This window comes from Levilactobacillus sp. LN180102 (assembly GCF_050106635.1).
In the GTDB taxonomy this organism is placed as follows: domain Bacteria; phylum Bacillota; class Bacilli; order Lactobacillales; family Lactobacillaceae; genus Levilactobacillus; species Levilactobacillus brevis.
In genome coordinates, this window is record NZ_JBNIIX010000009.1 from 57,672 (window position 1) to 108,900 (window position 51,229).

Annotated in this window: 43 protein-coding genes, 1 tRNA gene and 1 rRNA gene (1 of these 45 running past the window's edge); 34 read left to right on the forward strand and 11 right to left on the reverse strand. The window is 45.3% G+C overall.

Annotated features, from left to right (window positions below; all coding sequences use genetic code 11):
• From ACP4IT_RS06910 to fucP, 3 genes are all read left to right on the forward strand, one after another.
• Positions 1-1,128, forward strand: the 3' portion of a protein-coding gene (locus ACP4IT_RS06910) for a gamma-glutamylcysteine synthetase (protein WP_011668293.1). The gene continues 390 nt to the left of window position 1, outside the view; only the last 1,128 of its 1,518 coding nucleotides appear in the window; the start codon falls outside the window, past its left edge; its stop codon occupies positions 1,126-1,128.
• A gap of 334 nt (positions 1,129-1,462) precedes the next feature.
• A complete protein-coding gene (rbsD, locus tag ACP4IT_RS06915; protein ID WP_011668292.1) occupies positions 1,463-1,858 on the forward strand; it encodes a D-ribose pyranase in 396 nt (131 codons plus the stop codon).
• Positions 1,859-1,908: 50 nt separating this feature from the next.
• Entirely contained in the window at positions 1,909-3,258 is a 1,350-nt protein-coding gene (gene fucP, locus ACP4IT_RS06920; protein WP_011668291.1) for an L-fucose:H+ symporter permease, read from the forward strand.
• Positions 3,259-3,307: 49 nt separating this feature from the next.
• On the opposite strand, the gene ACP4IT_RS06925 is transcribed toward fucP, so the two are convergent.
• From ACP4IT_RS06925 to gntK, 3 genes are all read right to left on the reverse strand, one after another.
• Positions 3,308-4,573: an APC family permease gene (locus ACP4IT_RS06925; protein ID WP_042254846.1), complete on the reverse strand. Its 1,266-nt coding sequence runs from the start codon at positions 4,571-4,573 to the stop codon at positions 3,308-3,310.
• A 192-nt stretch (positions 4,574-4,765) separates the two neighbouring features.
• Positions 4,766-6,124 (reverse strand): gluconate:H+ symporter, encoded by a 1,359-nt coding sequence (locus ACP4IT_RS06930; RefSeq protein ID WP_015473960.1) that lies wholly within the window; start codon positions 6,122-6,124, stop codon positions 4,766-4,768.
• A 170-nt stretch (positions 6,125-6,294) separates the two neighbouring features.
• Positions 6,295-7,842, reverse strand: a complete 1,548-nt coding sequence (gene gntK / locus ACP4IT_RS06935) for a gluconokinase (protein ID WP_011668288.1) — start codon at positions 7,840-7,842, stop codon at positions 6,295-6,297.
• Between the two features lie 219 nt (positions 7,843-8,061).
• On the opposite strand from gntK, the gene ACP4IT_RS06940 reads away from it, so the two are divergent.
• Both ACP4IT_RS06940 and ACP4IT_RS06945 read left to right on the forward strand, forming a co-directional pair.
• Entirely contained in the window at positions 8,062-8,922 is an 861-nt protein-coding gene (locus tag ACP4IT_RS06940) for a MurR/RpiR family transcriptional regulator (protein WP_011668287.1), read from the forward strand.
• Positions 8,923-8,977: 55 nt separating this feature from the next.
• Positions 8,978-9,739, forward strand: coding sequence for a GH25 family lysozyme (locus tag ACP4IT_RS06945; RefSeq protein ID WP_011668286.1), 762 nt, complete (start codon positions 8,978-8,980; stop codon positions 9,737-9,739).
• Between the two features lie 72 nt (positions 9,740-9,811).
• Here the strand turns inward: ACP4IT_RS06945 and ACP4IT_RS06950 are convergent, their stop codons facing one another.
• Positions 9,812-10,174, reverse strand: coding sequence for a DUF4828 domain-containing protein (locus ACP4IT_RS06950; protein WP_011668285.1), 363 nt, complete (start codon positions 10,172-10,174; stop codon positions 9,812-9,814).
• A gap of 162 nt (positions 10,175-10,336) precedes the next feature.
• Between ACP4IT_RS06950 and ACP4IT_RS06955 the strand changes: the two genes are divergently transcribed.
• The 6 genes from ACP4IT_RS06955 (at position 10,337) to ACP4IT_RS06980 (ending at position 15,106) form a co-directional block, all read left to right on the forward strand.
• Complete coding sequence (locus tag ACP4IT_RS06955) at positions 10,337-11,341, forward strand: Gfo/Idh/MocA family protein (RefSeq protein ID WP_024855548.1); 1,005 nt, start codon at positions 10,337-10,339, stop codon at positions 11,339-11,341.
• 12 nt (positions 11,342-11,353) lie between these two features.
• Positions 11,354-12,682 carry a DEAD/DEAH box helicase gene (locus tag ACP4IT_RS06960; protein ID WP_226769764.1) on the forward strand — a complete coding sequence of 443 codons (1,329 nt, stop codon included), beginning with the start codon at positions 11,354-11,356 and terminating at the stop codon, positions 12,680-12,682.
• Between the two features lie 49 nt (positions 12,683-12,731).
• Positions 12,732-12,804, forward strand: a tRNA-Arg gene (locus ACP4IT_RS06965).
• 70 nt (positions 12,805-12,874) lie between these two features.
• On the forward strand, positions 12,875-13,063 hold the full coding sequence (locus ACP4IT_RS06970) for a hypothetical protein (protein ID WP_011668282.1): 189 nt from the start codon (positions 12,875-12,877) through the stop codon (positions 13,061-13,063).
• 85 nt (positions 13,064-13,148) lie between these two features.
• On the forward strand, positions 13,149-13,592 hold the full coding sequence (locus ACP4IT_RS06975) for a universal stress protein (RefSeq protein ID WP_024526622.1): 444 nt from the start codon (positions 13,149-13,151) through the stop codon (positions 13,590-13,592).
• 158 nt (positions 13,593-13,750) lie between these two features.
• Positions 13,751-15,106, forward strand: coding sequence for a gluconate:H+ symporter (locus ACP4IT_RS06980; RefSeq protein ID WP_426855373.1), 1,356 nt, complete (start codon positions 13,751-13,753; stop codon positions 15,104-15,106).
• A gap of 85 nt (positions 15,107-15,191) precedes the next feature.
• Here the strand turns inward: ACP4IT_RS06980 and ACP4IT_RS06985 are convergent, their stop codons facing one another.
• Entirely contained in the window at positions 15,192-16,133 is a 942-nt protein-coding gene (locus tag ACP4IT_RS06985) for a glycosyltransferase family 2 protein (RefSeq protein ID WP_024855549.1), read from the reverse strand.
• A gap of 194 nt (positions 16,134-16,327) precedes the next feature.
• Between ACP4IT_RS06985 and wecB the strand changes: the two genes are divergently transcribed.
• The 3 genes from wecB to ACP4IT_RS07000 are packed head-to-tail and all read left to right on the forward strand — an operon-like array spanning position 16,328 to position 19,229.
• On the forward strand, positions 16,328-17,458 hold the full coding sequence (gene wecB / locus ACP4IT_RS06990) for a non-hydrolyzing UDP-N-acetylglucosamine 2-epimerase (protein ID WP_426855375.1): 1,131 nt from the start codon (positions 16,328-16,330) through the stop codon (positions 17,456-17,458).
• The gene (locus ACP4IT_RS06995; RefSeq protein WP_011668277.1) at positions 17,451-18,302 is read left to right on the forward strand and encodes a nuclease-related domain-containing protein; all 852 of its coding nucleotides are present in this window, start codon (positions 17,451-17,453) and stop codon (positions 18,300-18,302) included. The genes wecB and ACP4IT_RS06995 overlap by 8 nt, the downstream gene beginning before the upstream one ends.
• 15 nt (positions 18,303-18,317) lie before the next feature.
• Positions 18,318-19,229 (forward strand): YihY/virulence factor BrkB family protein, encoded by a 912-nt coding sequence (locus ACP4IT_RS07000; RefSeq protein WP_226769765.1) that lies wholly within the window; start codon positions 18,318-18,320, stop codon positions 19,227-19,229.
• A 44-nt stretch (positions 19,230-19,273) separates the two neighbouring features.
• On the opposite strand, the gene ACP4IT_RS07005 is transcribed toward ACP4IT_RS07000, so the two are convergent.
• A complete protein-coding gene (locus ACP4IT_RS07005; protein ID WP_011668275.1) occupies positions 19,274-19,723 on the reverse strand; it encodes a flavodoxin in 450 nt (149 codons plus the stop codon).
• 229 nt (positions 19,724-19,952) lie between these two features.
• On the opposite strand from ACP4IT_RS07005, the gene recX reads away from it, so the two are divergent.
• On the forward strand, positions 19,953-20,738 hold the full coding sequence (gene recX / locus ACP4IT_RS07010; RefSeq protein ID WP_021742761.1) for a recombination regulator RecX: 786 nt from the start codon (positions 19,953-19,955) through the stop codon (positions 20,736-20,738).
• A gap of 30 nt (positions 20,739-20,768) precedes the next feature.
• Positions 20,769-21,947 (forward strand): serine hydrolase domain-containing protein, encoded by a 1,179-nt coding sequence (locus ACP4IT_RS07015; protein ID WP_024855550.1) that lies wholly within the window; start codon positions 20,769-20,771, stop codon positions 21,945-21,947.
• A 103-nt stretch (positions 21,948-22,050) separates the two neighbouring features.
• Here the strand turns inward: ACP4IT_RS07015 and ACP4IT_RS07020 are convergent, their stop codons facing one another.
• Positions 22,051-22,296 carry a YdeI/OmpD-associated family protein gene (locus ACP4IT_RS07020; RefSeq protein ID WP_011668272.1) on the reverse strand — a complete coding sequence of 82 codons (246 nt, stop codon included), beginning with the start codon at positions 22,294-22,296 and terminating at the stop codon, positions 22,051-22,053.
• 163 nt (positions 22,297-22,459) lie between these two features.
• On the opposite strand from ACP4IT_RS07020, the gene ntdP reads away from it, so the two are divergent.
• The 5 genes from ntdP to ACP4IT_RS07045 all read left to right on the forward strand — a co-directional run bounded on the left by ntdP (position 22,460) and on the right by ACP4IT_RS07045 (position 27,756).
• Entirely contained in the window at positions 22,460-23,017 is a 558-nt protein-coding gene (gene ntdP / locus ACP4IT_RS07025; RefSeq protein WP_011668271.1) for a nucleoside tri-diphosphate phosphatase, read from the forward strand.
• A gap of 73 nt (positions 23,018-23,090) precedes the next feature.
• Positions 23,091-24,233 (forward strand): AI-2E family transporter, encoded by a 1,143-nt coding sequence (locus ACP4IT_RS07030; RefSeq protein WP_041815409.1) that lies wholly within the window; start codon positions 23,091-23,093, stop codon positions 24,231-24,233.
• Positions 24,234-24,350: 117 nt separating this feature from the next.
• A complete protein-coding gene (tagD, locus tag ACP4IT_RS07035; protein WP_011668269.1) occupies positions 24,351-24,767 on the forward strand; it encodes a glycerol-3-phosphate cytidylyltransferase in 417 nt (138 codons plus the stop codon).
• A gap of 65 nt (positions 24,768-24,832) precedes the next feature.
• Positions 24,833-25,717, forward strand: a complete 885-nt coding sequence (locus ACP4IT_RS07040; protein WP_011668268.1) for a hypothetical protein — start codon at positions 24,833-24,835, stop codon at positions 25,715-25,717.
• 14 nt (positions 25,718-25,731) lie between these two features.
• Complete coding sequence (locus ACP4IT_RS07045) at positions 25,732-27,756, forward strand: CDP-glycerol glycerophosphotransferase family protein (protein ID WP_011668267.1); 2,025 nt, start codon at positions 25,732-25,734, stop codon at positions 27,754-27,756.
• A 52-nt stretch (positions 27,757-27,808) separates the two neighbouring features.
• Here ACP4IT_RS07045 and ACP4IT_RS07050 read toward each other — a convergent pair whose 3' ends face one another.
• Positions 27,809-28,357, reverse strand: a complete 549-nt coding sequence (locus ACP4IT_RS07050; protein WP_015473947.1) for a hypothetical protein — start codon at positions 28,355-28,357, stop codon at positions 27,809-27,811.
• A gap of 180 nt (positions 28,358-28,537) precedes the next feature.
• Here ACP4IT_RS07050 and ACP4IT_RS07055 point away from each other — a divergent pair, with 180 nt between their 5' ends.
• Together ACP4IT_RS07055 and ACP4IT_RS07060 are read left to right on the forward strand one after the other, a co-directional pair.
• Positions 28,538-30,115: a peptide chain release factor 3 gene (locus tag ACP4IT_RS07055; RefSeq protein ID WP_156646792.1), complete on the forward strand. Its 1,578-nt coding sequence runs from the start codon at positions 28,538-28,540 to the stop codon at positions 30,113-30,115.
• A 232-nt stretch (positions 30,116-30,347) separates the two neighbouring features.
• Positions 30,348-32,474, forward strand: coding sequence for a lectin-like domain-containing protein (locus ACP4IT_RS07060; RefSeq protein WP_226769767.1), 2,127 nt, complete (start codon positions 30,348-30,350; stop codon positions 32,472-32,474).
• A 132-nt stretch (positions 32,475-32,606) separates the two neighbouring features.
• Here ACP4IT_RS07060 and ACP4IT_RS07065 read toward each other — a convergent pair whose 3' ends face one another.
• The gene (locus ACP4IT_RS07065) at positions 32,607-33,959 is read right to left on the reverse strand and encodes an FAD-dependent oxidoreductase (RefSeq protein ID WP_011668263.1); all 1,353 of its coding nucleotides are present in this window, start codon (positions 33,957-33,959) and stop codon (positions 32,607-32,609) included.
• Positions 33,960-34,185: 226 nt separating this feature from the next.
• Here ACP4IT_RS07065 and ACP4IT_RS07070 point away from each other — a divergent pair, with 226 nt between their 5' ends.
• Both ACP4IT_RS07070 and ACP4IT_RS07075 read left to right on the forward strand, forming a co-directional pair.
• Positions 34,186-35,619: a C69 family dipeptidase gene (locus ACP4IT_RS07070; protein ID WP_011668262.1), complete on the forward strand. Its 1,434-nt coding sequence runs from the start codon at positions 34,186-34,188 to the stop codon at positions 35,617-35,619.
• A gap of 283 nt (positions 35,620-35,902) precedes the next feature.
• Positions 35,903-38,509 carry a cation-translocating P-type ATPase gene (locus ACP4IT_RS07075; protein ID WP_011668261.1) on the forward strand — a complete coding sequence of 869 codons (2,607 nt, stop codon included), beginning with the start codon at positions 35,903-35,905 and terminating at the stop codon, positions 38,507-38,509.
• A gap of 49 nt (positions 38,510-38,558) precedes the next feature.
• Here the strand turns inward: ACP4IT_RS07075 and ACP4IT_RS07080 are convergent, their stop codons facing one another.
• Together ACP4IT_RS07080 and ACP4IT_RS07085 are read right to left on the reverse strand one after the other, a co-directional pair.
• Positions 38,559-39,638 (reverse strand): MucBP domain-containing protein, encoded by a 1,080-nt coding sequence (locus ACP4IT_RS07080; RefSeq protein ID WP_011668260.1) that lies wholly within the window; start codon positions 39,636-39,638, stop codon positions 38,559-38,561.
• Between the two features lie 144 nt (positions 39,639-39,782).
• Positions 39,783-42,020, reverse strand: coding sequence for an ATP-dependent Clp protease ATP-binding subunit (locus ACP4IT_RS07085; protein WP_011668259.1), 2,238 nt, complete (start codon positions 42,018-42,020; stop codon positions 39,783-39,785).
• 299 nt (positions 42,021-42,319) lie between these two features.
• Between ACP4IT_RS07085 and ACP4IT_RS07090 the strand changes: the two genes are divergently transcribed.
• The 9 genes from ACP4IT_RS07090 to ACP4IT_RS07130 form a co-directional block, all read left to right on the forward strand.
• Positions 42,320-42,520 carry a hypothetical protein gene (locus tag ACP4IT_RS07090; protein ID WP_011668258.1) on the forward strand — a complete coding sequence of 67 codons (201 nt, stop codon included), beginning with the start codon at positions 42,320-42,322 and terminating at the stop codon, positions 42,518-42,520.
• Between the two features lie 167 nt (positions 42,521-42,687).
• The gene (locus tag ACP4IT_RS07095; protein ID WP_011668257.1) at positions 42,688-42,954 is read left to right on the forward strand and encodes a phosphocarrier protein HPr; all 267 of its coding nucleotides are present in this window, start codon (positions 42,688-42,690) and stop codon (positions 42,952-42,954) included.
• Positions 42,954-44,690 (forward strand): phosphoenolpyruvate--protein phosphotransferase, encoded by a 1,737-nt coding sequence (gene ptsP / locus ACP4IT_RS07100; protein WP_011668256.1) that lies wholly within the window; start codon positions 42,954-42,956, stop codon positions 44,688-44,690. The genes ACP4IT_RS07095 and ptsP overlap by 1 nt, the downstream gene beginning before the upstream one ends.
• Positions 44,691-44,874: 184 nt before the next feature.
• Positions 44,875-46,053: a glycosyltransferase family 4 protein gene (locus ACP4IT_RS07105; protein WP_011668255.1), complete on the forward strand. Its 1,179-nt coding sequence runs from the start codon at positions 44,875-44,877 to the stop codon at positions 46,051-46,053.
• Between the two features lie 12 nt (positions 46,054-46,065).
• Complete coding sequence (locus tag ACP4IT_RS07110; RefSeq protein WP_011668254.1) at positions 46,066-47,088, forward strand: glycosyltransferase family 4 protein; 1,023 nt, start codon at positions 46,066-46,068, stop codon at positions 47,086-47,088.
• Positions 47,089-47,092: 4 nt separating this feature from the next.
• Positions 47,093-48,127, forward strand: a complete 1,035-nt coding sequence (locus ACP4IT_RS07115; protein WP_011668253.1) for a lysylphosphatidylglycerol synthase transmembrane domain-containing protein — start codon at positions 47,093-47,095, stop codon at positions 48,125-48,127.
• Between the two features lie 77 nt (positions 48,128-48,204).
• Positions 48,205-48,441 (forward strand): YkuJ family protein, encoded by a 237-nt coding sequence (locus ACP4IT_RS07120; protein ID WP_011668252.1) that lies wholly within the window; start codon positions 48,205-48,207, stop codon positions 48,439-48,441.
• A 136-nt stretch (positions 48,442-48,577) separates the two neighbouring features.
• Positions 48,578-50,635 (forward strand): LTA synthase family protein, encoded by a 2,058-nt coding sequence (locus ACP4IT_RS07125; RefSeq protein WP_011668251.1) that lies wholly within the window; start codon positions 48,578-48,580, stop codon positions 50,633-50,635.
• A 530-nt stretch (positions 50,636-51,165) separates the two neighbouring features.
• A 16S ribosomal RNA gene (locus ACP4IT_RS07130) occupies positions 51,166-51,229 on the forward strand; the annotation flags it as partial.

The window sequence follows — 51,229 nt, forward strand, 5'->3', positions numbered from 1 at the left end:
CATTTGATTCATAAATATGGACTCAAGCATGGGTGTATGACTGGCGTTCACGTAAATTATAGTTTACCAGATCCCGTGATTAATCGGCTTTACAGCCATTACACACAAGAATTTCCAACATTAGTCGCATTTAAGAATGCTTTATATTTTCGACTGGCCCAAAACTTTGTGCGTTATCAGTGGTTATTGACCTATTTGTTTGGCGCAAGTCCTATTGCTGAGGCGGGGTTCTTCGATCCGGTACCAGCGGAGTTACAACATCCCGTCCGTAGTATTCGAAATAGTCGATTTGGCTTCGTTAATTTGCCACAAGAACAGGTGGGGTATGAGTCATTGCCGGGACATTTGGCACAACTCCAAGCGATGATTGATGCGGGAACGTACTTTTCCGCCCACGAATTTTATGGTCCAGTTCGACTAAAGGGCCAGAACTCGGCTCAGAATTTTCTAACGGGGGGCATTCGTTATCTGGAACTGCGTGATTTTGATAACACGCCGTTTACCCCGAATGGTGTGAGTCGTCATGCATTGTATTTCTTGAAATTCTTCATGATCTACCTGTTAACACAGCCTTTGCCAGAGAATATCGCAACGGCGTTGGCAACGGCCCGGCTTAAAAACCAAACGGTCGCGTTAGAAGATCCGCTGCAGGCAACCCAGTATCAAGCTGAGGGTGAGCAAATCTTTGCAGCGATGCGTGAGATGGCAAAGCAACTCAATGCTCATACGGAACAGTGGGAAAATATTGATGACTTAGAGGAAGTTTTGATGCATCCGGAATTAACGCCAGCAGCCAAGCTAGTGGCCAAGATGCATGAGGGGAGTCTTATGAAGTTCGGTCAGGCGGTAGCGCGCCAATGGTATCATGAGCGGATTAGCGCGCCAACCTTATTGCCCCGGTTAACTCAAGTCACCGCGGCAACTCAGCGGTTTGTCATGGCAGCATTACAAGCCGGTGTACGATTTTACCAGGTTAGGGATGAAGATGGCGCCGACCTGCTGATGTTTACTTTTGCTGGGGTAACCCAAGTGTTGCAAGAGCGGGATATGCAAGTTGGTGATCCCAATCAACGTCTTCATGAGTTATTTCCTGACTTACCAAGTGGTGACCAGGGGGTTATCGTGTGACCGTGTTAGAGATGAAAGGTGAACCTTAACGGGTTCACTTTTTTTGGCTTAAATTGAAAAATAAGATGAAAGCAAGTCGTGTCAGTCATTCAGAGGGACATTTAAACGATCATTTTCACAAACCTCAAAAAAACATTGTAAGCCCTTTAATTTTGTGATAAAGTAATTTCTGTTGTTGAAATGATCCTGATTTAAGGGTTGTATTACAGTAAGTAAATCGATTTACGCATTTTCGAGTGATGCTTAGGATAAAGTATCTACTTGTTTAGTAGTGTTTATTGAAAGAGATTACACGCTCGTTAGTGATCAAAGAAAGATAAAGGAGAAGATTGAGATGAAAAAGACGACGGTTATTAATTCAGAGTTATCCACGGTTATTGCCGGTATGGGACACATGGATTGGTTAAGTATTGGTGATGCTGGTATGCCAGTCCCAATGGGTACCCAAAAGATTGATTTGGCTCTAACTAAGCAATTGCCTAGTTTTCAGGATGTTTTGAAGAATGTTTTAAGTGAATTGGCGGTTCAAAAGATTTATTTAGCCGAAGAAATTAAGACTCAGAACCCAGAGCAATTGGCGGCCATTCAGGCATTACTTCCAGATGTCGAAGTTGCTTTTGTCCCACATAGCCAATTGAAGCAGGATTTGGCAAAAACGCATGCCTTTGTCCGGACTGGCGAAATGACCCCATTTTCGAATATTATCCTAGAATCTGGCGTGACTTTTTAGGCGATGTAAAACGTTTTACGATTTGAATTAGACATAAAGGAGAGTTTGATATGCAAGCAACTGAAACCAAGCACGGCTGGACCCAATTAGCGGACGGCTACCTCAGCAAAACGCCATTATTTCAATTTATTTTAGTTTCATTGATTTTTCCACTGTGGGGAACTGCGGCCAGTTTAAATGATATTTTGATTACGCAGTTCAAGACAGTCTTTCAACTTAACGATGCCGCGACGGCCTTTGTTCAAAGTGCCTTCTATGGTGGGTATTTCTTAATTGCCATTCCGGCATCCTTGATTATTAAGAAGAACAGTTATAAATTTGCCATCATGACCGGGTTGATCTTTTATATCATCGGGTGTGGGCTGTTTTTCCCGGCCTCACATCTCGCAACTTACAGTATGTTCCTGGTGGCCATTTTTGCCATTGCCATTGGTCTGAGCTTCTTGGAAACATCATGTGATACGTATAGTTCAATGCTGGGACCGAAGCAACACGCCACGATGCGCTTAAACTTTTCCCAGACATTAATTCCGTTAGGCGACATCATGGGAATTGTTTTAGGGAAGTACTTAATCTTTGGTTCTGTAGGTAATTTATCTGAAAAGATGAGCCATATGCACGGTGCAGCACGCATTGCTTACGGCGAGCAGATGTTACAATTGACGTTACGGCCTTACAAATATATCTTAATCGTGTTACTCGTGATGCTGATCATTTTCGCTATAACGCCGATGCCACGGGCTAAGGCGACAAAAGAAATTGCGGGGCAACAACAAGAGGAACGGCCGAGTCTTGGCGAAACCCTAAAGTATTTGGCGCATAACAAGCACTATATCAAAGGGGTGGTGACCCAGTTCTTCTATGCGGGTCTGCAAACAACCGTCTGGTCCTTTACGATTCGTTTAGTCTTGAATCTGAATCATCAGATTACCGACAGCGGCGCATCAACCTTTATGATTTATAGTTATGTGGCGTGGTTCGTTGGTAAGCTGGTTGCCAATACCTTTATGAGTCGCTTCTCAATTACGAAGGTGCTGACGTGGTACTCCTTATTAGGGACATTAGCATTAGTTGTGACCTTTACGGTTCCGAATATGATTGCGGTCTACGCAGCCATCTTAACGAGTTTCTTCTTTGGTCCAGAATGGCCAACGATTTATGCGCACACATTGGATGCCGTTACGGAGAAGAAATACACTGAAACGGCTGGGGCAATTATCGTGATGGCCCTGATCGGTGGTGCAGTCATTCCAGCCATTCAAGGCCTGGTTTCTGATGCGACCGGTTCAATGCAGTTCTCATTCGTTGTCCCAACGCTCTGCTACGCTTTAATTACAGGGTACTTCTTCTTCGAACATCGTTTTGAGAAGGCTCACCCTAACGAAGTTCAAGAACATTAATAAAAGGGCTCAAACCATTTATTTATGGTCTGAGCCTTTTTTTAGGTAGTTAAGCCTGACGATGTCGTTGGTGCCAGAAGTAAATCGGTAACCCGATTAGTGTGAGACCCAATCCGGTAATCGCCAAACCAGTTTCAGTTAGTAGCGTCGTCACAATAATGAAGAGACCGCCAACTAAGGCAATCAGGGGAATGATGGGGTAGCCAGGCACGCGATAAGGCCGTGCTAGCTTTGGTTCAGTTTTACGTAGACGAAAGACTGCCAAGAAGATGAGGCAGTTGAAGACCCACATAACAAAGACCAGCATGTCGGTTAAGAGATCGAAACTACCCATTAACATCATAATAAAGGCAATCACGAACTGCACGCTCCCAGCAAAGTACGGGACAAAGGTGTGCGGGGACAACCGGCGGAAATGGTGTGAAAAGGGGAGACTGTCTTCTTCAGCCATGGCAAAGGGGACGCGCATTCCCGTTAAGGTATACCCATTGATCGCACCGTAAACGGAAATAAGAATCCCAATGGTGACCAATTTGCCACCGAACTGTCCAAAAAGCTTCATTGAAGCATCTGCTGCAGCATTTTGATTACCCGCGATTAGATCAATTGGCAATGTTTTTAAAAAAACGAGATTAATTAAGGTATAGACAACGGTGATGAGTGCTAAACCAATGATGATTGCGCGTGGCAGGTCTCGTTCAGGATGTTTCATTTCCCCGGCAATATTCCCAATGCTAATCCAGCCGTCATAGGCAAACATAGTTGCCAGTAAACTGGAGCTAAAGGCGCTCCCCCAGTTTAGATGGTTCCCAGTGGTGATCGGCCACAGATGAATGACCGTATGAGTTGGCGCTAAGAGGCCAAAAATAACGATTACAGCGATTGGGATTAGCTTAAAAATTAAGGCAATCGACTGAACTGATCCACCGACCTTAGCGCCGAGAAAATTCAATCCGGTAATGCTCAAACCGCACATAATGGCGATTGGCAATTGCCACGCGGCACTTAAATGAAAGAGGGCCACCCATTGTGTCCCAAAGATAATAGATAATGCCGCGATGTTAGCGGGGTAGTAGACCAAAATTTGTGCCCATCCCATCAAAAAACCCACCGGCTTGCCATAAGCGTATTCTAAGTAACGCATGGCGCCACCGGTGCGGGGGATTGCTGCTGCCAACTCGGCACTAGTCAGTCCAGCGCAGATGGTTAAAATCCCCCCTAAAATCCAAGCCGCTAATGTCATGTTTGCGGAGTGATTAGCGGCGACCACGCTTGCCGTTTTGAAGAAGACCCCACCACCGATAACCGTTCCCATAACGGTAGCCAGGGCCGTAAACGTGCCGATTTCGCGGCGTAATTCTTTTGCCAAAAGCTTGGCTCCTCTCTACATGTAAAGACTAATTTAATCATTATAGCACGGAAAATTACGAATGAACGGTGACGTAGAGAGTTTTTTTCCAAGAAAAAAGGTTGTCCGCGTTATGGCGAACAACCTGATCTTTGTAGCTTAGTGGAAAGCAACATTTAATAATAAGACGATCAACAGACCGACTACCGAAATAATGGTTTCCAAAACGGTCCAAATACTTAGAGTTTGTTTAACCGTTAAATCGAAGTATTCGCGGAACATCCAGAATCCAGCATCGTTGACGTGAGAGGCTGCTAGGGAACCAGCACCGATAGCCAGAACCATTAACGCTGGATCAACACCGGATTGAGCCATCAATGGTGCGACAATCCCGGCAGCGGTTAATGCAGACACCGTGGCAGAACCCAAGGCAACCCGTAGAACAACAGCAACTAACCAACCCAAGATGAGGGGTGACATGTTGGAGTTGATAAAGAGCTTAGCAACTTCTTTACCAACACCACCGTCAATTAAGACTTGCTTGAAGGCACCACCACCACCAATAACTAAGAGAAGCATGGCAATGGATTTGACGGCATTTTCCAGCGTTTCCATGATAGCAGAGGTTTTACGTTTCCGGCCCCAACCCATCGTGAACATGGCAACTAACAGAGAAATTAACATAGCAATGGCCGGGTCACCGATCAAGGCTACGATTTGATCTAACATCGTGGCATTCTTAGTTGGTGTGGCGCCACCATCGACCGTCATTTTGTAAATGGTCGTAATGGCCATTAGGATAACTGGGAAGAGTGACGTTAAAACGGAGAGGCCAAAGCTAGGGGCCTCAGAAGGCTTAAACGTCTTAATTGTTCCTAGAGAAGATAAGTTACCTTTTTGTTGAAAGGCGCTGGGCGCAAACTTCTGGGCCATCTTGGTAAAAAGCGGTCCAGCCACAATAGCTGATGGAATTGCAACCACTAACCCGAACAGTAAAACTTTACCGTCATTGGCGCCCAGAACTTGGGCGATGGCAACAGGTGCCGGGTGAGGGGGTAAGAACCCATGAGTAACGGACAATGCTGCTGCCATAGAGATTCCAAGGTACAGAATTGGGACTTCAGCTTCAACCGCAATGGCGAAGACGATGGGGATTAACAGAACCATCCCAACTTCGAAGAATAGTGCGATCCCCAGAATAAAGGAAGCAAGCATAATAGCTAATTGGAGCCGCTTTTTCCCGAACTTGTCAATTAACGTTGTGGCAATGACATAGGCCCCGCCGGCGTCGGCGACTAACCGACCTAACATAGCCCCGAAACCAAAGACTAGGGACAGCTCGCCAAGTTGACTCCCAATTCCGGCTTCGATCGTAGCCGCAATCTTAGTGAGGTTCATCCCCAATAGCATCGCCGTTAAGACAGATGTTAAAATCAGGGAGACAAAGGTATTGATTTTGAATCGAATAATGAGGACCAAGAGGAAGATGACCCCAATTAATAAAGCAATAAGTTCCATAAGAAGTAAGCCCTTTCATATGATGAATTTTGAAAAGCCAACGTGAGAACGTTGGCTCTCCAATAAGAAGTACACATATTGTACTTGAAAGTTTTTGGTTTGTACACAATTTGTTTCAAAAAAGTTTAATTTATTCGTTTAGTTTTCTGAAACAACCAAACGAAGTCGTTTTACTTGTTAATATGGTGAACGTGCGTCCGTTGGTATTCGGCGATGTTCTTATATTCTGATTGTAATTGACGACTTAGACGAATATAAATTGGGACAAGTGCCCGGTAAGCGTCATAAGTTTCTGGATTTGGATGGTGCACGTTAGCAACCCCGATAAAGTTCTTGACGGCAGACAAGTCATCAATCATCCCTAAAGCGTACATCCCTAAAGTAGCGGCACCCAAGGCAGTTCCTTCAGGACTTTCTGGAATGGTGACATCTTGTTCGAAAATATCAGCGAGCATTTGACGCCAAAGTTCTGAACGCGCAAAGCCACCAGTTGCTTGAATACTGGAAGGTTTGCCAACAACTTCTTCCAACGCCAACATAACGGTGTAGAGGTTGTAGACGATACCTTCTAGAGCTGCGCGGACCATGTGAGCTCGTGAATGGGTCCGCGTTAAGCCGAAGAAAGACCCCCGAGCGTTAGCATCCCAGATAGGGGCCCGTTCACCACCTAAGAATGGGTGGAAGATTAAACCATCGGAACCGGCTGGAACCTTAGCAGCGATTTCAGTCAAGAGGTCATAAGAATCCACTTGCATCTGTTCAGCGGTGATCTTTTCTGGGGCAAAGAGTTGGTCACGAACCCAACGGAAGACGATCCCCCCGTTGTTAACGGGACCGCCGACAACCCAATGATCTTTGGACAGGTAGTAACAGAAGACCCGACCCTTAGGATCAATCTTAGGCTTATCGGTGACAACCCGAACGGCACCAGATGTTCCAATGGTAACCGCAACCACACCTGGCTTGATCGCGTTGACGCCCAGGTTAGCCAATGGACCATCAGACGCGCCCATGATAAATGGTGTTTGTGGGTCCATGCCAATCACGCCAGCGTAATCAGCCTGCATACCGGTAATTTGATCAGTTGTGTCAACCAACTTAGGCAGTTGATCACGGGTAATTCCGGCAACTTCAAGGGCTTGGTCGTCCCAATCCATGTTGAAGATGTTAAATAAACCGGTGGCGTTAGCAATGGAATAATCTTCCTGTAAAACGCCGAATAATTTATAAATAACGTATTCTTTGATGCCGACGAACCAACGAGCTTGTTTGAACAGGTCGGGTTGGTCATTGCGCAACCAAATTAGCTTGCTGAGTGGTGTCATTGGGTGAATTGGCGTTCCCGTCTTTTCGTAAAGTTGCTTACCCACACCATTTTCCCGGAGTTCATCGGCATACTTAACGGCACGATTATCGGCCCAAGTAATTGCTCGCGTTAGGGGTTGGTGATCTTCGTCTAACAAGATTAAGCTGTGCATGGCTGCGGAGAATGAAACACCGTGAAGGGTGCCATTCTTCAAGTCTGCCTTGCGTAAAACAGTGGTTAATCCATCAATGATCGCGGAGAAAATTTCTTCTGGATCTTCTTCGGCCATATCTGGTTCATCTTGGTAGAGGGGGTATAGGTTATTTGAATACCCCTGCATCTTGCCATCGGTGTCATATAAGACAGTCTTGACACTGGTGGTTCCAATATCGACCCCAATCATGTAGTCCATAGTGCTCTTCCTTTCGTGTCGCTAGAGTTTGTAAACCCGCTCGATCGTTGGTGATCGAACGGGTGAATTCAACATAATGAATGAAGCGCTTTAAAAACGCGCGATTTTGACAACATCGCTATTATATGTAAAAAAGTTTCACTTTTCAAGGCTTTTGTTGTAAAATGTTTACAAAAATGTGTTTGTACGCTTCATTTATTGGAAAGAGAGGTGGGGCATGTGACCCGCTCAACAATTGGAAAGATTCGGGGAACATATGACCAACTGTCACGAACGGAAAAAAAGGTTGCCCAGATGGCCTTAAACACGCCCGCAGTCGTCAGCGAGATGACAATTAAGGAACTAGCCAGCGCAACCGGGGTATCAACGGCGACCATTTCACGCTTTGTGAAACGAATGGATTATGCCAATTATCGGGAATTCACTATGGCGTTGGCGCACTTAGCAATTGAAGATGGTGGCGAGCACCAAAGTTCTTTCCCAGAGCTAGCTGAGGGTGATTCATTGGCAACCATTGCCAATAAAACTTTCCATTACACCATTAGCTCGTTAGAGGCAACAAATGAGGCATTGAGCGAGAAGGACTTAGCTCGTGCAGTTTTGAAGCTCATTAATGCGGAGAAGGTGACCTTCTTCGGGCTGGGGGGCTCTTCAATTGCAGCCCTTGATGGCTATCATAAGTTTTTACGCACTGCTTTATCGGTGACTTACTATCCCGATTTTGATATTCAATTAATGCAGGCAGCGCGGCTAAGCGATCAGGACTGTGCGGTGGTGATTTCCCATTCGGGACGTAACTCGGAGACCCTACAAGTGGTGGAAGAACTGCAACGCAACGACGTTTCAATTATTGCAATAACGAGCTACAGTGGTTCACCGTTGGCACAGGCTGCCGATGTAACCTTTTTATCGTTGACGGACGAAGTTAATTATCGTTCAGAGGGGATGTATTCCCTGATTTCACAATTGGCGATCTTGGACACGCTTTTTATGATGACTGTTTTGCGCGTTTCTTCACGAACTGGGAACGTGATGACTAAGGTCCACGATGTGATTGAACAGACCCGTCATGATTCTTAAAGCCATGGTATAATAAGTAACAACTTTATTGGGCTAAAAGGAGAACTGGGGCGGAATGGCGAAACGACGGGATTATCAACCAATCTATGACAATACCTATCAGCGACAACGACGTCACTTTTGGTGGGTCGTGGGTCTATTTCTGATCTGTGTAATTGTCGGTGGCCTGAGCTGGTGGCAGTGGCAAGCTTATCAACGGCAGCAGCTCTCGAATTATCCTATTCAGGGTGTGATGATTAACCAAGACAGTGGGTACTTGGACTTTCAGCAGTTAGCCAATCGTGAAAAGTTTGTTTACTTGCAGGCTACGTCAGGTGCCACTTACACTGATGATGCCTATGGCGATAACTTTTCGCGGTCTCAAGGAGCAGACATTGCCGTGGGGGTCGTGCACACCTTTAGTTTTACCAGTTCGGCTGAACAACAGTATCGCCATTTTCGAGCGACCGTGAAGGAAGACTCAGGAACGCTACCCATTATGGTCGCCGTTGCTTATTACGGCAAGTACAACAACGATAATCACCAGATGGCCATGCAAGGGCAGAAGCTTAAAATGCTCGTCCAAAAATTAACTCAGCACTATTCGCAAGGGGTCATCATCTTGGCGACGCATCAGGTGCTGGATCAGTTTGTCCATCCCGTTTTACCAGCATTACACTACTGGGTGGCTGACGGTCGGTTAACGGGCCAAGGGGCGCAGGTGAAGTTTATCGAGTATGATGCGAATGGAACAATGACACAAAACGCGCAAAGTCATGCCGTTGAACGGGCGGTCTTTAATGGTGATCGACGCACTTGGCAAAATTTTATTCACTAAAAGAGAGCTGACCAACGATTAGATCGTCGGTCAGCTCTCTTAATTAGGTTCCCTTTAGTTGACCGTGATGATTCAATCATTAAGGGGCTTGATTTGATAAGTACAGTCATCGGCTTCATCAAAAAACGAAATTGGTTGCTGTTCATTGGCGTGAACCGTTAGATGATAGCCAAATTTATCCTGAAAAGTCAGGTGCTGTTCGTTGAGATCTTGTACACGGACTTGCAACTGGTGGTCATCGATTTGCACGTCAAGATTAGGACTAATTTCTAACCGGTGTCGTCGTTGGTTGTGGGGGTCAACAAATTGCCATGATCCCACGTAAAACAATGGCGATTCGCTAGGCTGCTCTTGTTTCTTTTTACGTAATGAGAAGCCACCTGTTAGTCCGGCCACCAGTGAAACACCAAATAATGCGATTTCGCGCCCTTTCACCGGTAATCCCTCCCTTGCATTTAAGTACTCCTTAAATATAACATTTTTGGGGGAGAATGCTCCAACAATTCCCCTTGATTTTGGGAAATTTAATTCTAATGCTATCGCCTAGCCGCGGTGACTGTTAAAATAGGAATAGTCATAAATACTGGAGGGATTTGTATGATTCGCATCGGAACAGTTGGGACGAATTGGATTACACAGCAATTGGTTGAGGCGTTAGCGTTGAGTAAACGTTATGAACTAGCCGCTGTTTATTCTCGGCATGAAGATACGGCAACGGCATTCGCCGCTAAAAATCACGCACAAGCTAGTTACACAGACTATCGCGACATGTTGCAACAAGCTGATTTGGATGTCGTCTATCTAGCATCGCCAAACAGTGTTCACTTTGAACAAGCTATGCAAGCAATCGCCCACGATATTTCGGTAATTGTTGAGAAGCCGGCTTTTAGTAACCGACAAGAAATGATCGCGGTACAGGCGGCATTAGCTCAACACCCGCAAGTCAAATTTTTTGAGGCCGCGCGTCACGTACACACGCCGAACTTTCATGCGATTGAAAAGGCACTTGCTGGTTTGACAACGGTCCAAGGTGCGGCTTTGACTTACATGAAGTATTCTTCACGGTATGATGATGTTTTAGCCGGTGGGACACCGAATGTCTTTACGCCAGAGTTTTCTGGCGGTGCATTGCAGGACTTAGGCGTTTATCCGATTTACCTGGCAATTGCACTGTTTGGTGAGCCGACAGATGTGGCTTATTATCCGACATTGATTGCTACTGGAGCCGATGGGAAGGGCTTAGCAGTCTTACGATATGGAGATTTTGACGTTTCCGTTTCCTTTGGAAAAACCAGTAACTCCTATGCGATTTCCGAAATTTACGGCCTAAAAGAAACGATCACATTGGATAGTGCCGGAGAATTAACTCATGTAGAACAGTACGACGAGACGGGGACCGTACAAAATTTAAGTCAGCCGGATTTGGCTAATCCAATGTTACCAGAAGTTGTTGACTTTGCGCGCGTATTGACTGCACCTGATGATGCGCAAAATCAAGCCGATTATCACCGATGGATGGCATGGAGCTTAACGGCCAACCGGGTGCTTTATCAATTGCGTGTAAGTGCTAATTTACGCTTTCCAGCTGATGATAACGATTAGGAAGGATTTTTAATGTTAAAACAATTTGAGACCCATTTTAAAACACTGGGCTACCGGGAACCTACAGCCATTCAAACGGCCGTATACGAGCCGTTAGCCAGTGACCACAACAATGTCTTGGGCTTAGCCCCCACGGGTTCTGGTAAGACGGTGGCCTTTACGTTACCAGCCTTGGCTAATTTACTGCCAGGCGATGGGACACAATTGATTGTGCTTGAACCATCACAGGAATTGGCGATTCAGACGAGCCGTGTGATGCGAGACTGGGCGAAATTATTGGATCTACAAGTCTTGGCCTTAACTGGTGGGGCCAATGTCAAACGACAAACGGAACGCCTGAAAAAACGGCCGGAAGTCATCGTGGGGACGCCAGGTCGTGTTTTGAACTTGGTGACAGATCGCAAGCTTAAACTACACTTGGTATCCTTATTGATCGTGGATGAGGCTGATGACTTGTTAACCGGTGAAACGTTGGATACGGTGCGTTCGATTGCGCAGGCCGCGCCAGCAGATGTCCAATTAGGCTTCTTCTCGGCAACGGATACGCCGATTTTGCACGAACTTGACCAATGGTTTGGGCAAACCGTCGAACGAATTGACGTTCGGGAGCAGGACCAAACGCAGGGCGTTGTCCGTCATGGCTTGCTGCAAGTGGGCATGGGTAAGCGTGATCAAATGCTGAAACGATTGTTGGCATTGCCTAACTTTCGGGCATTAGTCTTCTTCAAACAAGCTAGCACTTTGCGGCATACCGCGACGAAGTTCTACCATGAACACGTCTCAGCGGCTAGTCTGACGAGTGATTTGCGACAGGTTCAACGTGAGAAGGCACTTCAGGATTTTCGCCAGGGGCGGATTCGCTTGTTGCTAACAACAGATGTGGCAGCTCGGGGGTTGGATATTCCTAAATTGCCAGCGGTTATCAATTATGATTTACCAACGCAGGTGAACGAGTATGTTCATCGTGTCGGGCGAACCGGACGAATGGGTGAACCAGGGCAAGTGATCAGTTTAGGTGACGATCACGATCTGCGGGATTTGAAAAAGTTATTGAAAGAAACCGATTATGAGCTAGTGCCGTTGTATTTTAATGGGCGTGCCTTAAGTACGGAACGACCGGTGGCCGCAAAAAAAACGTCTGTAGCAACGCCGGTGGCCAATCGGACAACGGCGCAAGCGCCAACAGAAACGCCAGTAGCCAAACCACAGCAACGGCAGTCACGGACGGGGAGCAACGCCGTTCCTGTACCAACGCCAACGAAAAAGAAGAAGCATAAAAATCGACATTCCAAAAATAAAGGGATGCGTAAAAAGTGGCGGGACCGTGATACGCAGAAGTAACGCTTTACAATTAAAATGATCCGTGTCAGAATTGATGACGGGTCATCATGTCCCCATAGCACAACTGGATAGGGCACTCGCCTCCTAAGCGAATGATCCCGGTTCGAGCCCGGGTGGGGACAGTTAAGTGGTCATCACGATGAACGTGATGACTTTTTTAAAAACAACGTTTGAAAGGGGTTTCAAAGAAGGATGCAAACAAAACGATTATTACGGGGTGTATTTTGGACCGTGCTGGCAGGTTACTTTTGGTATTTCAATGCGTTACATACCAGTGGCTTAGTTGGGGTTATGCAAGATATTTTTGTGGGAATCGGGATAGTTGCCGCACTGTTTTATTACATCACATTTGTGATCGGCTTATTCCATCGGCGCAACTAGTTAAGATGGATGGTTACCCCTAATGGCTAAATATCATTTATAATGAAAGTAACAAATGAGTGAGGAGGCGTTTTGGATGGATAATATGAAATCAATGAATCCGAAACAGGTTAAGCGAATTTTGGTCGGGGTTGATGATTCACCTGATGCACAATTAGCTTTCCGGTATGCGATGAATCGGGCCAAAACGGATCAGGCAGAACTGGTGATTTGTTCCGTTTTGGAGTCCGACAACATGAATATCTACCAAGCTTTAAGTAAAGATTACGTCCATGGTCAACGGAGTGATTTGCAACAACACTTGCAGAGCTATCAGCAACTGGCCGAACGTTTTGGCATTCAACGCGTGAAAGTGATCATTGGCGAAGGCGATCCGGGGGAAACAATCGTAAAAAAGATTATTCCTGAGGTCAAACCGGATTTATTAGTGGTTGGTTCGCTGTCCAAATCCGGTGTGCGGAAATATTTTGGGAGCCAGGCGGCCTATATGGCAAAATATTCTCCAATCTCTGTAATGATTGTGAGATAGCGGTTTCACGCCGATTAACGACACTGATTTGAAAATAACATTCAATTTGCCCCTTGAAACTTGAAAATATTTTTCATACAATAGTTCTTATGCGAAGTGGTCGAATTAGCTGCGGTAGGTTAATCCATCAGAATCGAGCATAGGAAAAGAGAGAAAAAATGCAGTTCGTAGTTCTATTATTAGGTATTTTACTGTTACTCTTCTTAATCATTCGAGTAAAGTTAAATACGTTTGTTTCCCTCATTGTGACGTCAATCCTAGTCGCCTTAGGCTTGGGTATGAACCCTGCTAACATTGCGGATGCAATTAAGAATGGGATCGGCAGTTCAATGGGCGAGTTGGTCATTGTCTTTGGATTCGGAGCCATGATTGGGCGGTTAGTGTCCGATGCTGGTGGGGCTTACCGAATTGCCCGGACATTGATTAACGTCTTTGGTAAAAAGCGATTACAAGTCGCTGTTGTGATTGCCTCATTTCTGATTGGGATTTCCCTACTGTTTGAAGTGGGCCTGGTCTTAGTGACACCAATCGTGTTTGCGGTTGCATTGGAAGCCGACGTGCCATTCCTGTATCTCGGTATCTCTATGGCGGCAGCCCTATCCGCAACGCAAGGATTTTTACCGCCACAACCATCACCAACTGCTGTGGCAACGGCCTTAGGTGCTAATATTGGTGAAATGCTGATTGTTGGGATTATTGTAGCGATTCCTTGTGTGATTGTGGCTGGTCCAATCTGGACGCGAGTGGTTCGCAAATTCAATCCAGACCTGTTTGTTGTTAAGAAGTCTTTGCCAGCCTTTGGTGAAATCAAGCAGTTCAAGCTTGAAGAAACTCCTGGATTTGGCTTATCGATCTTAACGTCATTATTCCCCGTGCTCTTCATGATCCTAGCAACCATCTATGAACTGACGGTTGAAGGTGGGAAAACGCCGACAAATCCGCAAGGGCTAAATGCGGTTGTTTCGATGTTGGGCAACCCTGTGGTGGCCATGGTGATTGCGTTACTCTTTGCCATCTGGTCTATGGGGTATCATCGTCAACGGAGCATGAAGCAAATCAGTGCCACGCTGGAAGAATCTGTTAAGTCTACGGCTATGCTTTTGATGGTTATTGCTGGGGGTTCAGCCTTCAAACAAGTCCTGATCGATGGCGGTGTTGGTAAGGCTGTGCAGGAATTAATGATGCACTCCAAGTTCTCACCAATCGTCTTAGCCTGGTTAATTACGGTTATCTTACGGATTTCTTTGGGATCTGCAACGGTTTCTGGGATGACGGCTTCTGGTTTAGTCTTACCACTCATGCATTCAATGGGAGCCGATCCAGTTATGATCGCTCTGGCTATCGGTGCCGGGTCCTTAGCGGCGTCTCACGTTAACGATGCTGGTTTCTGGATGTTCTCAGAATACTTTGATTTAAGCGTTAAGCAAACTTTCCAAGTGTGGACAGCCTTGGAAACCGTGATTTCTGTAGTTGGGTTACTCATGGTGCTCTTGATGAATGTTATTATCAATTAAATAATAATTGTGGCTTGTGTCTTCGGACATGAGCCTTTTTTGTATGGCAAAAAAACACCGACCACTTCTGGCCGGTGTCGAATGATTATTGTTCTTCTCGAATAATGTATTTAGGACGATGCTTAGTTTCTAAGTAGATTTTACTGATATATTGACCAAGAATTCCCAAGCAAAACAACTGAATACCACCAACCAGGAGCATAATGACGACTAGAGATGGCCAGCCAGCAACGGCACCACCGACGGTCAATGCGCGGACAATGACGAAAATTAGGCCAACAATTGATAGCAGAAATGAGAGACTCCCAATCCATGTGGCCAGTCTTAGCGGCGCATCGGAAAAGTCAATGATTCCCTCAATAGAATAGGCAAACAGTTGCCGTAAGTTCCAATGGGTCGTCCCGGCCGCCCGTGGTTGACTTTCATAAGCCAAGTAAGTGGTCTTGAAGCCCACCCAACTAAAGATACCCTTAGAAAATCGGTTGAATTCTGGTAGTGACAAAACAGTATCAACATATTGTCGTGTCATTAAGCGATAATCACGGGCGTTGGGTTCAATATGCACATCAGATAGCCAATTGATAACCCGGTAAAAGCTCGATGATAAAAACGCGCGTAATTTGCTTTGACCGCGACGTTCTTTTTGAACCGTGCCAACACAATCGTAGCCATCATTTTCAATGAGAGCGAACATTTTTGGTAGTAACTCGGGTGGATCTTGTAAATCGACATCCATCACTGCCACCAGATCCCCAGTCGTGGCTTGTAATCCCGCAGCGAGGGCCGATTCTTTACCAAAGTTTCGCGAAAACGACCGATAATGGACCGTTTCGGGATAACGTTGGTGTAATTGCTTCATCTCGTCTAAGGTGTGGTCGGAAGACCCATCATCGACGAAGATATACTCCGGTTCAACCGTCGGAGTGGGGGTGTTCATGGACGTGATCACCTTGCTAACGGTTTGGTAAAATAAAGGTATGGACTCCTCCTCGTTATAGCAAGGAACGACCAAACTGATTTTTTTCATCATAAGACATTCCTTTCACACAACGATACCATCTTACCTCAAATTTGGGAGGCTTACCATTACAATTCGCTTAAAGTCTGACATCAGTTTAATGGCTGATAACGGGTTATTGAAGAAAAATGGGAATTGATAACAAGACGGCCGGGCTTCTGCTATAATTGACCTAACTAACGTGACGTTGGAGGAAGATTTGAATGAAACCCATAAAAGTCATGACGGTCTTTGGGACCCGTCCAGAAGCGATTAAAATGGCACCTATTATTTTAGCCATGCAACAACGGCCGAATGAATTCACCCCCATTACGGTGGTTACGGCCCAACATCGGGAAATGTTGGATCAGGTTTTAAATATTTTCCATATTCAACCAGATTATGATCTAAACATTATGCGGCCTAAGCAAACATTGAGTGGCATTACAACGCGGGTCTTGACCCAGCTTGATGAAGTCTTAGATGATGCCCAGCCGGATATCGTACTCGTTCATGGTGATACGACTACAACCTTTGCAGCCAGTGTCAGCGCCTTTTATCACCAAACAAAGTTGGGACACGTTGAAGCAGGACTGCGTACGTGGAATAAGTACTCGCCTTACCCGGAGGAAATGAATCGACAATTGACGGATATTTTAAGTGACCTTTACTTTGCGCCAACGACGTTGTCACGAGACAATTTATTAAAGCAAGCGCACCCAGCCAATCAAATCTATGTGACGGGAAATACGGCAATTGATGCGTTAAAACAAACCGTGAATGAGCAGTATCATCATCACGTGTTGGACCAGGTTCAAGCGGGTCACCGCTTAATCTTATTAACGATGCACCGGCGAGAAAATCAGGGTGCTCCCATGCACGCGGTCTTCAAAGCTGTGCGTCAAGTTGTTGAGGCCCATGATGATGTTGAAGTCATCTATCCTGTACATCTAAGTCCGGCCGTGCAAGCAGTGGCCCATGAAGAATTAGATGGTATGGCGCGGATTCACCTGATTGATCCGCTGGACGTGGTTGATTTTCATAACTTAGCGGCACGTAGTTACTTCATCATGACAGACTCCGGTGGTGTCCAAGAGGAGGCGCCGTCGTTGAATAAACCCGTCTTAGTGCTACGCGACACGACGGAGCGGCCAGAAGGGGTTACAAATGGCACGTTAAAGTTAGTTGGCACAGATCCGTTACGCGTAACGACTGCCATGGAAAGTCTGTTAACTGACGAGAACGCCTATCAACGGATGGCCCAAGCCAAGAATCCTTATGGGGATGGCCGGGCCTCAGAACGGATTTTAGCGGCGATTCAGGCGACGTTTGATGGAGGTCAGAAGAATGGCTGAAACAGCTTATGATCGGGCAGAGATTAAAACAACGGAACAGTTGTCGGAAATCATGCGAGACATCCACTTGGCCGCGGAAAAGAATCATGAGCGGTTTGATTATAAAATCTTGCGTAATGTGCACTTTGCCAATAAGGTTAAAAATCCTGTGACCCAAGAAATGAACGATGGAGACTCTTGGCGTGTGATGCAGATTGATAATTTACTGGTCACGTCGTTTGGGGTCATTAACGTCGAAAGTAAGTATTGGCGGGGAATGATTTTCCATGATCTTGCTGAAGAATTGTTTTCGTCGAGCTTGGATGATTTCTCAGCGGTTAATTTATCGAGTCACGAAAAAACACCCGCGAGCGCGTTGACCAATCGGTTAGATCGGTTCTTTTTGCCCAATTTGTCAGAGGAAAATGAATCCTTAACGCAAGGATACACCATGAGTTTGGAGCAGGAGGGACGTGGACAACGTTCGATTACGTTACACACCGGGATTAGTAATCCGGCAACGCAAGCAGAACTCTCATCGAAATTGTTGGTGCGGTATATTAATAGTGAAATCACCATGCACAAGCAATTGGAAAATAAGAACGATCGGATCATTGATTTCGTTAAACCACTGGTTTATTACAATTACTATGACCGTTATGAACACAGTAATTCGCTGGTAATTGGTAATAAAACCAAGCTCAATCCGCGCGATGCTTATAACTGCACGGCAGTGGCTAATTATCAGGATCTGGCAACTTTTATTGAAACGTTCCGTCAGGCCAAGCGAGTTCGGTTTAGTCGTAAGACGTTAGATAAAATGGTAGGCACACTCAAATTTGCCGAAGAGTATGGCACATTTTAAGGGGGATTAGACACGGTGAGCATTCAATGGCGCAAGCGCGCGAGTCAGATTAAACACGTGATTCAAACCATTAGCAAACACTATCAAATGGCCAACGTGTCAGATTCGGCTGTCGTATTAGCCTACTACACGTTATTATCCTTATTTCCGGCGTTATTGGTTATTGCTAGTCTGCTACCTTACCTTAATATCCAAACGGAAACTGTTTTAGAGAGTATTGAACCAATGGTCCCCGAAAGTATCTTCTCGATGTTAAAACCAATTATTCATTCATTCTTGAATACTCGAAGTGGCGGGGTACTTTCAATTGGGGTGATTGTGGCCTTATGGTCGTCGTCCCGAGCAGTAGCAGCTTTTCAGCGAACGGTTAACGGAGCCTACGGTGTGGCTAAGAGTCAAAATGCTTTAGTGAACCGTATCGTCGCTTTCTTTTGGATGGTTGCGTTGATTGCGTTTCTGTTTGTTTTGATGTTGTTCTTTAGTTTTGGCCAGATTATTTTGGAACAACTGGCCCCATACCTACACGTGCCTCATGAAATTATCGGTTATATTAATGCCGCTAAGTGGCCAGTCACATTTTTGGTGGTTCTGTTGGTTCTAATGATTCTGTTGTATTTTGTTCCGAGTGCTAAATTAAAGTGGCGCTTTGTGTGGCCGGGGGCCTTAACCGCTACGGTCGGCTGGTTATTGCTATCTCAAGCTTTTTCACTGTATGTGAAGTATTTTGTGCATAACATGGATAGCTACCGCACGATTGGGACATTTATCGTGTTGATGTTTTGGCTTGATTTCACAGGGTTGATCTTAATGTTTGGTGCGGTTTTAAATGCGGCAATTCAAGATATGATCCTAGGGAGAATCGAGGAGCAAGAAGCAATGGGGATCCCCAAGCTATTAAAGTATCGGTTGAAGAAAAATAAAGATTAACCTAAAACGAGCCCGAGACAAAAATGTCTTGAGCTCGTTTTGTATTAGGCTTGAACAGCTGCTACTAGTTGTTCGGCAAAGTGATCTAATTCATCGATAGCTGCTTGATCGGGCGCTAAGTTAATCTTGACACTAGTGGCACCACGAGTTGCCCCAGTTTGTTGAAAGGCCGCTTCAAAGTGATCAACGGTCGTATTGTAATATTCACCATAAAACGTATCACCGGAACCGGCAACACCGTAGATTTTTCCCGGAAGCTTAAGTGTTTGAAGATCTTCGTAAAAGTCTAAGCCTTCATCTGGCAAAGACCCTTCATCGTATGTATAAGCACAAACGACGCAAATATCAGCCTGTTCAAATTCGGCCGCGTCGGTTTGCGAAATTTCGGTCTCAGTCACTTGACAGCCCAAGGCACTTAGCTTTTCAGTCACGATGTCGGCCACGTCTTCGTTGTTTCCGGTAATAGTTGCAAAAACGACATGAGCAGTTGGCATAAAGTCACTCCTTTTTTAAAGTATTCTTTAGTATTGATTATAGCAGGTCGTTAGATTGCTGACCAGCAACGGTCGTGCGGGTAGATGATCGTGCGCCTGAAAAGATGATTGACTAACTAAGCGGACACCCCCCTTTTCATCGATAGGTCCAACCTGTTAAAATGGGGCCAAGAACGTTTAAGCAAGACGTTTTGACTAAGAAGGGGTGACTTTAGTGGCCGTCATTACCATGATTGAGGCACAAAAACGTAGCGGCCGTTATAATGTTTACTTAGACGGCGCTTACGCATTTCCGGTGAGTGAAAGTGTTTTGGTGGACTTTCGCTTAGCTAAGGGAATGGAAGTTGACAAAGCGTTGACTGCACAGCTAATCGATGCTGATAATGTGGCGAAAGCGTATAATCGCGCGTTAGATTACCTGTCACAGCAGTTACGGACGGAAAAAGAAGTACGAGATAAGCTGGCTGATCTGGAAATTCCCGCGGAGACCATTGCGGCGACGTTACAGAGATTACGATCGTTAGCCCTCGTTGATGATGCCCACTACGCGGCGAGTTACGTTCGGACGATGATGCATACGGGAGATAAGGGTCCGCGCGTTATTCGGCAAAACTTACGACACAAAGGGGTTTTAGAACAACCGATTGATGAGGCATTAACGCTATATACAACTGAGGAGCAACTGACTGTGGGGACAGCAGTGGCGGCTAAGTTGGCTAAGCGATACCAGCGTCAACCATTTGGGACGCAGCAGCAAAAGATTCGTCAGGGACTATTGACACGGGGCTTTGATAATGATTTAGCTACCAAGATGCTAGCAACATTAGACTTAACACCTGATGAAGATGAGCAATGGGCCTTACTAGTCAAGCAAGGAGAAAAGTTGTGGCATCGGTATCGCACATTAAGTATGCGAGAACGTCAGTATAAGACAAAACAGGCGTTATATCGTAAGGGGTTTAATTTAGATGATATTAGCCGTTGGTTAGCTGATTTAGGGGAATCAGCGCAGTAAAGCCACAATTAAAGAGTAGGGGTGAAAACTATGCAACGGAGAACTCTGGGGATTTTGGTAGTTGTTGGACTAGTTTTAGGGGTTGGTGGTGGACTAGCTTGGTGGTTTAACGGCCAAGCGCAAATGAAGCCAGATACAACGGCTAATCGTCAAACCGTGGTGAAGCCTGTGAAGCCACAGCCAAAAAAGAAAGCTAAGCCGCAACCTAAATCGACCATAAAGGCAACAGCGGCAACGCGAGAGATTGATGCTATTTTGCGGGCTAATCGGTTCGTGGGTACGGCACTGGTAGTTCGCTCGGGTAAAATCATCTATGAACAAGGCATGGGATATGCCGATGCCACCCGTCACAAAACTAATGGCGTCAATAGTGTTTATCAATTAGCGTCCGTCCAAAAATCGTTAACCGCGGGGTTGGTAATGAAGTTAGCTGCTGAAAACAAGTTGGCATTGACGGACCCGCTGGCTAAATACTATCCCCGAATTAAAGGGGCGCGCCGAATTACTTTACGAGATATGCTGGATATGAAGAGCGGGTTACGCTTAGTTGCCTTTCCTGATAAGCTGAACTCTGAAAATGGCATGCTCAGATTTGTTCAGAAAAATGTGATCAGCCAACCCCAAAATATTGGTAAATGGGATTATTCACCGGTTAATTTTATGTTATTAGCGGGAATTATCCAACAGGTAAGTGGTGAGAGCTATCGTCAGTACTTTACGGATAATATTATCCGGCCATGGCATTTAAATCACACTGGATTTGTCTTCAATATGGCCCATCGTAGGGCCTACTCACAAGGCTATCAAAACAGTGATATGGCTGACGTAGCGGCTACTTATAATTCACGCTATCCGGAATCACGGGCGTCAATGTTCTATCAGTTTGGAACGGGACAGGTATACATGTCGGTCCATGATTTGTTTGTTGCGGAGCGCAATATGCTGCAAGGAAAGTTGTATCCAGCTAGTGACGTTAATACCTTATTAACGCCGGGTTCATCGTCTATGTATGGGGGCGGTGCGTACGTTTATCCTAACTACATTCGAGTGCACGGCTTGGCTTATGGCTATGAAGCAACGGCATTGGTTAGCAAGACGGGACAAGATGGCGTCGTACTACTCAGCAACTACTACCGGGCTAATCAGCTATCGCAAACGCCCGCAATGCAAATTTGGAATTTACTATCGGCTGGACAACTCAAGTCATAGAAGTCTGAGTTGTAGCCGGTTAGGAAGTCATATGTCGTTATAATAGCAAACCCAGCATCCACAGATAATACTTTCTGCGGGTGTTGGGCTTTTTGGTGGTTATTTACGGTTTCGGACGACTGCCATAGGCTCGTTTAGACTTATAACCGGCGGCCAAAATTTGGCGCATGTCGGCAATGTGCCGTTGCTTGGTTGCTTCAGCTTTGGCGCCGAAGATGTAACGCGCCCATTCACGTTGATAGCCAAGTGTTAGATGATTAAAAAACGCGAGTAGTTGGGGATCATCAGCTAACAACTCAGCAACTTGTGGAATCATGGGTTCAAAGGTACTTAGTGCAGGTTGGGGCATCGGTCTTCACCTCTTTAACATTCTAAGCTTACCGTAAATCGGGAAGGTTCTCTAGCTTTTATTGACCAGAATCGGTCTGAACCTATCCAAAAAGCCCTGAATCTGGTATAATGTTGAGTGAATTTTTATAATTACCCGTTACTTTAGAAAGTAGGGTTTAGACATGACGCGCGAAGCTAGAGGACCTAAGGAAGGCGACTTCATTACGATCAAAAGCTACAAGCACGACGGAAGTTTGCATCGAACTTGGCGCGATACCATGGTACTCAAAACAAGCGAAAATGCCCTCATTGGCGTGAATGACCATACATTGGTCACCGAAGATGATGGGCGGCGGTGGGTGACTCGTGAACCCGCTATCGTTTATTTTCACAAGCATTATTGGTTTAACATTGTGGCAATGATTCGAGACAACGGGGTGTCTTATTATTGTAATTTGGCGTCCCCATACGTTTTGGATAAAGAAGCGTTGAAGTACATCGATTATGATCTCGACGTAAAAGTTTTTCCGGATGGTGAGAAGCGGTTATTAGATGTCGACGAGTACGAGGACTTTAGCCAGCGATGGCATTATGGTGAGGAGACTGATCGGATTTTAAAGGCGAATGTGTTAACGCTAGTCGATTGGATTAATCATCATAAGGGACCTTTTTCCCAAGCCTACGTTGACCTTTGGTATCAGCGTTACCAGGAATTATTGCGACGATCAACCGATCAGTAAGAGTTGTCTTCCGTACCACCAGGAGCAAGTCCATTTGTGGCTAGCTCCTTTTTTTAAAGAAAGGGGACTGTTCATGAAAAAAGCGGCGAATTCCCGACTAATGTTTTGGTCCGTTGAATTACTTATTGTCGCAGCATTGATTTGGGTGTGTACCCAGATTAGCTTTTTATTCTCACCAATTGGCGTCTTTTTATCGACCATCTTCATTCCACTGTTATTATCCGGTGTGTTGTTCTATCTATTGAATCCGGTGGTTAAGCTGCTGGAAAAGATTCGGTGGAAAAAGTTTCACGTTAATCGGACGGGAGCAGTTGCCATTGTCTTTTTACTGTTAATTGGTATCCTAGTGGCCGGTGGTGTCTGGTTGATTCCTCGGTTGGTCAACCAAGTTTCAACCCTGGTGGGGAGCATTCCGGATTTTGCCAAATCTAGCGAAGCGGTTTTGGCCAAGCTGATGAAACATCCCTTATTACAGAATGTTGATTTTTCAAAATATTTGAATCAGATTCAAAGCGCGTTTGCCAAGTATGCGGAAGGTTTTATGAGTGGGCTGACAACGGGAATTGGCGCGGTTATTGGGACAGTGACAACCGTTACGGTGACGGCAATTACAGTTCCGGTGATGTTGTTTTACATGCTGAAGGATGGCGAAAGATTCATGCCAGCGGTTCAGCGCTGGTTGCCCGCTAAGCATGCCGATCAGACCGTGGAATTGCTTAGTCGGATGAATCAAACGATTGCCCGTTATGTGGGTGGTCAGATTGTCGAGTGCCTGTTTGTCGGGACGTTTACGGCAATTGGATATATGCTTTTTGGCCTGAAATATGCGTTGCTGTTAGGTGTTTTCAGCGGGTTGTGTAATTTAATACCTTATGTAGGTCCCTATATTGGTATTTTGCCAGCACTAATCGTGGCCTTTACGATTAGCACCAACATGGTTTTATACGTCGTGATTGTGGTTGTTGTGGTTCAACAGGTAGATGGTAATTTAGTCTACCCCAATATTATTGGACGGTCATTACAGATTCATCCATTGACGATTATTATCATCTTATTGGCTGCTGGAAATATTGCTGGGTTGATGGGAATGATTTTAGCCATTCCATTATATGCGGTTTTTAAAACGGTGGTACAGTATCTTTACAATATCTGGCAATTAGATCATTCAGAGCCAGAACCGGCCGAAAAGACCCCAAAGTTATCAAGAAAAGACTAACGTTTGTGGTTTGAAGTTGACGTGACCGCTGAATATGCTACTATTTAGAGTGTTATTGAATTTTGTGCCCCGTGGTCAAGACCAGGGAGATTAACCAGATAAAGTAGGAGAGTCTACATGAAAAAAGTAATTACGTACGGAACGTTTGACCTGATTCACAAAGGCCATATCCGTTTATTAAAACGCGCAAAGGCCTTAGGCGATGATTTAACGGTTTGTGTCTCTTCCGATGAGTTTAACGCGGAGAAGGGCAAGCGGGCTTATACGTCGTACGAAGACCGGAAGTATATCTTAGAAGCAATTAAGTATGTGGATCACGTTATTCCAGAAACCACGTGGGATCAAAAGATTCGTGATGTTCAGGAGAACGATATTGACATCTTTGTTATGGGTGATGATTGGAAAGGTAAGTTTGACTTCCTGAAAGATTACTGTGAAGTGGTTTATTTACCACGAACGGAAGGCATCTCAACGACAAAAATTAAGCATGACTTAGGCCTGACAGACGAAGACGACTGGAAGGAAAAAGAGTAACCGTAAAAATCCTTAGTCGATGACTAGGGATTTTTTCTTAGTGAGTTAAGTATGGAGGCAAACGAATGCAGCGAGTAATCTTTTTAGTGACGTCCTTAAATGGGATGCATAAACCCAACTTCACGAAACAATTATTACAGGCACTGCAACAAGGACAACGGGTTGTTATCTTGGCAGCGTTGATTGACTTTGAAGCAACCTGGACAGTGCGTGCGTTTTTAAATCGGTTAGCACAGACTGAGCCGCAAGTTAAGCAAATCGAGTTGCTGACATTAGCTGATTTATTTAAAGATGAATCGGGATTGACATTGACTAGTGACGAACGAAATATGCCTGACTTAGTGGCTTTTGATGAACGGTTGTTTGTTGATGGTCAAGAGCAAGTTAAACGGTACTTAAACGCGGGACATTTGGTTGCTGAACGGCGGCAGTTGGATGATGAAACCCCGATGGTTTTACGCCAGTATCAGACTGATCAGTTGGTACAAATTGACACTTATGATCTGTCCGGACGGGTTGTCGGCATTGAAAAGATAGTAGATGAGGTTGCTCAGACCAGCTATGTCTTGAATCAAAAGGGTGAGGCAGTATTACGGTTTGTACGGCACGAACGACCGATAGAAAAGGTCTATAACCTCAGTGCAACGTCCGCAATGCTGGCAACACAATTCGCCGAAGCAAAGCAGGCAGCGGCGATGATGAATATGAGTAAGCGTGAACGAGATCGAGCAGCGGCCGAGGTGGCCGATCAGACCTCGATTATTAAAACAACGGAAACTTACTACGGGGTTCTCGCATATTCTAACTATCAGCGTTTTGGTCAAGTGTATGCGTTCTACGAATCACTGTTATCGCGGTTAATGACCTCAACAACCCGATTGTATGTGGATCTGGCTGATAATGCGGCGTTGGCCCCTCAGATGCCTGATCAATTGATTTTTAACTACTAAGGAGTTTTTCCATCGTGCGTGCGATTTTATCTGGATTACATCATAAAAAGAATTTACAGGAACTCGAACTGGAACTGATCGATGTCCCCGAACCATTTGACGATCTGGCCGTGACCTTCTTGGAAAAACAGACCAAGGCATCATTAACGTTGCCAGTCAGTGAGGTCGTCAGTGCCGAGGTAGTTCGTTTGCGGCTGGATCCTAATGCTTTACAGTTTACGGATGCCGGGCAAAGCGAGTTCAGTTGGGAACTTTATCTGAACCTACGTCAACAAAATACACGGGGTCTGATTCAGGTTGAAAGTGAGTACTTAAGTGATCGGCATCAATTGTCGTTAACTAGCTACTATCAAGTGAATAGTGATGCGAACGGGATGGCACTGTTTAATATGCATACACAACAGGCCGAATCCGAGTTCACGATTAGTGCAATCAACTTGCAAGATGACCAATTACAGGTAATTGGTCAGAGTCAAATCAATCATCAACCCATTCAAAATCAACGGTTGGTGCTGAAAAATGTTAATGAGGCGAGTTCGGCTGAATGGCCAATTACGCAGATGAGTTTACATGGCCTCTTTACGGCGGCGATTCCTTTATCTGATTTGGCAGCTGATAGTACGCAGCAACTGTTCATCCGCTCGACTGTCGCCGGTCAAGACTTAGAACAGCGAGTCGTCTTAGCCAAATCATTAGCAGGGCAGGTTACACAAACGATTACGGCTAATCACCGGTTAGTGATGATTGAGAAGCGCTTTGATAATGGCATTCGCGTGCAGGAAATGGCGGCACCGACAATGGGGGAACGACTAGCTAGTGTTCCTGGTAAAGTCGGTGGTGTAACCCGGTTATTGTCAATGCTAATGGATAAGGCCAACCTGTTCTATATGCGGCGGCTGTTCAAGCGTGGGCATCGTCCCTATGATCAACCAACGTTAATCTTTGAGAGCTTTGGTGGTCGGCAAGTAAGCGACTCGCCCTACGCGATTTATCAGTTGTTCCGTCAATTGTATCCGGGCTTTACGTGTATCTGGTCGATTGATCGGTCCCAAAAAGCCTTCTGTAAGGAAAATGGCATTCCGTTTGTCGTGCGCCGGACCGCTAAGTGGGTACGGACGTTAGAGAAAGCCACATTTTGGATTAGTAATGCGCGGTTCCCATCTTGGGTCCGTAAGCCCAATTATGTGACCTATATTCAAACTTGGCATGGAACACCGCTGAAAAAGCTGGGACTAGATATTGAGAACGTGTCAATGCCTGGAACGACGACGACGAAGTATCATGCTAACTTTGTGAAAGAAGCGAACCGTTGGGATGCATTGGTATCGCCTAACGATTATTCTACTCGGATTTTCCGGTCAGCCTTTGGTTTTAACAATCAGATCTTAAAGGTTGGCTACCCCCGGAATGATGAACTCATCAATAGCACGCCGGAAGACGTTGTGGCTTTAAAAGAATCTATGGGAATTCCATTGGATAAAAAAGTGATTCTCTACGCGCCAACTTACCGGGATAATCAGTTTGCGGAAAAGGGAAAGTATACGTTTGAGTTACCGTTCTCGCTGGATGATTTCCGGGCGAAATACGGTCAAGATGCCGTATTGGTTTTACGGATGCATTACTTGATCTCTAATGCTTTGGACATCAGTGGTTATGAGGGTGTTGTTTTTGACTTCTCTAATCATCCGAATATTTCTGATCTATACTTGATTAGTGACATGCTGATCACGGATTATTCATCCGTCTTCTTTGACTTTGCCTATCTCAAGCGGCCAATTCTATTCTATCCATACGATTATCACATGTATAAGGATGAACTACGGGGCTTTTACTTGGATTATGAGGCAGATCTGCCTGGCGAAATTGCGCATGATGAAAAGCAATTGCTGCAATTAGTGGGTGAAAAATTACAAACACCTGATATGAGCGGTAATCAGAAATTCATGGACTTCTATCGTCGCTTCTGTGCGATTGACGACGGGTTAAGTTCACTTAAAATTGTGAACTACGTGATGCAACAAATTGAAAAGGGTAATTAACACAAAAGCCGCATTGCTACGGGAGTCTTCCCGAGGCGATGCGGCTTTGACCTTAATTGTAATGAATGACTTGTTGATAAGTGTGGTGGCTAGCCTGTTTAGCCGCAGATTTATCGGTGGTCAGGGTGGCGAATTGACGGTTTAAGATTAACCGGTAATTGTGGCGAACGAGGGCTACTTGTGGATGTTGACTAGCGAGTGAATGCTGAGCCTGCTGTGCCAATTGGATGGTTTTAGTCGTCTGATTGGTGTGTTTGACCAAATAAGTTACGTTACGACTCGCTTTCTTAGCCTGCGGGCTAATCGGTTGATGGGGCGTTCGACTACTAGCTAACGATTGATGCATATTCGTGGTTAAACTCGTGATTTCATAATACTGGGTTTTCTTGACCCGTAGTTGGGCGTAGGTTTTAAATAAGAGGTTGTTGAGTAGTAGTGCGATCACGGCAATGCCAACGCCACAAAGAATCACGGACATCATTGGCCGCAGTGAGCGTTTATGGCGACGAGAAGAAAGTAAGCCGATTAGACCAGCAATCACAATTAGAGCGCCTAGTCCAAAAATGAGATCGATTAAGATGGCCTCCGTAGATGCTGACATGTTGTCACCCGTTTCTAATTAAATTTCATTCTTCTATCATACCACGAAATGAGGGAAGTCAAGAGAATAACCGCAACAACCGTGAATTGTCCGCCTAAACGTGTTAAAATTAAAGCGCTGTGTCATTTAAGAATGTCACGATCAGGTGTCAGACGAAAATATAATTTGTGAGGAAAAAATATGAGCGAAAAGACTTTAGCGACAGCGGTCGATAAGCGGCGAACGTTTGCCATTATCTCCCACCCCGATGCCGGGAAAACGACGATTACTGAACAGCTCTTGTTATTTGGGGGTGTGGTTCGTGAAGCAGGAACGGTAAAGGCCCGTAAGAGTGGGAACTTTGCCAAGTCCGATTGGATGGAAATTGAACAAAAGCGGGGAATCTCAGTCACGAGTTCTGTGATGCAGTTTGATTATCAGGACAAACGAATTAATATCTTGGATACGCCAGGACACGAAGATTTCTCTGAAGATACGTATCGGACGTTAATGGCTGTCGATTCGGCCGTCATGGTTATCGACTCAGCCAAGGGGATTGAGCCCCAAACTAAAAAATTATTTCAGATCTGTAAGATGCGGGGCATTCCGATCTTTACCTTTATGAACAAATTAGATCGGGATGGTCGTGAGCCTTTAGACTTGATCGCTGAATTGGAAGATGTTTTGGGAATTGAAGGTTACCCCATGAATTGGCCAATTGGGATGGGTAAAGAGCTTAAGGGGTTGTATGACCGGTATCATCAGCGGGTTGCCTTATTCCGCCCAGAAGATGACGCCCATCAGTATTTACCACTGAACGCAGATGGCGACCTAGCGACTGCTAATGAGTTGGAAGAAGATGGCCTGTACCAAGAAGCTCGCGACAATATGTTATTAATCGAAGAAGCGGGTAACCAATTTGATGCAGCTAAGATTGCTAGTGGTGACCAAACCCCTGTCTTCTTTGGATCGGCTTTGGCTAACTTTGGCGTGAAGACCTTCCTGGAAACTTACTTGGAGTACGCGCCACAACCGGCTAGTCACCAAACGCCTGATGGGGCAACGGTAGCACCTACCGATCCTGAGTTCTCTGGTTTTGTCTTTAAGATTCAGGCAAATATGAACCCCAATCACCGGGACCGGATTGCTTTCGTCCGAATTTGTTCAGGTGAGTTTGAACGTGGCATGGACGTGATTCAGGAACGGACTGGTAAAAAGATGCGATTGTCTAATGTGACAGAATTTATGGCGGATACGCGCGAAAACGTTGAAACGGCTGTTGCAGGTGACATCATTGGATTATATGATACTGGGAATTTCCAGATTGGCGATGCCATTTACACGGGCAAAACGAAGATCAAGTTTGAAAAATTACCACAATTTACGCCAGAACTCTTTGTTCGGGTAGCGGCTAAAAATGTGATGAAGCAAAAATCCTTCCACAAGGGGATTAATCAACTGGTTCAAGAGGGGGCTGTGCAACTGTATACCTCGTACTCGACTGGTGATTATATCTTAGGCGCAGTTGGACAACTTCAATTTGAAGTCTTCCAGTTCCGGATGCAAAATGAATACAACTCAGAGGTTATTATGGAGCCAATGGGCAAAAAGACAGCCCGGTGGATTAATCCGGATCAATTAGACGAACGAATGTCCTCATCACGAAACCTATTGGTGAAGGATAGCCAAGGGGCACCCCTTTTCCTTTTCGAAAATCGCTTTGCCGAACGTTGGTTCCAGGATAAATATCCTGACGTTGAACTGACCGCTAAACTTTAAAAGTTTAAATAAGTACTACCCCGGATTGCAAGCAGATCCGGGGTATTTTTTTGCCATGTTGTTTATAGGAGAAAAGTTTCAAATTACGAAGTGATTGCTTCCAAAAATGATTATTCACGACTTGCTGGACGGCAGCATGTTAAAATGGTGTCGATAGTTGGGGACTAACCAGTTTAATGGATTTGTAACTAATTAATTAATCTGTTAAATAGAGCGGGAGGAGCGGAAAAATATGACATATTTGAAGTGGGTGCTAACGGTTCTCGGACTGGGAACTGTTTTAGCGACGGGGATGGTTGCTAGTGCGGATGCGGATTATGATCAGGCATTAAAAACCGCTCCTCAAGGTATTTCGCTGGATAATATCTTTGTTCCAGGCACAACTAGTAATAACCAAGCATCGATTGTGAATACGGCTAATCCTGATATTACAGGCACGCAAGCAGCTAAGGTTAATAATGGCAAAAAACAATTTGGCGCGTTATGGTCAACAACTGACAATCATTTTGATCTGACCAAGAATATGAAGAGTTCTATGTGGATGTACTTTGGCAATACAGGAAAGAAAGCAGCCGATGGCATGGCGCTAGTTTTCCAAAATGATACACGGGGACTAGCGGCAACGCCCACCTATGGTAAGACGGTTTCGGGAGAGACGTTAGGTGTTTGGGGCGTAGATACCGACAAGAAGCAAACGACACCGGATAAGCTAGCCAGTACGGCGATTCAAAATAGCTGGGCATTAGAATTTGATACACATTTAAACACGTCAACTAATTACGGCAATACGGGAGATGCTGATTCTTTTGATGTGGGCATCAGTGGCCCCCACATTGCCAGTAATTATCCGGGTGAGGTGAGCACCTATGAGATGGTGCGGACGTCGACGTTGTTACCCATCTATAGCGTTGGGTACTATGCGACGCAGACCCATGCCGGAACCATCACGGGTGACTACACTATGTTGTCAAACGGCGCTTGGCATCACCTGACAATCGACTGGCAGGCTAGTACCAAACAGATGACGTATACGTTTGATGACAAAGACCCAAATACCGGTAAAAAGCAAACTGGGAAGAGTGCTAGCGTGACGCTAGATACAACCAAGATTGACCCCAACAATACTGGACAAGTTCGATGGGGCTTCACTGGTGCCACGGGTGATAGTTATGAAAACAATCTGGTAATTTTTGAAGAAATTCCAGGGTTAGTTGAGGTGGATGCTAACGCTACTTTGACTGATATGACGCAGAATAAAGTGGTGGATAATGACGGTATCGTTAAGGGCGGCGATAAAGTTCGACTAGACTATCAATTATCTTATGAAGGCGGTAAACAGGAATGGAAGGATGTTGTTGCGCAATTAAAGCTTCCTAGCAAGTTGAGCTTTACTAAGGGCACCATTACGTACGCCGACGGGACGAGTACGGCGGTGGATCTGAGTGGCCTTGATAGTGAGCGGGAATTAACCGTAAAACTAGCTAAGGCTCTTTCCAGTAATAATCAGACAGCAACAATTTCTTTTACGGGGACAGCGGATGAAGTCACGGAACCGGCTTCTGTAACGGGTTTAACGAGTACATTTACCGCGGTTAATGGGGTTGAAACTGCCTCGACAGTCGACTTTACCCTTAATCCGACCCAAGAAGTTTTATTAGCTTCTTTGAACGGGACCACATTTTCTGCCGATGATGGAGATGTGACGGTTAAGGGAAGTGTCGTTGTGCCAGACAGTACCAACTTGAAGAATACAGATATCACGGTTAAATCAACGCTAAATGGACGGGCCCAAGCAGACTTTAAGATATCAGAAAGTGATGACAACGAAAGCGGTCGGTTTGATTACACCGTTAAGCCGAATCAATTAACGGCAGGAGACAATACGTTGATTATTACGGTGGCTGATCCGTACGGTAATGAGTCTAACCCATTGAAGGTGACGATTACGTTAACGGGGCAAGTGCTCTTCAATGGTGTGGCTGAAGCCAGTTCATTTCAAAGCACAACCTTAACGGGTAGCCAACAACAGGTGAAGCGGGGGAATGACTGGCAAGTTAACGTCTTGGACACGCGAACGGCTGGGGCAACTTGGATCTTACAAGTCAGTGCGACCGCGTTTACAACCAAGGACGGGCGACAATTGGCCGGTGGCCTGTACTTCCACGATGACACAGGAAAAACGGCGGTGACGACAACCCCGATGAATATTGCCAGTGGACAATCAACGAGTAACGATGATGAAAAAGATATTGTGAGTGATTGGCAAGACGAGACTGGTTTATTGTTGGACGTCGGCAGTGCCAGTGTGAGCGGTCAGTATCAAAGTCAGTTGACTTGGACACTAAACGATACGCCATAGTGGCACAGAAATCCTACTAGACGACCGCGTATAGAAAAAATAAGAGGCCTTCTCACGAACGTTGAATTCCGTGGGAAGGCCTCTTTAATTGTGATTCAAATTGCTTAATTATAGAAGTAGTTGTAACTCAAGTTAAGCGTTAACTGATTGGGCAACCTTTGCCTGAGCAGCTTGCGCTAAGATGTTTAGGTAGTTGAATGGTCGATCAAAGTTAGGTTGGAAGAGCATATCAACCATCGCTAAGTCATCAATTGTATTTTCGTTTTGGATGCAAACAGAAAGGGTGTTGGCCGATTGTGAAACGTCGTATTTACTCATTAACGCACCACCTAAGATCCGGTGTGTGTCGGGGTCAAAGACTAATGACATCAAAACGGGTTCAGTTGACGGCATAAACTCTGGGCGATAATTATCTTCAACAATCACTTGTTCAGCGTTCAACCCTTGTTGTTTTGCAGCTGCTAGCGTTAAACCAGTTGAGACGATCGTCCGATCATAGAGTGCCAAACCAGAAGATGATTGTGTTCCCATATACTTGACGGTCGGCTTAACTAGGTTTTTACCGACTAGGATACCTTGACGCACCGCGTTAGTTGCTAAGGGAATGTAAGCATTCTGATGGGTTGGGTTGTAGTGCACAGCAGCACTGTCACCAGCGGCGAAAATATCAGGGTTAGAAGAACGCATGTAGTCATCCGTAATAATCGCGCCGTTTGGTGCCATATCGACTTTGCCTTTCAGCAGGTCGGTATTTGGTCTAAAGCCAATGCATAAAATAGCGAGATCCGTTTCATAGCTGTTCTTATCAGTCTTAATAGTCAGCCCAGTTGCACTATCAGTAAAGCTTTCAACCGTTTCACCTAAGGCAAGTTGGACACCGTGATCCCGATAATCTTGTTCAATGACATCCGTAAAATCAGCATCAAAGTACTTGGGCATCACCCGGGCCATCGCATCAATTAAAGTTACGTCATGACCAGTAGTGGAGTAGGCTTCTGCTAGTTCAGCACCAATATAGCCGGCACCAATAACGGTAATCCGCTTGGCTTCTTTAGCATCTTCGATTAGAGCTTGCGCATGTGCCCAGTTTTTGCAGAGCTTAACGCGATCGCTATCGATGCCCGGAATCTTGGGAACAATTGGCCAAGAACCAGACGTCATGACTAGTTTATCGTATGACTCAGTCGTTTGTGCATGATTGGTTAAGTCCTCAACGGTCACTGTCTTTTGATCAGGATCGATTGCTAAAACATTGTGATTCATTTGGACATTGGCACCTAATTTTTGGAGTTCTTCAGGACTTGAATAAAAGAGGCCTTGCGGGTCAGCGACTTTCCCCCCCAGGTAAAGGGCGATTCCACAAGAGAGAAATGAAATGACATCGTTACGTTCGTAGACGGTCACTTCGGCATCCGGGTGTTCGGCCAAGATTTGTTTAATCGCAAAGGTTCCGGCATGTGTACAACCAACAACTGTGACTTTCATAATGTTGCCTCCCAAAACAAATTTTATTGAGATAATTTTCACAAAGCACTGCAAATAAAAAAATCAATTGATTACAACTTTATTTTAAACAATTCAGCGAAAAAGTCAACACTTTTGAAAAAGTGTCACATTTTTTTGCTAGAACCGTTAAAATTGGATCGGCTAGTCTTACCCGAAGAAAAGCGGTACACTGTGGGATGTACTTATAATAAGGAGTGGTCAATGTATGAAAGTAGCCAAGCATCTGTCGGCTTGTACGTCAGTATTAGTAGGTAAGCAAGCGTCAGTTGATGGGTCAACGATGATTGCCCGTAATGATGACACGTTTTTACCCTTAACGCCACAGCGATTTTACGTGCATCCAGCCGAAAAAAATCAACCTAAGCGGACGTGGGTGTCTAATCAAAATGGATTTACAGCGCCAATTCCGAGCGACGGGTATCGGTATTTAGCAACTCCTAACGTTGAAGTTGATAAAGAAGGGGTCTACGCGGAAAGTGGCTTTAATGAAAAGAACGTGGCGATGAGCGCGACCGAGAGTGTCTATGGCAATCCAGCTGCTTTAGCAATTGATCCACTAGTTCAAAATGGGCTGGCGGAAGACTCATTGCAGACGATGGTCTTGCCATACATCAACTCTGCTCGTGATGGTGTCCGTTATCTGGGGCAGTTGATTAAGCAATACGGATCGCCAGAAGGCAATGGTGTGTTATTCTCCGATCATGATGAAGTGTGGTATATGGAGATTGTCACCGGACACCATTGGGTTGCCCAACGAATTCCCGATGATGCCTATGCCATTACGGCTAATCAAGTTGCTATTCAACAGGTGAGTTTTGATGATCCCGATAACTTTATGTTTTCTGATGGGATTCAAGACTTCGTTACTGAGAATCACTTGAATCCGGACCAAGCTGGCTGGAACTTCCGGCATATTTTTGGAACGGATACCGAAAAGGATCGACACTATAACACGCCACGAGTTTGGTTTGGGCAACGTTATTTGAATCCAGAAATCGAACAAGATCCGCAATCTAGTGATTTACCATTTATCTGTCGGACTAGTCATAAGATTAGTGTCGAAGACGTTGAGTATATTTTAAGCTCACACTACAATGAAACGAAGTATGATCCCTTTGGTCAGGGTGCTGAAGCAGATCGATTGAAGTTCCGACCAATCTCAATGAACCGGACACAAAACTCCCATGTCTTACAGTTGCGCAATGATGTTCCGGCTGACCGTTCGGCAATCTTTTGGCTGTGTTTTGGGGTACCAGCATTCAGTCCATACGTCCCATTCTTTGCGAATGTAACGGATACTGACCCAACTTACAGTGATACACCCGTTCGCTTGGATGATCAGAGCGCTTACTGGATGTACCGGAAGTTGTCAATGATTGTTGAATCACATTACAGTCATTTTATCGAACAAGACACTGATTACTTAACCGCCACCAAACAACAACTGCGGACGCACGTGGCTAAAACCTTAGCCGATGCTGCGGCGTTGACGGGAGATGAGCTGACCGCTTATTTGACGGCCCAAAATCACCAAATTGTTGCTGCAATGCGGCAGTCGACAACGCAATTTACGAATGAGTTGATTGAAAAAGGGCTAACCCTCTCTAAGCTAACGTTCAACATGGATAAAAATTTATAAGGATTAGCTGGCAGCTTTATCGCCTTAAAACGAGCCGGGGACAGAAGTCTCGGGCTCGTTTTGCGTTACCAAATATTGGGTGCCAAAACGGGCGCCAGCTAACCGCCTTTTATCCCACTCTCGTTTTGAGGGACTAGTGGTTAGGACTGTTTATGATAAATGGGATATTTAATTTTCAAAAAATCTTCACACTTTGACCGTAGTCTATACAAAACTTTTCGTAATAATAAGAATATAGTAATAGACGGAATTATTTATTTACGCGATAACGGAGGACGCTATCATGAAGAGAAAAGAGATGACGAAGATTGTGCTGACAGACCAAGCAGGTTTAACAGCACAACAAGCGAAGCAGCAATTAGAACAGGTAGGCGCTAATGAATTAGTGGCCGCTAAGAAGCCAGCTTTATGGCGGCAAGTTATCCGCCATTTGAGTGATGTTTCATCGATGGTCTTGTTATTTGCCGTGGGCTTGGCCAGCTATATGGCGATTGCTCAGGGGGGTGGCTGGACGAAGCCAGTAGTTATTGGGGTGATTCTGGTGATCAACGTAATCATTGGGTTGTATCAGGAAGCCTCAGCAGAGAAAGCTTTAGCTGCCTTACAATCGATGAGCTTGCCAACAACCACTGTCCGCCGAGATGGAGTGGCCCAAACACTGGCGGCTAAAGAAGTGGTTCCTGGTGATTTGGTCTTACTAAAGGCTGGTGACCAGGTTCCGGCCGATGGTGTCGTCCTTGAGAGCACCAACTTAGCTATTGATGAAGCCGTTTTGACTGGTGAAAGTGTACCAGTCGTCAAGATTAAGTTGAGCGATCAGTCGGCCGTGGCAACCGAACAACAGGTTTTTTCTGGAACGGCAGTGACAGCCGGAACTGCGGTCGTCCAAGTGACCACCACCGGAATGGCAACGGAATTGGGGCAAATTGCCGGATTGCTGAACAAGACAAAGAAGCGGGCCACCCCATTACAAAGCCGGCTCAATCGCCTGTCGGGGTGGTTAACCACCTTTGCCGTATTGGGAGGGCTCGTGATCTTTGGCCTCAGTATTTGGATGCAAAATCAAGGCTTAGCAGATAGCCTGATGATTGGAATCTCATTAGCCGTGGCGGCCGTACCAGAAACGCTTCCCATTATTGTGACCATTAGTCTAGCACACGGTGTTAAGCGAATGGCAAAACGCAACGCGATTATGCGCCGGGTAAATGCCGTGGAAACCATTGGTGGTGTTGATGTGATTGCCTCCGATAAGACGGGAACATTAACACAAAATCAAATGACGATTACCCACTATTGGACGCCAACTGCCAAGCAAGCAATGCCGGCCGATCAACTAGATTCGGCTGGTAAAGACTTGATGCGGTATTTAGGTTTGGCGACAAACGCTGAGATTCAGCTGGTGAATGGTCAAGAGGAAACGCATGGTGATCCGACAGAGTTGGCTATTGTGCGCTGGCTAGATGCCCATGGTTTTAGTCGACAACAGTTTGAAAAAACGGCTCCCCGAGTTGCGGAAGATCCGTTTGACTCGACCAAAAAGACGATGGCAACAATTCATCAATTAGCAGATGGCCAACAACTGGTGATTGTGAAAGGGGCCTTTGATCGATTACCAATTAGCTGGACGAGTGATCAGGCAGCTGCGGCTAAACGCGTTCATGATGAATTTGGTCGCCAAGCACTGCGGGTATTGTCGGTGGGCTATAAGGTACTACCGACGGCGGCTACACAGGACTGGGCTGATTTGACGAAGGATCTCACATTTGCTGGTTTGGTGGGAATCATTGATCCACCGCGGCCAGAAGTGATTCCGGCAATTAGAGAGGCTAAACGTGCTGGGATTAAGCCGGTCATGATTACGGGTGATCACATGGTCACGGCTTCAGCGATTGCAAAGGAAATTGGGCTATTAACACCGGGGCAACTAGTGATGTCTGGTGATGAACTTCGAACGTTGTCCGATGCTGAATTGGCAGCCCAAATTGAGGATATTGCCGTTTATGCCCGTGTGTCACCGACTGATAAGATTCGAATTGTACAGGCTTGGCAACAAGCAGGGAAAACGGTCGCCATGACCGGAGATGGGGTGAATGATGCTCCCGCTCTGAAAGCCGCAGACGTTGGTATTGCCATGGGGATTACGGGAACGGAAGTGTCCAAAGGTGCGGCCGACATGGTGTTGACAGATGATAATTTTGCCACAATCATTGCGGCGGTACGTGAAGGCCGGACCGTTTATCAAAATATCTTGAAAGCCGTTGAATTCTTGGTCGGCGTTAACTTTGCCCAAATTTTCTTAATGGTTGGAGCTGTCCTGATGGGATGGGGGGCACCATTGCTTGCAGAACAACTACTACTAATTAACGTTCTTGCTGATGGTATTCCAGGCTTCTACATTAGCCGGGAACCAGGAGAAAAAGAAGCGATGGCCCAACCACCAGTATCCAATGATGAAAGTTTGTTTGCCCGGGGCCTGGGCGGCCGATTGGCAATACGAGCAGTGACCTTTACGATCTTAACGCTGGGAATCTATGCCATTGGCCGTTTCGGACTGACGGCTGGACAGACCACGTTGGGTATGACCATGGTCTTCCTAGTATTGGCAGTCGGCTCGATGATCGATATCTATGCGATTAAAGACCGACAACCGCTCACCTTAGCGAGTCTCAAGCGTAACCCGGTACTAAATGGGGCGATGCTCATTGCGATTGCGGTGGTAATCGCAATCGCCACGATTCCGGGTCTTCAAGGAATGTTTGGCCTGGTGACAATGCCCGCCATTGCTTGGCTCATTGTCATCCCTGCGATGTTTATCCCAACGATTATTTTAGAAATTGCTAAGCGTTGGCAACGACGAAGTGCCCAACTTTTAACGACCGAAATCGATTAATCCATTAAAAAAGCTCCTACTAGACTGTCTAGTGGGAGCTTTTGCCTGTTTAAAGTGTATCAGTTTTAACCAAGTGGACATAGCGAGCGTTAATATACATTTTCGGCCCGATTTGATACCAAACCAGGTGTTGATCGTCCACGATACGACCACGAATGTCTAGTGGGGCACCATGCTCAAGCGTCCCAGCGACTTCACCATAAGGTGCTTGGTAGCAAGTGACGGCTTTTCCTGGGACATAATCGACGCTACCTAAGCGGTCAAATGACTGTGGGTGCCAAGTCGGCGGTTGTGGTAAGGCAAGATTGACCAGTGGGTGTTCACGACGTGTGGTCTCCTGCGCGATTAACCACTGTTCTCCACCCAAGTTATACCAGACATCACCATTAGTGAGGGTAATAACGATGAAGAGGCGCCAAAGCGAGTGGGCTGGAAATTGGTACCCGTATTTGCGGCCGTTGGGTTCATCAAAAACGGCATGGTCGGTATCTAAAAGGACATATTGGTTGACGCGTTGAACGGTCTGCCAGGAATTTCGGCGATAATAATAAACAATCTGACCAGTTTGGTCAGAAAAAGCCCCTCGTTGGCTGCCCTGTGCTTGAAAAATGTGGTAATTGGCCATGGCTGGTGGTGTGAGGTTGAAGGCTTGACCCAATCGGCCACGGTGAATTTGTGGCAACGTCAATAAGCGGTTAGTATCGTAGTCAACCAAATAAGCAATAATGGGTTGGCCCCATTGACGAACGTAGACTAAAGAAGTCAGACTGTAGCGACTTAAATATTCCTGAGTAAATCCGTGAATGTCTTGAAGTGCATATCCTGGAATTTCAGGAAAGCGTAAGTGGACGGGACCGTGTAGTGGTCCCGTCAGAACCAGTGCCGGTTGCAAGGGCCGATCACGTTCGTCCACTAGCCGGACAACTAAAGTCGCGGTTGGTAGTTGACTAGTATCGATCTGTTTAGTGGGTGTTGGTTGAGCTATCAGACGGACCGATGAATCCGATGGGGCAGGAATGGGGGCTGGTGATGCTGGTTTTGTAGGGGGCGTTGCTCGCCGACGATTGTGTTGCGGGCGAGTCTGCCGTGTGGGTTCAATCATGCGTCGTAACCAGTCAAAAAAAGCCATTCCGTGTCACCTCCTGAAGTTTCCTTTAAAACCCAGTATACCGCATTCTAAGAATCAGTGGCAGACTCTTTTTAAGTCAGGCGATAGCGACAAGACACAAAAACACGATGATCAGTGACGATCATCGTGTTTTTATCAATTTAATTACGCTTGGGAAGAATCTGATTTTTCAGAAGTTGATTTATTAGTTGCCGTATCAGCAGCTAAAACAATCTTGCCATCTTCAATCTTAGCGACGAGGTTCTTGACATCGGCATGATCCAAGTAGAAGTCGGCAATACGATCTTCGATTTCCTCTTGAATGACACGTCGAAGTGGTCGAGCACCCATTGCTGGATTATAGCCCTTAGTAACCAATTGATCTTCAACAGGTTCTGTGACGTGGATATGCAGACCTTGTCCTGCCAACATGGTATTCACATCGTCAATCATTAAATCAACAATGTGCATGAGGTTTTCCTTACTCAAAGCGTTGAATTCGATGATATCGTCGAAACGGTTTAAAAATTCTGGCTTAAAGTAATTGGTCAAGTTACCCAAGACGGAGTGGGTGGTTCCCTCAGCGGCAGCCCCGAAGCCAACATTAGCTTCAGCGTCACCGGTACCGGCATTACTGGTCATAATGATTAGTGTATCTTTGAAGGATACGGTTCGACCTTGTGAGTCGGTTAGACGACCATCATCTAGGATTTGCAAGAACATGTTCATCACGTCTGGATGCGCCTTTTCGATTTCATCGAGAAGGACTAACGTATACGGATGCCGACGAACTTGTTCAGTCAATTGACCGGCTTCTTCATACCCAACGTAGCCAGGCGGTGAACCAATCAATTTAGAAATTGAATGTGGTTCCATATATTCGGACATGTCAAACCGAATCATGGCTTCTTGAGAGCCAAAGAGCTCATTGGCTAACTGCTTAGCTAACTCGGTCTTACCAACACCGGTTGGGCCGACAAATAGGAAAGACCCGATCGGACGTCCAGTACCATTTAAACCAATTCGATTTCGCCGGATTGCCCGAGCAACCTTATCAACAGCTTCGTTTTGGCCAATGACGTGTTTTTCGAGGTCACTTGCTAAACTCTTCAGCTGATGTTGTTCCTTGGCCTGCAACTCACCAACTGGGATCGCTGTCTTTTCTTCAACAATGTCTTGCATGTCTTTGACAGTGACTTCAGCTGATTGGTTCTGGTCAGCATTAGCAGCGGACTCTTTGGACTTTTCCAACTTGGAGACTTGGTCGCGGTAGTAAGCGGCCTTCTCGTAGTCTTCCTGCTTCAAAGCGGCTTGTTTTTGCTGTTCAGCAGCTTGAATCTTTTCATCAATCGCTTTGGGATCGGCCACGTTAATGGTTAAGTTCTTACGAGAACCGGCTTCATCCAAGAGATCAATGGACTTATCAGGAAGATAACGATCCTGGATATACCGATCAGATAATCGAACGGCAGCCTCAATGGCGTCATCAGTGTAGTGAACGTGATGGTAATCTTCGTACTTCTTTTGAATACCTTGTAAAATCTTGATGGCTTCATCGGCACTAGGTTCATCCACCGTTACCGGTTGGAATCGCCGAGCAAGGGCTTGATCCTTTTCAATATCTCTGTATTCATTTAAAGTCGTTGCCCCGATTAATTGGAAGTCGCCACGAGCCAGCGCTGGCTTCAAAACGTTACCGGCGTCCATGCCGCCTTCAGCGTTACCAGCACCCATAATCTCATGAATTTCATCAATAAAGAGGATGATATCCGGATTGGACTGGACTTCTTTCATTAATTGTTGCATGCGTTGCTCGAACTGACCCCGAATCCCGGTTCCTTGAACCAAGGATACGACATCTAGCCGAATAATTTGCTTGTTGGTTAGCTTTTCGGGAACGTTACCTTCAACGATCCGTTCTGCTAAGCCTTCGACGACCGCCGTTTTACCAACCCCGGCTTCACCGATCAAAACCGGATTGTTCTTGGTGCGTCGGTTCAAAATTTCAATGACTTGTGCTGTTTCCTTGTCCCGGCCGATAACCGGATCAATTTTACCGTCTTTAGCCAACTGGGTTAGGTTCAACCCGTATTGACTAAGCAGGCCGTTGCCATTACCACCTTGGTTACCCGTTGGTTGAGTTGGCTGGCCTGGTTGTGCATTAGGTTGTCGGTAGTCAGCTTGATCGTGGCTTCCGCTTTGCATTGCGCGGAAGATATCATCTAAGTTACCGAAACCAAATGGATCTTGTGCCATACGGCCACCTCCATTTCCAGAGTTGTTTTGCTGCTGCTTTAGCAATTGATAACAATTTTGGCATAGGTCAACTTGTTGCCGCTGTCCGTTCACGCTCATGTAGAGGTGAATGGTTGCTTCATTGCGGTGGCAATTTTGACATAGCATTTTGTCGTCTCCTTTCATGCCTGGAATTATCGTGGGTTACCCCACGCAGGTCTGTCGATGAAAGGCTTGACCTTTCTTGACCATTGACCATATTATACCGCGTTGATTTCTGGGTGCAAGTATTTAGCTTGCACGAAAAACGCCGTCAACTGGGGCATTTCCAGCGAACGCCTTCATTCTAGCACTCTCGTCAATAGAATGCTAAAATCATTGTTAGATTTCATTAAATTTTCAAATATTTTGACGCTTGGTGTGTTTCCCCGTAAAATATGGAAGAACTGAAAAAAGGAGATGACATTGTGACAAAAGATTTTACGGCATTGATGAACCAACTTAAAGATCAGAAAATTGAGCAGTTTGAAGTCACACCGGAAGAGTTTCCAGCCTTTCAAAAAGCATTCATGGCTTTCGACACGCGTAAACGCGTGATTGGTCAGGCTGAAAAAGGGGGAACATTGATTTACCACTACGATCAAGATACGGGAAATGATGGTGAATAGTGTTTTTTTGATGTAAGCGGTTCATGAATGCTTGTAATTTAGTGGCGAGATTGATATTCTTAGAGAGTAGGCGTTGTTCGTGGAATGGTTGTTTGACCAATGCGCAAGGTCAACGCGAGTGATGCTCAAAAAGAAGTCAACCTAAGCTTAAAGGAGATCGATCAATTATGGAAAAACGCGAATTTCATGTTACTGCAGAAACAGGTATCCATGCACGTCCCGCTACGTTATTAGTACAGGCTGCTAGCAAGTTTAACTCAGAAGTTAGCTTGCAATACCAAGACAAGTCCGTGAACTTGAAGTCTATCATGGGCGTTATGTCATTAGGTGTTGGCCAAAATGCTGAAATCACGATCACAACTGATGGTGATGACGAAGCCGACGCTATGAATGCTGTAGCTGAAACATTGAAAAAAGAGGGTTTATCTGACTAATGAGAGCGATGCTCAAGGGAATTGCCGCTAGTGATGGGGTTGTTTGCGGTCATGTATTTCGCTACAGCGAACCGGATCTATCTATCACCAAACGGTCAATCACTAATCTTGATCACGAATTAAATCGATTCCATCAGGCCCTTGAAGCAGCCGTCTCCGAAGTTGAGATGATTAAAACTCGTGCAACTAAAAACCTGGGCGCTGATAGTGCCCAGGTTTTTAGTGCCCATATTGCCATGCTCCAGGACCCGGAATTCATTAAATCAGTTGAAGATGAGATAGCTCGGCAGCGGTGTAACGCCGAGGCAGCGCTAGCAACGGTGGTCACCGATTATGGTGCCTCATTGGCGAAATTAACGGATAATCCATATATGCAAGAGCGGATCACTGACTTGCATGACATTAGTAAACGAGTAACGGCCCACTTATTGGGCATCAAGTTACCCGATCTGGCATTGCTAGATCGGCCAGTGATTGTGGTAACCCATGATTTAATTCCGAGTGATACAGTTTCGGTTGATGCTAAGTACATCCTCGGTTTTGTCACGGATCTTGGTGGACGGACGTCACATTCATCAATTCTGGCCCGCTCACTGAATATTCCAGCGGTTGTTGGCACCCAGACGGCCACGGCTGATTTAGCGACCGATGAGATGGTTATTATTAATGGGACAACAGGGAGTGTCATTAGTGAACCCACTGCTGCGGAAATTGCAACGGCCAAGCAAGCCATGGCAGATCGGCAAGCTAATCGTGTGCGGCTGGCCAAGCTACGTCACCATCAAACGGTCACTAAGGATGGGATAGGTGTGACGTTGGCTGCCAACATGGGTACCGCTAATGATATTCCTAGTGTGCTTGATAATGGTGCAGAGGCAGTCGGGCTGATGCGTACGGAATTTCTGTATATGGACGCGGAGCGTGTCCCTACAGAAGATGAGCAATTCGCCATCTATCGGCAGGTTGTGTCGGCGTTAGCACCACGGCCAGTTGTGATTCGGACGTTGGATATTGGCGGTGATAAGCCGCTACCTTACTTGCACCAGGCACCAGAAGCAAATCCATTTATGGGTGAACGGGCTATTCGTCAGAGTTTAGCCCATCAACCATTATTTCGGAGTCAGTTGCGCGCGTTAATTCGAGCGTCAGCGTATGGTCATTTGCGAATTATGTTTCCGATGATTGCCACCTTAGATGAATTTCGTCAGGCCAAAGCCATCTATGATGACGAACGATCGAAATTGACAACCGCTCAGGTTCCGATGGGAAAGATTGACGTCGGGATGATGGTTGAGGTGCCAGCTGCGGCGATGTTAGCCGATCGGTTCGCTCAGGAGGTAGACTTCATGAGCATTGGTACCAATGACTTAATCGGATATGCCATGGCTGCTGACCGCACCAACCAAGATGTTGCCTATCTCTATCAGCCGTACCATCCGGCTGTCTTAAGGCTAGTGGATCGCATCGTTCGCGCGGGCCATGCTGCTGGAATTCCGGTGGCAATGTGTGGCGAGATGGCTGGAGATCCAATTGCGGTACCAATCTTATTGGGAATCGGGTTAGATGAGTTTTCAATGGGAGCCGGATCGATTTTAAAAACCCGGCAACTTATGGGAACTTTAAATGTTCATGAACTACAGTCGTTGGCGGATACAGTGCTCAATTCAACGAGTACAAGCCAAGAAGTGATTACAATGGTTCAGGCTGCTGTACCAGGGATTCTGGACGTACGGTAGATGAAATGATGATGGGACGTTTGCATGACCTGATGACTAAGGGCATGTCAAACGTCTTTTTTTATAATCAGGGTTTTTGGTTGTGGTTTGCAATCACTTAGGCAAACCCATATAATTGTGATGATTGTACAAAGCGAAACGCCAAACTATTTTAGCCAAACACAAGACGCAAGGGGGATTGGCAATGAACATTGGCATATTTACAGATACCTATTTCCCTCAAGTAAGTGGGGTAGCGACGTCGATTAAAACGCTACGGGATCAGCTGGAAAAGCAAGGACATCAAGTTTATATTTTTACCACAACGGATCCGCACGTGGAACGCAACGTGTATGAACGGAATGTCTTTCGATTCTCCAGTATTCCGTTTGTGTCCTTTACGGATCGGCGAATCGCCGTTCGGGGATTGTTTCAGGCTTATCAGATTGCCAAAGAATTAAATTTGGACGTGGTGCATACCCAAACTGAGTTTTCAATGGGGTGGATTGGTAAGTTCGTTGCGCGTAACTTAGAAATTCCCTGTCTACATACGTACCATACAATGTATGAAGACTATCTACATTATGTGGCTAATGGGAAAATTTTGAAGCCAGTTCACGTTAAACAGGGGACATTAGCCTTTTGCTATCATCTGAGCGGGGTGGTTGCCCCTAGTGATCGGGTTTTGACCACCCTGACGGATTATGGGGTTAAGACACCGATTCGGGTGATTCCAACAGGGGTAAATTTGCATCAGTATGAGCAACCAGATACGGCAGACTTACGCAAAAAATTGGGTTATCAACCGGATACGCCGGTGATTTTGTCGTTAAGTCGTTTAGCCTATGAGAAGAATATTAAGGCAAGTATTGCAGCTTTGCCCCGGATTCTAGCGCAGGTACCGACTGCACAATTGTTAATTGTGGGGGATGGCCCGGCACGAGAAGATTTGGAGCAACAGGCAAAAGATGCGCAGTTAATGGACCATATCACTTTCACGGGTGAGATTGATAATGATGAGGTCTTTCGCTACTATCACATGGCCAATGTTTTCCTGTCATCGTCAGACTCTGAATCACAAGGGTTGACCTACATCGAAGCGATGGCTGCGGGGACCAAAATTGTGGTCATGACTAGTCCATATACAGATGAATTATTATCTAGCCGCACGTTAGGTGTGACTTTCACGACACAAGATGAACTGGTTGAAAACGTGGTGGATTACTTGCTTCATGGGGATGACGAGCAAGATCCAGATCTTTTAGCACAGAAATTGGCGGAAATTTCCGCGGATACATTTGGTCAGCACATTATTGAATTCTATCAAGATGCGCAGGTCAGCTATGAAGAGTCGCACGAAGACACCCCAGACTTTACGGATTAAGGGAGTTATTGAATGTTAAAAATCAACATGTTTTCTGCAGCTGATTCTGTTAAGGGTCAGGGCGTGGGGAGTGCGTACAATGAACTGATGAATTTGCTGAAGACTCACTTGAACCAAGAGTTTGACGTGTCGGTCAATCGATACCGGCGAGTAGACATCACGCACTACCATACGATTAACTTTTCCTATTACTTATCTACTTTTCTGCCGCATCGTGGGCGTAAAATTGGTTATGTACATTTTCTACCGGAGACTTTGGAGGGAAGTTTGAAAATCCCCCAGCCATTCCGGTCAATTTTTTACGCCTATGTGTTGGCTTTCTATCGGCGGATGGACCACATTGTTGTGGTGAACCCGACGTTTATTCCGAAGCTCGTTGCTGCAGGAATCCCGGCCGAACGGGTGACGTATATTCCTAACTTTGTGAGTCGAGACGAATTTTATCCAGTAACTGTTGAGCAAAAGCAGGCCTTACGGCAACAGTATGGGTATGCGACTGATCGATTTACGATTCTAGGTATCGGTCAGATTCAAGAGCGAAAGGGCTTGTTTGATTTCATTAAATTAGCCCGAAATAATCCCAGCTATCAATTCATTTGGGCTGGTGGCTTTTCATTTGGTCGGATGACGGACGGGTATGCCGAACTCAAAAAGGTGGTCGATAACCCACCTGCTAACTTGAGCTTTCCGGGAATCGTCGATCGGGATAAGCTAGTTGATTATTATAATTTAGCTGATTTATTCCTACTACCGTCATTCAATGAACTGTTTCCGATGTCGGTACTTGAAGCCTTTAGTACGGGAACGCCCGTGTTGCTACGGGATCTTGATTTGTACCAAGCTATTATTGCGGGAGATTATCAACCCGCTAAGGATTATGCTGAAATGGACGAACAGCTGCATCGTTTAGCGGCAGATCCGCAAGCACTAGCCCACTGGCGGCAACAGAGCTTGGCGGCGGCAGATCGGTACTCAGAAGAACATTTAACACAGATTTGGCGAGAATTCTATACGCAACAGGCAAAAGAGAGGTAACTGCATGTCACGACGAAATAAATGGGTATTGGCGTTAATGTTTCTTTTAGGCATTGCGATTTTTACCTACTCGCTGCGAGACATCAAGTTTTCCGTCTTGGTCAGTGATTTTGTACACATCAATTTTTGGTGGTTTGGCGTTGCCATCTTGTGTATGGTGATGTATTTGGGATTAGAAGCGTGGATTGTTAAAGTGTTTATCTCAGATCGAATTCAAGGGTTTACGTTTAAAGATGCTATCCGAATTCCAATGGTAGAACAATTGTTCAATGGTATTACGCCGTTTTCTTCTGGCGGTCAACCGGCACAGTTAATTGCCTTGATGCAAACGGGGGTTGATGCTGGTAAAGCCAGTTCGGTCTTGCTGATGAAATTTGTGGTGTATCAATCAATGATTGTTATCAATTTCTTGTTTGCGTTAGTGATTGGGTTCAATCAGATTCAAGATAAATTACACGCATTAGTCTGGTTAGTTGTGTTTGGCTTTAGCATCCATTTGGCCGTGATTGTCGGCCTGTTGATGGTGATGTTTTGGCACGCCTTTACCAAAAAAGCCGTGGCCGTTATTTTGAAGCCAGTACGGTGGTTTATAAAGGCTGAGCGTTTTGATCGAATGGAAGCCAATATTAACGAAAAAATTGACTCATTTTATGCGGAGAGTGTCCGGATTAGTGGGCAGTGGAAGCTCATGCTACGGGTTTTTGTCATCACGTTCTTTCAGTTGCTGTTTTATTACTTAATTCCGTATTTTATTATGCTAGCGCTGGGATATACCACAGCGAACATCGTCATGGTTACCTGCCTACACATCCTCATCGTGATGGTCATTTCACTATTTCCTATTCCAGGGGGCTCCGGCGGTGCGGAATATAGCTTTGAGATGATTTTTAAAAGTTACATTTCCTCAAACAGTAAGTTAGTACTGGCTATGATACTCTGGCGACTCTTAACGTATTATTTGGGGATGCTGGCTGGCCTGGTGGCAATGGTCGTTCGTCCAGACAAGGTAGTTGAAGAGCCTAATTCAGGAAATGAATGAGATTTTCTGGATTAAGGCGTGCCATCAGCGCACAAGTTTGGTAAAATCATAGTTGAAAGCTAGAAAGGGGACCAACCATGGAAGAATCTCAATTGATTGGCATCATTAATCGCTTAAAGGCGATGCAAGAAGATGCAACTGACGAGCCACAACCCCGTCGTTTTGAAAAAGAAGGCGTGGAACAAGCACTGGTTGTCTTCAACCAAGCAACACATACGTACACGCTAACTGAACATAATCCGGAAACGACATTTGAGTTTGATAACATCGACTTAGTGGCAATCGAATTGTTTGATTTACTGACGGATAACTAACAAAACTATGGGTGACATAGTTTTGTTTTTTTTTCGATGAAAGATTGAATTTTTTCAAAGGTTCAGCAATCAGATTGATTACCAGCTGATATCAGCTATACTTTAGGGATGTTAATTATTTTGTGGAGGCAGTCGCATGGCGAACTTTTTTAAGCGAAGGATGAGTTGGGTAAATACCCGAATGGGCTTTTTCCTGTTAACAATTGGTTTATTCTGGGTAAAAACGTATATTGCCTATCAAACCGAATTTACATTAGGAGCGAAGGGTAGTGTGCAGCAGTTCTTGCTGCTGATAAATCCGTTACCGGCTGCGTTACTGGTATTTGGGATTGCGTTATACTTCCGTGGTCGGTTGGCCTATTGGCTGATGATGATCATTAATGTGTTGGAATCAACCTGGATCTTTGCCAACGTCCTATATTATCGTGAATTTTCAGATTTCTTGTCGTTTGGAATTATGAAAGGTTCCAGCGATGTGGGAAATAACTTGGGTAAGAGTTTAGCGCAGATTACACACGTTTATGATTTCTTTGTGTATGTAGATATTATTGTTTTAATTATTCTGTTAGTGACACACGTTATCCGGATTGATGCTCGGCCGTTTAAACGACGGTACGCCCTTTCAATCACGGTGCTATCGTTTGGTTTGATGTTTGCCGAATTTGGGATGGCTAATGCCGATCGGTCTGGTTTGTTGACTCGGACGTTTGATAATAACTATATCGTTAAATACTTAGGCTTGAATGAGTATGCCGCGTTTAATGCTTATCAGACGCAAAAGGAAAGCGCCACACGGGCAAGTGCTAATGCTAGTGATATGAAGAGTGTGTTGAAGTACCTCAAACAGAACCGTGTTAGCCCAAATGTTTCTTATTATGGAAAAGAAAAAGGAAAAAACGTCTTTGTCATTCATTTGGAGAGCTTCCAGCAGTTTCTGATTGACTATAAGGTTAATGGCAAAGAGGTGACCCCTAATCTGAATAAGTTTTATCATAATCAGAATACCTTGTCATTTGATAACTTTTATAATCAAGTAGCCCAAGGGAAGACGTCGGATGCCGAAATGATGTTAGAGAACTCACTCTTTGGGTTACCCCAAGGGTCAGCTATGACGACTTACGGGACACAAAACACGTTCCAAGCGGCACCGGCTATTTTGAGTCAGCAAGCAGGTTATACAACAGCGGCGTTTCATGGGGATGTGCCTAGTTTCTGGAATCGGGATAATACGTATAAGTCATGGGGCTATCAATACTTCTTTAGCTCCAGCTACTACACCGAAAAATCCGGTTATTCAGTTGGTTATGGCCTCAAAGATAAGATTTTCTTCAAGCAATCAGCCAAGTATATTGAGCAGTTACCCCAACCGTTCTATGCTAAGTTGATCACGTTAACCAATCACTATCCTTATGAATTAGATAAGAAGAATACTGATTTTCCGGCAACCAAGACTGGTGATAAGACCGTTGATCCTTATGTACAGACGGCACACTATTTGGATCAGGCTTTTGGGGAGTTTATGACGTATCTCAAAAAAGCAGGTCTCTACAAGAATAGTATGATTGTTGCATATGGGGACCATTACGGTATTTCAAATAATCACCGACCAGCAATTGCCCAACTGTTGGGGAAGAGCAAAGTCACGAACTTTGATTTGGCTCAATTCCAGAAGGTTCCGTTCATGATTCATGCGGCAGGTCTCAAGGGGGGCATCAATCATACGTATGGTGGTGAAATTGATGTCTTACCAACGTTATTGGATCTGTTGGGCGTGAAGAATACGGACACAATTCAGTTCGGACAGGACTTGCTAGCGAAGAACCGCAATCAAACCGTTGCGTTCCGGAATGGGAACTTTATCTCACCAACCTATGCGAAAATTGGGGGGACAGTTTATGATACCAGGACTGGCAAGGCACTGTCGTTAACGACAGCACAAAAGAAGACAGTGGATAAGATGCAAAACCATGTCACAACGGAATTATCACTTTCTGATCGAGTGATTTATGGAGACTTGTTACGATTCTATACGCCCAAGAACTTTACCAAAGTTGATAAGTCATCCTTTACCTACAAGTACAAGCCAGCTATGGAGAAACTAGCTGAGGCGGAAAAGAAGGAAAAGACGAGTGCTTTAGTGAAGAACAAGGGGAAAGAAACCACATATAAGACGGATGCACCAGAATTAAAGTAGAAAAAAGGTAATGTAATGGCGGTAACTTTGCTGTTGCATTACCTTTTTTGTAGTTAAGGTGATGCGTACGCAAATAATTTCAGTAAATATTCATTTTTCCCTTGACCCTGACAATAGAAATTGGTAAACTATTTTCTGTTGTCAATTAACGGAAACAAACATGGTTTGTCCGGCAATTGATTGCAAATCAAGTAATTGAAAAAAAGACTTGACGGTCTGTGAGATTCTTGATATAGTAGTAAACGTTGTTGAGAATATTTATTCACTTCTTCACCAAAACGTCTATATTTATTCAAAAAGATGTTTAAAAAGAAGTTGACATGATTTTATCAGCATGATATACTTTAAAAGTTGTCACGGAGCACTTACTTCTGATAACTTGGTAGACCTTTGAAAACTGAACATTGTTTCGACAAACCAAATATGTGTAGGGCGGTTTGATTTTAGAATCAAACCCAAACAATATTTGCAAAGTCAATTCGCTTTTAAAAATGTAACAACAATCGATGAGCTTACTTAAGTTCTCATCATAAGATGAGAGTTTGATCCTGGCTCAGGACGAACGCTGGCGGCATGCCTAATACATGCAAGTCG

Coding starts and splice junctions, on each gene's coding strand:
- rbsD (WP_011668292.1), top strand. CDS start 1,463: ATGAAAAAGACGACGGTTATTAATTCAGAGTTATCCACGGTTATTGCC.
- fucP (WP_011668291.1), top strand. CDS start 1,909: ATGCAAGCAACTGAAACCAAGCACGGCTGGACCCAATTAGCGGACGGC.
- ACP4IT_RS06925 (WP_042254846.1), bottom strand. CDS start 4,573: ATGGGAACGGTTATCGGTGGTGGGGTCTTCTTCAAAACGGCAAGCGTG.
- ACP4IT_RS06930 (WP_015473960.1), bottom strand. CDS start 6,124: ATGGAACTTATTGCTTTATTAATTGGGGTCATCTTCCTCTTGGTCCTC.
- gntK (WP_011668288.1), bottom strand. CDS start 7,842: ATGGACTACATGATTGGGGTCGATATTGGAACCACCAGTGTCAAGACT.
- ACP4IT_RS06945 (WP_011668286.1), top strand. CDS start 8,978: ATGGCGAAACGACGGGATTATCAACCAATCTATGACAATACCTATCAG.
- ACP4IT_RS06955 (WP_024855548.1), top strand. CDS start 10,337: ATGATTCGCATCGGAACAGTTGGGACGAATTGGATTACACAGCAATTG.
- ACP4IT_RS06960 (WP_226769764.1), top strand. CDS start 11,354: ATGTTAAAACAATTTGAGACCCATTTTAAAACACTGGGCTACCGGGAA.
- ACP4IT_RS06970 (WP_011668282.1), top strand. CDS start 12,875: ATGCAAACAAAACGATTATTACGGGGTGTATTTTGGACCGTGCTGGCA.
- ACP4IT_RS06975 (WP_024526622.1), top strand. CDS start 13,149: ATGAAATCAATGAATCCGAAACAGGTTAAGCGAATTTTGGTCGGGGTT.
- ACP4IT_RS06980 (WP_426855373.1), top strand. CDS start 13,751: ATGCAGTTCGTAGTTCTATTATTAGGTATTTTACTGTTACTCTTCTTA.
- ACP4IT_RS06985 (WP_024855549.1), bottom strand. CDS start 16,133: ATGAAAAAAATCAGTTTGGTCGTTCCTTGCTATAACGAGGAGGAGTCC.
- wecB (WP_426855375.1), top strand. CDS start 16,328: ATGAAACCCATAAAAGTCATGACGGTCTTTGGGACCCGTCCAGAAGCG.
- ACP4IT_RS06995 (WP_011668277.1), top strand. CDS start 17,451: ATGGCTGAAACAGCTTATGATCGGGCAGAGATTAAAACAACGGAACAG.
- ACP4IT_RS07005 (WP_011668275.1), bottom strand. CDS start 19,723: ATGCCAACTGCTCATGTCGTTTTTGCAACTATTACCGGAAACAACGAA.
- recX (WP_021742761.1), top strand. CDS start 19,953: ATGATTGAGGCACAAAAACGTAGCGGCCGTTATAATGTTTACTTAGAC.
- ACP4IT_RS07015 (WP_024855550.1), top strand. CDS start 20,769: ATGCAACGGAGAACTCTGGGGATTTTGGTAGTTGTTGGACTAGTTTTA.
- ACP4IT_RS07020 (WP_011668272.1), bottom strand. CDS start 22,296: ATGCCCCAACCTGCACTAAGTACCTTTGAACCCATGATTCCACAAGTT.
- ntdP (WP_011668271.1), top strand. CDS start 22,460: ATGACGCGCGAAGCTAGAGGACCTAAGGAAGGCGACTTCATTACGATC.
- ACP4IT_RS07030 (WP_041815409.1), top strand. CDS start 23,091: ATGAAAAAAGCGGCGAATTCCCGACTAATGTTTTGGTCCGTTGAATTA.
- tagD (WP_011668269.1), top strand. CDS start 24,351: ATGAAAAAAGTAATTACGTACGGAACGTTTGACCTGATTCACAAAGGC.
- ACP4IT_RS07040 (WP_011668268.1), top strand. CDS start 24,833: ATGCAGCGAGTAATCTTTTTAGTGACGTCCTTAAATGGGATGCATAAA.
- ACP4IT_RS07050 (WP_015473947.1), bottom strand. CDS start 28,357: ATGTCAGCATCTACGGAGGCCATCTTAATCGATCTCATTTTTGGACTA.
- ACP4IT_RS07055 (WP_156646792.1), top strand. CDS start 28,538: ATGAGCGAAAAGACTTTAGCGACAGCGGTCGATAAGCGGCGAACGTTT.
- ACP4IT_RS07060 (WP_226769767.1), top strand. CDS start 30,348: ATGACATATTTGAAGTGGGTGCTAACGGTTCTCGGACTGGGAACTGTT.
- ACP4IT_RS07065 (WP_011668263.1), bottom strand. CDS start 33,959: ATGAAAGTCACAGTTGTTGGTTGTACACATGCCGGAACCTTTGCGATT.
- ACP4IT_RS07070 (WP_011668262.1), top strand. CDS start 34,186: ATGAAAGTAGCCAAGCATCTGTCGGCTTGTACGTCAGTATTAGTAGGT.
- ACP4IT_RS07075 (WP_011668261.1), top strand. CDS start 35,903: ATGAAGAGAAAAGAGATGACGAAGATTGTGCTGACAGACCAAGCAGGT.
- ACP4IT_RS07080 (WP_011668260.1), bottom strand. CDS start 39,638: ATGGCTTTTTTTGACTGGTTACGACGCATGATTGAACCCACACGGCAG.
- ACP4IT_RS07085 (WP_011668259.1), bottom strand. CDS start 42,020: ATGCTATGTCAAAATTGCCACCGCAATGAAGCAACCATTCACCTCTAC.
- ACP4IT_RS07095 (WP_011668257.1), top strand. CDS start 42,688: ATGGAAAAACGCGAATTTCATGTTACTGCAGAAACAGGTATCCATGCA.
- ptsP (WP_011668256.1), top strand. CDS start 42,954: ATGAGAGCGATGCTCAAGGGAATTGCCGCTAGTGATGGGGTTGTTTGC.
- ACP4IT_RS07105 (WP_011668255.1), top strand. CDS start 44,875: ATGAACATTGGCATATTTACAGATACCTATTTCCCTCAAGTAAGTGGG.
- ACP4IT_RS07110 (WP_011668254.1), top strand. CDS start 46,066: ATGTTAAAAATCAACATGTTTTCTGCAGCTGATTCTGTTAAGGGTCAG.
- ACP4IT_RS07115 (WP_011668253.1), top strand. CDS start 47,093: ATGTCACGACGAAATAAATGGGTATTGGCGTTAATGTTTCTTTTAGGC.
- ACP4IT_RS07120 (WP_011668252.1), top strand. CDS start 48,205: ATGGAAGAATCTCAATTGATTGGCATCATTAATCGCTTAAAGGCGATG.
- ACP4IT_RS07125 (WP_011668251.1), top strand. CDS start 48,578: ATGGCGAACTTTTTTAAGCGAAGGATGAGTTGGGTAAATACCCGAATG.